Annotated in this window: 48 protein-coding genes and 5 pseudogenes (2 of these 53 only partly in view); 20 read left to right on the plus strand and 33 right to left on the minus strand. The window is 59.9% G+C overall.

Annotation, left to right across the window (positions count from 1 at the left end; genetic code table 11):
• The 3 genes and pseudogenes from HAP47_RS36430 to HAP47_RS36445 all read left to right on the plus strand — a co-directional run.
• Window positions 1-1277: the 3' portion of a hypothetical protein gene (locus HAP47_RS36430; RefSeq protein WP_231168621.1), read on the plus strand. Its footprint begins 310 nt before the window's first position; 1277 of the gene's 1587 nt are visible here — the last part of the coding sequence; the start codon falls outside the window, past its left edge; it ends in the stop codon at window positions 1275-1277.
• A gap of 726 nt (window positions 1278-2003) precedes the next feature.
• Window positions 2004-3250: pseudogene (istA, locus tag HAP47_RS36435) on the plus strand (IS21 family transposase).
• Window positions 3250-3600 (plus strand): annotated as a pseudogene (locus HAP47_RS36445) (ATP-binding protein); the annotation flags it as partial. The pseudogenes istA (HAP47_RS36435) and HAP47_RS36445, both read left to right, overlap by 1 nt.
• Before the next feature lie 34 nt (window positions 3601-3634).
• On the opposite strand, the gene HAP47_RS36450 reads toward HAP47_RS36445, so the two are convergent.
• The 6 genes and pseudogenes from HAP47_RS36450 to tnpA all read right to left on the minus strand — a co-directional run bounded on the left by HAP47_RS36450 (window position 3635) and on the right by tnpA (window position 7464).
• A complete protein-coding gene (locus tag HAP47_RS36450) occupies window positions 3635-3907 on the minus strand; it encodes a helix-turn-helix domain-containing protein (RefSeq protein WP_173643865.1) in 273 nt (90 codons plus the stop codon).
• Window positions 3904-4767 carry an IS21-like element helper ATPase IstB gene (istB, locus tag HAP47_RS36455; RefSeq protein ID WP_173638875.1) on the minus strand — a complete coding sequence of 288 codons (864 nt, stop codon included), beginning with the start codon at window positions 4765-4767 and terminating at the stop codon, window positions 3904-3906. The genes HAP47_RS36450 and istB overlap by 4 nt, the downstream gene beginning before the upstream one ends.
• Window positions 4767-6266, minus strand: a complete 1500-nt coding sequence (istA, locus tag HAP47_RS36460) for an IS21 family transposase (protein ID WP_173638876.1) — start codon at window positions 6264-6266, stop codon at window positions 4767-4769. The genes istB and istA (HAP47_RS36460) overlap by 1 nt, the downstream gene beginning before the upstream one ends.
• A gap of 134 nt (window positions 6267-6400) precedes the next feature.
• Window positions 6401-6607, minus strand: a pseudogene (locus HAP47_RS36465) (IS66 family transposase); the annotation flags it as partial.
• A gap of 52 nt (window positions 6608-6659) precedes the next feature.
• Entirely contained in the window at window positions 6660-7013 is a 354-nt protein-coding gene (tnpB, locus tag HAP47_RS36470) for an IS66 family insertion sequence element accessory protein TnpB (RefSeq protein ID WP_166073804.1), read from the minus strand.
• Window positions 7006-7464, minus strand: a complete 459-nt coding sequence (tnpA, locus tag HAP47_RS36475) for an IS66-like element accessory protein TnpA (protein ID WP_166073826.1) — start codon at window positions 7462-7464, stop codon at window positions 7006-7008. The genes tnpB and tnpA overlap by 8 nt, the downstream gene beginning before the upstream one ends.
• Before the next feature lie 143 nt (window positions 7465-7607).
• Here tnpA and HAP47_RS36480 point away from each other — a divergent pair, with 143 nt between their 5' ends.
• On the plus strand, window positions 7608-8048 hold the full coding sequence (locus tag HAP47_RS36480) for a hypothetical protein (RefSeq protein WP_173643864.1): 441 nt from the start codon (window positions 7608-7610) through the stop codon (window positions 8046-8048).
• A 108-nt stretch (window positions 8049-8156) separates the two neighbouring features.
• Here the strand turns inward: HAP47_RS36480 and HAP47_RS36485 are convergent, their stop codons facing one another.
• Entirely contained in the window at window positions 8157-8765 is a 609-nt protein-coding gene (locus HAP47_RS36485; RefSeq protein WP_173643863.1) for a hypothetical protein, read from the minus strand.
• Between the two features lie 177 nt (window positions 8766-8942).
• Window positions 8943-10565: a hypothetical protein gene (locus HAP47_RS36490; RefSeq protein WP_173643862.1), complete on the minus strand. Its 1623-nt coding sequence runs from the start codon at window positions 10563-10565 to the stop codon at window positions 8943-8945.
• 341 nt (window positions 10566-10906) lie between these two features.
• Between HAP47_RS36490 and HAP47_RS36495 the strand changes: the two genes are divergently transcribed.
• The 3 genes from HAP47_RS36495 to HAP47_RS41430 all read left to right on the plus strand — a co-directional run bounded on the left by HAP47_RS36495 (window position 10907) and on the right by HAP47_RS41430 (window position 12703).
• Entirely contained in the window at window positions 10907-11422 is a 516-nt protein-coding gene (locus tag HAP47_RS36495; protein WP_166104314.1) for a hypothetical protein, read from the plus strand.
• A gap of 204 nt (window positions 11423-11626) precedes the next feature.
• Complete coding sequence (locus HAP47_RS36500) at window positions 11627-12022, plus strand: hypothetical protein (protein WP_173643861.1); 396 nt, start codon at window positions 11627-11629, stop codon at window positions 12020-12022.
• 555 nt (window positions 12023-12577) lie between these two features.
• Window positions 12578-12703, plus strand: coding sequence for a hypothetical protein (locus tag HAP47_RS41430; protein ID WP_256459636.1), 126 nt, complete (start codon window positions 12578-12580; stop codon window positions 12701-12703).
• A gap of 21 nt (window positions 12704-12724) precedes the next feature.
• On the opposite strand, the gene HAP47_RS36505 is transcribed toward HAP47_RS41430, so the two are convergent.
• Window positions 12725-12925, minus strand: coding sequence for a hypothetical protein (locus HAP47_RS36505; RefSeq protein ID WP_057848204.1), 201 nt, complete (start codon window positions 12923-12925; stop codon window positions 12725-12727).
• A gap of 617 nt (window positions 12926-13542) precedes the next feature.
• Here HAP47_RS36505 and HAP47_RS36510 point away from each other — a divergent pair.
• Entirely contained in the window at window positions 13543-13785 is a 243-nt protein-coding gene (locus HAP47_RS36510; RefSeq protein WP_224580947.1) for a helix-turn-helix domain-containing protein, read from the plus strand.
• A 708-nt stretch (window positions 13786-14493) separates the two neighbouring features.
• Window positions 14494-15033: a hypothetical protein gene (locus HAP47_RS36515; protein ID WP_173643860.1), complete on the plus strand. Its 540-nt coding sequence runs from the start codon at window positions 14494-14496 to the stop codon at window positions 15031-15033.
• 68 nt (window positions 15034-15101) lie between these two features.
• Here HAP47_RS36515 and HAP47_RS36520 read toward each other — a convergent pair whose 3' ends face one another.
• The 4 genes from HAP47_RS36520 to HAP47_RS36535 form a co-directional block, all read right to left on the minus strand.
• The gene (locus HAP47_RS36520) at window positions 15102-17492 is read right to left on the minus strand and encodes an arylsulfatase (protein ID WP_231168628.1); all 2391 of its coding nucleotides are present in this window, start codon (window positions 17490-17492) and stop codon (window positions 15102-15104) included.
• A 247-nt stretch (window positions 17493-17739) separates the two neighbouring features.
• Window positions 17740-20109, minus strand: a complete 2370-nt coding sequence (locus tag HAP47_RS36525; protein WP_173643859.1) for an arylsulfatase — start codon at window positions 20107-20109, stop codon at window positions 17740-17742.
• Between the two features lie 45 nt (window positions 20110-20154).
• Entirely contained in the window at window positions 20155-21477 is a 1323-nt protein-coding gene (locus HAP47_RS36530; RefSeq protein WP_173643858.1) for an HlyD family secretion protein, read from the minus strand.
• Between the two features lie 7 nt (window positions 21478-21484).
• Window positions 21485-21787: a DUF3302 domain-containing protein gene (locus HAP47_RS36535; RefSeq protein ID WP_173643857.1), complete on the minus strand. Its 303-nt coding sequence runs from the start codon at window positions 21785-21787 to the stop codon at window positions 21485-21487.
• A gap of 265 nt (window positions 21788-22052) precedes the next feature.
• Here HAP47_RS36535 and HAP47_RS41435 point away from each other — a divergent pair, with 265 nt between their 5' ends.
• Complete coding sequence (locus tag HAP47_RS41435; protein WP_256459640.1) at window positions 22053-22178, plus strand: hypothetical protein; 126 nt, start codon at window positions 22053-22055, stop codon at window positions 22176-22178.
• Between the two features lie 168 nt (window positions 22179-22346).
• A complete protein-coding gene (locus HAP47_RS36540; RefSeq protein ID WP_173643856.1) occupies window positions 22347-23033 on the plus strand; it encodes a Crp/Fnr family transcriptional regulator in 687 nt (228 codons plus the stop codon).
• A 169-nt stretch (window positions 23034-23202) separates the two neighbouring features.
• On the opposite strand, the gene HAP47_RS36545 is transcribed toward HAP47_RS36540, so the two are convergent.
• From HAP47_RS36545 to HAP47_RS36555, 3 genes are all read right to left on the minus strand, one after another.
• Window positions 23203-24525, minus strand: a complete 1323-nt coding sequence (locus HAP47_RS36545; protein WP_371821717.1) for a TAXI family TRAP transporter solute-binding subunit — start codon at window positions 24523-24525, stop codon at window positions 23203-23205.
• 170 nt (window positions 24526-24695) lie between these two features.
• Window positions 24696-25013, minus strand: coding sequence for a DUF1476 domain-containing protein (locus HAP47_RS36550; protein ID WP_173643854.1), 318 nt, complete (start codon window positions 25011-25013; stop codon window positions 24696-24698).
• 30 nt (window positions 25014-25043) lie between these two features.
• Window positions 25044-25454, minus strand: coding sequence for a F0F1 ATP synthase subunit epsilon (locus HAP47_RS36555; RefSeq protein ID WP_173643964.1), 411 nt, complete (start codon window positions 25452-25454; stop codon window positions 25044-25046).
• A 185-nt stretch (window positions 25455-25639) separates the two neighbouring features.
• Here HAP47_RS36555 and murJ point away from each other — a divergent pair, with 185 nt between their 5' ends.
• From murJ to HAP47_RS36570, 3 genes are all read left to right on the plus strand, one after another.
• Window positions 25640-27268 (plus strand): murein biosynthesis integral membrane protein MurJ, encoded by a 1629-nt coding sequence (gene murJ / locus HAP47_RS36560; protein ID WP_231168630.1) that lies wholly within the window; start codon window positions 25640-25642, stop codon window positions 27266-27268.
• Between the two features lie 146 nt (window positions 27269-27414).
• A complete protein-coding gene (locus HAP47_RS36565) occupies window positions 27415-27615 on the plus strand; it encodes a hypothetical protein (RefSeq protein ID WP_173643853.1) in 201 nt (66 codons plus the stop codon).
• A gap of 96 nt (window positions 27616-27711) precedes the next feature.
• A complete protein-coding gene (locus tag HAP47_RS36570; RefSeq protein ID WP_231168632.1) occupies window positions 27712-28488 on the plus strand; it encodes a c-type cytochrome in 777 nt (258 codons plus the stop codon).
• A 35-nt stretch (window positions 28489-28523) separates the two neighbouring features.
• Here the strand turns inward: HAP47_RS36570 and HAP47_RS36575 are convergent.
• The 11 genes and pseudogenes from HAP47_RS36575 to HAP47_RS36625 all read right to left on the minus strand — a co-directional run.
• Window positions 28524-29044: pseudogene (locus HAP47_RS36575) on the minus strand (SphA family protein); the annotation flags it as partial.
• Between the two features lie 951 nt (window positions 29045-29995).
• A pseudogene (locus HAP47_RS36580) lies at window positions 29996-31003 on the minus strand (HAD family hydrolase); the annotation flags it as partial.
• Window positions 31004-31168: 165 nt separating this feature from the next.
• Entirely contained in the window at window positions 31169-32782 is a 1614-nt protein-coding gene (locus HAP47_RS36585; protein WP_173643851.1) for an acetolactate synthase large subunit, read from the minus strand.
• Window positions 32783-33081: 299 nt separating this feature from the next.
• Window positions 33082-34689 (minus strand): acetolactate synthase large subunit, encoded by a 1608-nt coding sequence (locus HAP47_RS36590; RefSeq protein WP_173643850.1) that lies wholly within the window; start codon window positions 34687-34689, stop codon window positions 33082-33084.
• Between the two features lie 83 nt (window positions 34690-34772).
• Entirely contained in the window at window positions 34773-36395 is a 1623-nt protein-coding gene (locus HAP47_RS36595; RefSeq protein ID WP_173643849.1) for an arylsulfatase, read from the minus strand.
• 704 nt (window positions 36396-37099) lie between these two features.
• Window positions 37100-38710 (minus strand): sigma-54-dependent Fis family transcriptional regulator, encoded by a 1611-nt coding sequence (locus tag HAP47_RS36600; RefSeq protein WP_173643848.1) that lies wholly within the window; start codon window positions 38708-38710, stop codon window positions 37100-37102.
• Window positions 38711-39243: 533 nt separating this feature from the next.
• Complete coding sequence (locus HAP47_RS36605) at window positions 39244-40245, minus strand: alpha/beta hydrolase (protein WP_231168634.1); 1002 nt, start codon at window positions 40243-40245, stop codon at window positions 39244-39246.
• Between the two features lie 98 nt (window positions 40246-40343).
• On the minus strand, window positions 40344-40871 hold the full coding sequence (locus HAP47_RS36610; RefSeq protein ID WP_173643847.1) for a cysteine rich repeat-containing protein: 528 nt from the start codon (window positions 40869-40871) through the stop codon (window positions 40344-40346).
• Window positions 40868-41350 (minus strand): DUF992 domain-containing protein, encoded by a 483-nt coding sequence (locus HAP47_RS36615; RefSeq protein ID WP_173643846.1) that lies wholly within the window; start codon window positions 41348-41350, stop codon window positions 40868-40870. Before HAP47_RS36615 ends, HAP47_RS36610 begins: the two co-directional genes overlap by 4 nt.
• A 122-nt stretch (window positions 41351-41472) precedes the next feature.
• Entirely contained in the window at window positions 41473-41805 is a 333-nt protein-coding gene (locus HAP47_RS36620) for an HdeA/HdeB family chaperone (RefSeq protein WP_173643845.1), read from the minus strand.
• 103 nt (window positions 41806-41908) lie between these two features.
• Window positions 41909-42244, minus strand: a complete 336-nt coding sequence (locus HAP47_RS36625) for a putative quinol monooxygenase (protein WP_231169034.1) — start codon at window positions 42242-42244, stop codon at window positions 41909-41911.
• Between the two features lie 436 nt (window positions 42245-42680).
• Between HAP47_RS36625 and HAP47_RS36630 the strand changes: the two genes are divergently transcribed.
• Window positions 42681-44354 carry an adenylate/guanylate cyclase domain-containing protein gene (locus HAP47_RS36630; RefSeq protein ID WP_173643960.1) on the plus strand — a complete coding sequence of 558 codons (1674 nt, stop codon included), beginning with the start codon at window positions 42681-42683 and terminating at the stop codon, window positions 44352-44354.
• 562 nt (window positions 44355-44916) lie between these two features.
• Window positions 44917-47073 (plus strand): tetratricopeptide repeat protein, encoded by a 2157-nt coding sequence (locus HAP47_RS36635; protein ID WP_173643959.1) that lies wholly within the window; start codon window positions 44917-44919, stop codon window positions 47071-47073.
• A gap of 71 nt (window positions 47074-47144) precedes the next feature.
• Here the strand turns inward: HAP47_RS36635 and HAP47_RS36640 are convergent, their stop codons facing one another.
• Entirely contained in the window at window positions 47145-47513 is a 369-nt protein-coding gene (locus HAP47_RS36640) for a hypothetical protein (RefSeq protein WP_173643843.1), read from the minus strand.
• Window positions 47514-47755: 242 nt separating this feature from the next.
• On the opposite strand from HAP47_RS36640, the gene HAP47_RS36645 reads away from it, so the two are divergent.
• The 4 genes from HAP47_RS36645 (at window position 47756) to HAP47_RS36660 (ending at window position 55082) form a co-directional block, all read left to right on the plus strand.
• Window positions 47756-50392, plus strand: a complete 2637-nt coding sequence (locus HAP47_RS36645) for an arylsulfatase (RefSeq protein ID WP_173643958.1) — start codon at window positions 47756-47758, stop codon at window positions 50390-50392.
• A 533-nt stretch (window positions 50393-50925) separates the two neighbouring features.
• Window positions 50926-52125 carry an OpgC domain-containing protein gene (locus tag HAP47_RS36650; RefSeq protein ID WP_173643842.1) on the plus strand — a complete coding sequence of 400 codons (1200 nt, stop codon included), beginning with the start codon at window positions 50926-50928 and terminating at the stop codon, window positions 52123-52125.
• Window positions 52126-52167: 42 nt separating this feature from the next.
• Entirely contained in the window at window positions 52168-53868 is a 1701-nt protein-coding gene (locus HAP47_RS36655) for a hypothetical protein (RefSeq protein WP_173643841.1), read from the plus strand.
• The gene (locus HAP47_RS36660; protein ID WP_173643840.1) at window positions 53865-55082 is read left to right on the plus strand and encodes an OpgC family protein; all 1218 of its coding nucleotides are present in this window, start codon (window positions 53865-53867) and stop codon (window positions 55080-55082) included. The genes HAP47_RS36655 and HAP47_RS36660 overlap by 4 nt, the downstream gene beginning before the upstream one ends.
• A gap of 315 nt (window positions 55083-55397) precedes the next feature.
• Here HAP47_RS36660 and HAP47_RS36665 read toward each other — a convergent pair whose 3' ends face one another.
• From HAP47_RS36665 to HAP47_RS36685, 5 genes are all read right to left on the minus strand, one after another.
• Window positions 55398-55562, minus strand: coding sequence for a hypothetical protein (locus tag HAP47_RS36665; RefSeq protein WP_173643839.1), 165 nt, complete (start codon window positions 55560-55562; stop codon window positions 55398-55400).
• 255 nt (window positions 55563-55817) lie between these two features.
• Window positions 55818-56369, minus strand: coding sequence for a DUF2478 domain-containing protein (locus HAP47_RS36670; RefSeq protein ID WP_173643838.1), 552 nt, complete (start codon window positions 56367-56369; stop codon window positions 55818-55820).
• Window positions 56338-56910, minus strand: a complete 573-nt coding sequence (gene mog, locus HAP47_RS36675) for a molybdopterin adenylyltransferase (protein WP_173643837.1) — start codon at window positions 56908-56910, stop codon at window positions 56338-56340. The genes HAP47_RS36670 and mog overlap by 32 nt, the downstream gene beginning before the upstream one ends.
• Entirely contained in the window at window positions 56900-57244 is a 345-nt protein-coding gene (locus tag HAP47_RS36680) for a hypothetical protein (protein WP_173643836.1), read from the minus strand. The genes mog and HAP47_RS36680 overlap by 11 nt, the downstream gene beginning before the upstream one ends.
• 10 nt (window positions 57245-57254) lie before the next feature.
• On the minus strand, window positions 57255-57671 hold the 3' portion of the coding sequence (locus HAP47_RS36685) for a peptidylprolyl isomerase (protein ID WP_173643835.1). The gene runs 408 nt beyond the window's last position; 417 of the gene's 825 nt are visible here — the last part of the coding sequence; its start codon lies beyond the right edge, outside the window; the stop codon is at window positions 57255-57257.

Below are 57671 nucleotides of genomic sequence, written 5' to 3' on the forward strand. Positions count from 1 at the left end.
TGCGTGTACGAGCAGGCTATATAGCCAGCCTCCCAATTTACTTCCACGTGGAGGAGCGCACTCGTACGGTTACGCTCTCCTGGGATTTCATAGATCTCTTGGATAAATCGGGAACGATCGATACAGAAATCGTAGCCCATCATCTATCTATGAGAACGTTCTACTCTGCGCGACAGGCCCTCGTTGGCGTTAATCTGCTGACTGCTGGCGCCACCTTGTACGTCGACAGATCGCAAACGTCGTTTGAGTACGGCGCGACAACTTCATCAGCCCCTGAGCTCTCTGGACGAGAGGGGAGCAATTATGTCCTTGAGTTTTCTGATACTCTTCAGGCGGTTGTTCGTTCGCGGCCGACGGCCTTCTGCGCAAACGCTGTGGAGCTGAGCGGAGGAATGGACTCCGCTTCCGTCGCAGTTGCTGTTAGCGAGAGTGTAGCATCGCTAGCATGTGGCGGGATACTATTGGGCGACGGGAGTAGCCCCAAGCAGATTGACCGCCGAGCTAACATTTTGAGCGCACTGGATTGTCGCGATCACAAAGTTGACATGCACGCCCACATGCCGGCGATTGATCTAGATCTTGACCTGAAAGGACGCCTGCCACTCATTTCAGAGTATTACCTTGAGGCGTTCGGGTCACTCTGGGATCGGTTCCGAGGTGATGGCTGCGAAATAATCTGGACCGGCATAGGAGGAGACGAGCTTTGCGCTCGCTTCAGCAGCGACGAGGAGGAACCCAGATCTCCGTCTTCACCCGACCTGGATATCGCACTTGGGCTTGCAGAAGACCTATTGACGAAACGCGGGCTTGACGCCGCTCGTTCATCCTTCCTTTTTAGCGCCCCCATCAGCGCCACTCTATCCACAACTCTGCTCGCAAGTCTTTGTCATGCTCGCCCACTCGCGACGCGAGGACTTTGGCCCGTCCGCCCATTCGGCGATCCGAGATTGATCAATTTTGGAGCGAAGCTTCCGTTTGCACTTCGCTCGGGCAAGGAGCTCCTCCGTTCTTACTTGCGTGAGCGCTTGGGCTCTGACGTATTTCCACGCGGTTACGCAAAGGAGACTTTCGCGCTTGTACTGCCAAAGGCGATTGCGGCTCGTGCGGACATAATTTCATCACAGCTTGCTTCTTGCGCCTTGGCCGACTTCGGCTTGGTTTCGCAAGAGGCTGTCATGGCACTCTTGAACAGGGTGATAACAACACACGAATTTTCCGCAACGAGCACCTTGGCACGTTTTTTATGGGCAGAACGTTTCGTTCGGCAACTCTGTTGATTGCGCCATTATCAGCGAGGGGACATTCCCGGGCAAGGCACGGGTCATTGCAGCTACCGCTTCAGACCATTTTTCAAGGATAGCTATGTTGATCTCGGGGTCCAGACCGGCGGCGTCTTGCGCAAAATCTACGAGGTGAAGTCGAGTTGCGAGCGGCAGGCGCTCTACACGGCGATCGGGCAAGTCGTGGTTCACGACGATACCCGGAATGGCGATTGCAAGCGCCTAGGCCGCCTCTAATCGGCTCGCCAGATCGCTCGCGCCGATATCAGAGACATGAACGGAGGCAGCCTTCGCCGCCGCGCGTGAAGCCGGAATTCGACCACCCAACCTTGCCACGGCAGATCGGCTAAAGCGTCGCACGTAATGGCTGTGGACGCGACTCGTCTGGCAGACGCAACAGGGACACAGCAAGACCGCTGACTTCAGCGAGCCACGAGCGCCACCCTGTCGGTCCGGGGAAGGATCTGGACAATCGAAAGCTCGGGGGAAACCAGTGAGCGGAAGGCTTGGAGCAAGGCGAATCACGGGCGCCGACTGCGATTCCGACCTTATGCCCTTATTCGCACTGTCCGTGAATCCTGCACCCTGCTGTCGCGCGCCATGGAAAACTGCCCCCTCAGCGTCACGAGGAATTGCCCCCTCCTCGGATAGCTGAGGAGAGAGTGAATCAAGCGGGAACGAATCACTGAAGGCTCGCCGTGGAATGATCCCCGGGGGCAGGTGATGAAGACGCCGGATGACGTGGCGGAAATGATGCGCCTGAGAGCGTGCGGGTGGGGCGTGAAGCGGATTGCGCGGCAGCTTGGCTGCAGCCATCACACGGTGAAGGACTACGTGGCGGCGGGCGGGTTGAAGCCGTTCAAGTCGCCTGAGCGGCCGAAGCGTCTCGACGGCCTTGAGGGCTGGCTGCGCGAGAGGCTCATTCGGCATCGCGGCAATGCCGACGTGTTGCGCGAGGACCTGTTGGCCGAGAGAGGCGTGGCCGTCAGCCGGCGGACACTGCAACGCGCCGTGCAGCCCTATCGCCAGGCGCTGAAGGCGGAGGCGCTGGCGACGACGCGGTTTGAGACGCCGCCGGGCCGGCAGCTGCAGATCGACTTCGGGGAGCGTCTGGTCGAGATCGGAGGGGCGAAAGTCAAGGCATTCGTGTTCGTGGCAACGCTTGGACACTCGCGACGGCTCCATGCGCGTGCGTTCCGGGCCGAGAGGCAGGAGCATTGGTTCGCCGGGCTCGAGAGCACGTTCACGACCTTCAGCGGTGTGCCGGAGGAAGTGCTGATGGACAATCCACGCGCGCTTGTCGTGCGCCACGACGCGGTGAGCCGGTCGGTTCAGTTCAACGACAAGCTGATAGCCTTCGCAAAACATTGGGGCTTCCGTCCTCGCGCCTGCGCGCCATATCGGGCGCGCACGAAGGGCAAGACGGAGAACGGCGTCGGCTATGTGAAGAAGAACGCGATCGCCGGTCATTCCTTAGTTGGGAAGCATTCGAGGCGCATCTCGACAGGTGGGAGCGTGAGGTTGCGAACGTTCGTATCCACGGCACGACGGGCGAGGCGCCGATCATCCGCTTCGCGCGTGACGAAATACATCGGTTGAAGCCGCTCGGCGGGCAGCCGTCGTTCGGATCCTTGCGTGAACTGACCCGCGTCGTCGGCAATGATTGCGCCGTCGAGATTGATACGAACAGCTACTCGGTGCCGTGGCGCCTTATTGGCGAGCGCGTAGCGGTAACGATCGCAGCCGGCGAGGTGCGGATCCGCCATGGCGTGCACCAGGTCGCGGTTCACGAGAAATCGAAGGGGCGCCGGCTGCGGATCGTCGATCCGGTTCATCTCGACGGTGTTGCCGGGCGCAATGGCGCGGTCCGCCGGCCGGAGACTGCAGCGGCGGTGCCGGGATCGTCTCCACCGCATTCGTTGTTGCGTCCGCTTACCGAATATGAAGCCGTGATCGGGGGAAGCTTCTGATGACGCGCGCAAAGAAGGCAACCGAAGCACCGACCGATCCGCTCGATGCCATGCTGGCGCGATTGCAGCTCTCCGGCATCCGCGATCAGCTCGACAGCCTGCTCGACGAGGCGGCGCGCGCGAACCTGTCGGCGCGTGAGACGCTAATCTTGCTGTGCGAACGTGAGATCGCGCGCAAGGATCATCGCCGCATCGATATGGCGCTGAAGCTTGCACACTTCCCGGCCGTGAAGGAGCTCGCAAGCTTCGACTTCGAGGCGCAGCCCTCGATTGATCCCAAGCAGATCCGCGACCTGGCCGCATCACGTTGGATCGCTAACGGAGAGAACGTGCTGTTGCTCGGGCCGCCCGAGTCCGATTCATACTGCTCACCTCGCTATGCCGTTATAGTTCAAGCTCTCTTTGGCGCAGATCGTCGGACGGCGGCCGCCGGAAGCGTCGCGCCTGCGCGGCCTTCTTGACCTCGGGTTGCTCCAGATCATGCGCTTTGATCACCCAAGGTGCGCCTTTGCACAGCTGGTGCGCAGGTAAGCTCTGCTCCGCGATCAGACGGTGAACCGTCGATGGGCTGACCTGCAAGGCTGCGGCGGCTTCATCCAGAGTGATTTCTCCTCTCTCCTTGCGTTCGCCCTCTCGGTAGGGCGCGATAGCTGTCAATCGGCTTGCAAATTTGACCCCTCATCGGCGTCCAATTTTGACCCCTTTGCGCGACGAGCTTTGCTGGTAGCGCTCGTCTCGTCGGAGCTGGCCGGGATAGCGGAGGCGAGACGAGCGCGAGTGGCGTGATCGTCGTCTCTGCTCTTGAATCGCCAGCTATCGTTGCCGGTCTCGACAATGTCGCAGTGATGGGTCAATCGGTCGAGCAGCGCCGTGGTCATTTTGGCGTCGCCGAACACGCTTGGCCATTCGCCGAAGGCGAGATTGGTGGTCACGATGACGGAGGCGCGCTCATAGAGCCGGCTGACGAGGTGGAAGAGAAGCTGGCCACCGGACTGGGCGAAGGGCAAATAGCCGAGTTCATCCAGCACGATGAAGTCCATCCGGGTCAGATGCTCGGCGAGCCGTCCTTGCCGTCCGTTGCGGGTCTCGGTCTCGAGGCGATTGACGAGGTCGACTACGTTGAAGAAGCGGCCGCGGGCACCGGATCGGATGCAGCTTCTGGCGATGGCAATGGCCAGGTGGGTTTTGCCTGTGCCGGTACCGCCAACCAGCACGACGTTGCGTTGTTGGGCGATGAAGCCGCCGCCTGCGAGATCATTGACGAGAGTCTGATTGATCGGCGTGCCGTCGAACTGGAAGTCGGCGATGTCCTTGGCAAGCGGCAGCTTGGCAATGGTGAGCTGGTATTTGATCGACCTGGCTTGCTTCTCGTTGATCTCGGCGTTGAGCAGGTCGCCGACAATGCGCTGAGGTTCGTGCTGGCGCTTGACGGCAGTTGCCATGATCTCGTCGAAGGCAGCCTTCATGCCGTAGAGCTTGAGTTCACCCATGAGGTCGAAGATTAGGGCTCGTTCCATCAGATGGTCCTCCGGAGGTTGTCGTAGCGGGCACAATCGGCGATCGGTGCATGACGGAGCGTCAGTGCGGCCGGCGTCATGATGTTGGCCGGTGGGGCGGGTTCACGTTGACGGGCCAAGATATTGAGCACGACATCGGCGGAATGGACGCTGTGACTGAGCGCTTCGGCACAGGCCACTTCCACCGCGGGCAGACCGTCAGTCAGCACCGCGTTGAGGATGTCGACCATCTGCCGATTGCCATCGTCGGTGCTGGCAAGCTTGCGCCGGATCCGCTCGATCGCGGCCGGCAGCACCCAGTCTTTGAAGGGAGCACCGTTGCGCAAGGCGCCGGGTTTGCGGGCGAGCACCGGCACATAATGCCAGGGGTCGTAGACGGTATCGCCGCGGCCAAAGGATCGCGGGTGCTCGGCAACGATGCGTCCATCCTGACGGATCACGATGCGATCGGCATAGGCTTGAACCTCGACCGGTCGTCCGACTGCGCTGGCTGCGACCGAGTACTTGTTGTTGTCGAAGCGCACCAGGCAGGTCTTCGAGACCGATGCCGTCACCGCATGGAAGCCGTCGAAGCGGCCGGCATAGGGAACGAGTTTGGGGCGTTCGGCTTCGAACACTGCCCAGATTGTCTGATCGACCAGCTCCGGATGGCGATGAGCCTTGGCGTAGGCGATGCATTTGTCGAGCAGCCAGGCGTTTAACTCGTCGAGGTTTTTGAACCGCAGCCGCGGCGTGAAGAAGCGTTCCCGGACCAGCCCGACCTGGTTCTCGACCTGCCCCTTCTCCCAGCCCGACGCTGGCGTACAGGCGACCGGATCGACGAGATAGTGGCTGCACATCTGCAGGAAGCGGCGATTGTAGAGACGCCCTTTACCGACGAAGATCGTCTCTACGGCGGTCTTCATGTTGTCGTAGATGCCGCGGGTGCAGGTACCTTTGAACAGGGCGAACGCCCGGTCGTGGGCGTCGAACACCATCTCCTGCGTCTCCCGCGGATAGGCCCGCACGAACAGCATGCGGCTGTGACAGAGCCGGACATGGGCAGCCTTCACCATCACCGTGGTGCCGCTCAGCAAGACCACCTCGTGGCTCCAGTCGAACTGATAGGCTTCGCCTGGGGCAAAGCTCAGCGGGACATAAGCGGCCGCGGTCGATTGCCCGCGTTCTTTGCTCCACCGCCTGGCGTAACGCCGCACCGAATCGTAACCGCCGTCATAGCCGCGGCCGCGCAGCTCTTCGAAGATCCGGATCAACGTCAGTTGTTCACGAGCCGATTTAGCCGCGTTCGCCGCCAGCAATCCGTCAAGCTCTACTGCCCATCGTCCCAGCTTTGGCCGCGGCTGCACCTGCCGTTCGTACTCGAAGGAGGTCTCTCCCGACCTCAGCACCTTCCGAACCGTGTTCCGCGACACCTTCAGGTCACGGGCGATCTCCTTGATCGTCTTGCCCTTGATGAAGTGCTCGCGGCGGATCCGGGCAATCGTCTCCACGATCAGCATCCCCCACCACCTGCTTCGTTCCAAAGCAGGCAGCGCAACAGACCAATCTGTAGGGGGTCAATTTTGGACGCCGATCCCCCGGCTTAGGGGGTCAATATTGCAGGCCGAATGACAATATTGTTCGTTTCACTGCCGGCGTCCTCCTCATCGGAGGCCTGCTCGGCTTCATTGAAGAGACGATCAACATGCTTTTCGCTGCGCGGCGCAAAACGATGCAGGCGTGCCAGCGCCAGTTCTTCCTCGAGCTTGGCGACGCGGTCGGCGAGTTGATGGTTCTCCGCCTGCAGCGCAGCAATGCGTGCCAACAGCACTTCAACACTCGGATCGCCGGTTCGATTCATCGAATTCTTGAATCTGAACCGTACCGACGCGTCAACCGCTCAACTCGAGAGCTCAGCCGGCAACCTGATATTGCCGCACCGGATGGCGGACCATCGCATCGATATCGATGCCGTCAAGGATCCAGTGCAATTGCTCCGTCGTCAGCGTGACGATCGCCTCCTGGCGGCGCGGCCATCGGAACCTGTCTTCGGTCAGCCGCTTCAGGACCAGTACAAAGCCGGACCGATCGAAGAACAGAAGCTTCATCCGGTCGCAACGGCGATTGCAGAACGCAAAAACCGCCGGAGTGAATGGATCGAGCGCCATCGTCTCCTGGACCAGGACCGCAAGGCTGTTGATGCCAGCCCGGAAGTCGATCGGCTCACGGTGCAGATAGACCTGCAGGTCATCGCCCAGTCTAAACATCGCCCAGCGCTCCGATGATCGCCGTCAATGCATCCACATCGCCGCATTCCAGCGCGAGCTTCACGCCATTCGGCAGCGACACGCTCACTTTGGCCGGAGAACAAAAAGCTGGAGTCCCTTTGGGTTCCGAACCACGCACTTCATCGTAAGCCGGCAAATCAACCGTCGCCACGCTGTCTTTTCGCGACAGGTCCCGCTCGGACTTCCCCTCAAGCTGAACCGGGATGAACGCCGGGCGTGAGGACGGCGGCAGCGACCTGGTCGCGCTGTGCTTCTTGATCCACTTCCGAAGGAGGTTCGCGTTGACCCCATGTTCGAGTGCAAGCCTCGATACCGAAACCCCAGGCTCAAGGCAGGCCGCGACAAGACGCTCTTTCGATGCCGCCTCGTAGCGCCGGCGACCGTTCCGGCCGACAAGCCTGACCCGCAGTTTCTGATCATCGTCGCTCATCACAAGGTGTCCACCTATTTTGGTGGACACCTCATGCATCAGGACTCTCAAAAGCAAAAGGTGCGGAGAAATTCGCGCTTACGTTAGAGTCGCCGGAGTGGAAGCAGTTCAAAAACGTGCGAAAGGAGATGGAACAGCGGCAGATGTCCGTTTCGGTGATCCAAGCCATCAACCGCATTTGCTGCCGTCATGTGATCGACGCTGAAGGTCACTGCCCTCCGGCCGACATTTTCATCGTTTTGCCACCCGACGCGCTTGGTGAAGCGGTGCTTGATAACATCAAAGCGGACATGCCGGGCATCGACGTGAAGCCGTGGGACTTCGCTCTTGATCCAGCAAAGGAGAAGAAGCCGCGCGCGGGCAGTTCTCACTCACGACTGATCGAATACATGTCGAGGCTTGGCCCCGGCACGGTGTCCTTATCCACCATCCAGCATGACCTGCAGCTCCACAGCGTGAAGAAGCTGCGGGAGACATTGAATGACGGCACGCATCCGACAACACAGGTACTTACGGGCTTGGGCGTGAAGTACATCCCCGGCGTCGGACGCGGGTCAAAAAGCTACCTCGCGAAAGCCGCGTAACAAGACAAAGGCCGCACCAATGGTTTCCGTCGGGATTCCTCTGGCGCGGCCTGTTTTTTCCCTTAGCCCTGCATTTACAGGGCGACAATTTACCGGATGGTTACGCGTTCACGCAGATGCATGACTAGTCCTCCGTTGCTCAAGTTCGTCGGGGGTGTCGTAAAACCAGTTGTAGAGTGACGCAGCGGCGAAAGTTGCAACCGCACCACCGTCCATTCCGATGCCGCTGAGGTCATACAAAAGAGCGCCTTCAGGAGCATTGAGCGCAAGAGTTGCCATTCCCCATGAAAATCCGCCCACGCCTCCTAGCACGGCGAGCATTGGCGCTCGATGCCACGCAAACCTCGCGAAAACGACGCCCCAAAAAACACCCGCTAAGAGACAAGTGGCGATGTCGACATACTTGAAGAAAGGGAGCGTCCATTCATTCCGGACGTAAACCGTTATGATGAACGAAACCGCAAACGTCGCCCACCGGAGCGAGCCCTTCAATCCTGCGAGGAGCAACGCACTCACAGCTAATGTCAAAGTATCAAGCTGAGAAGCGGCAAAAAATTGAGCCGATGCGCTATCCCGACCGGACATTTGGTCGGCGAACTGAATGCCCGCCGTCCCGAATAGCCATAGCATCCACATTGGTTGTCTCGGCAAGAGGCCGACAATCGTGGACGCAAAACAAACGAAAGATACGACCTTGCTTGCGAGCGGCCAATCCATGAAATTATACCTCGGACGTACCGAACCTTGCACGTCTGCCAGTACCTGGACGAAGTATGGCGAAAAAGAGCCGGCTCACGAGGACGTTACGTTGCTGCGACAAAGTGTCCGAAAGTCTTCATTCGGCTTCATCGAATTAGTCAACGTTAGCATTCGCAGACGCTTCAATAATGGGCGTTACTGCCCGTATCTGGGAAACTTCTTGAGAGCCTCGGCCATGTCTTCGACCGTAGGGGCTCCATATTTTCGGCCTTCCGTCGCGTGCTCATGGCCTGTTATTTCGTCGTGCACTTTCTCCGGGATACCGACGCGGTCGGCGGTCTGTTTGAACGTGTGTCGCCACGCGTGATTTGGCTTCACTTCTGGATCGGTCACGCCCAGTTCGCGAACCCAGGTGCTCAGATGAGCACGCGTGGTAGCAGCTCTCGAACGACGGGGATTGACTGGATCAGTCTCCTCCGGCTCCTTGTCGCGCGGATTGTAGAAGAGCGGTCCCTTACCCATCTGGCGCACGAATTTGAGGAAACCTTGCTCATCGAGGTGTTCATGGATCGGCACAATGCGGGGCTTCCGTGTCTTGATCGTGCCAGCGTCGGGCGTGAGCGTCATGGCGTAGAAGTTGCCTCGTTTCTGAACGTCCATCCCCCGTAGCTGCGTCACCTCACCCGGACGCGCACCAGAGTATGCGCACAGCCACGGTACCCATCGACGAGCGCGCTCCGTCGCTGTCTTCGGGTCTCTGTAAGTCAGCGCTGCCTGCAAGATCAGTCGGGCCTCGTCTGGCCGGAAAGCCTTCGTTTCGCGCGTGCGTATTTTCCGGGGCACGTCTACGCGAATTTCGGCGAAGGGGTTCCGGCTAATTTGCTTATGTTGCGTCGCCCAGCCAAACACGCGACGCGAAGCGGATAGCCAGACCTCGCGCACGGTGTAGGCAGTGCGTTCTTCCGTAACGAGCCCAGTGATCCACGCGCGTGCCGCATCCTCAGTGATTCCGTTGGCCGCGCTGTGTACAAAATCCTCCTGCATCCGAAGGAAGACGGCACGCCATCGCGAGACGGTCGTATCCGCAGGCTGGGTCGCCTTTACGAAGGCCTCGAAAAGCTGCCAGCAGCTCAACCCGGTGACGCGCTGTGTGGCCCCTTGAACAAAGGGAGGGAACGTTTCGGGCGTTGCGTCAGGTGAGTAATCGCCCCGCGCACGGCGCTGCAAAAGCGAAATGGCGGGGTAGAGGTTGTCGCTGACGGCATCCACAAAGAGCGCATGCGCCGCGGGCGTCAGTGCCATGCCCTCATTGGCCAAGAAGGACGCCGTGCGTGCCATTTCAGCGATTTGGGGACGGACGGCCTCTCTGACCTCAGGCTCCTTGGCCCACTCCCAGCTCGGATCAGCCTTCGGGTTCTTCTCGTACGCCTCAGGGGCCTCGGGACGAAGCACATTCCAGATGAAGTGCTCGCCCATCTCCGACCAGCGCTTGAGCGGTCCCGGGTCTTCCTCATGCTGGCCAACGAACCATGTGTACCATCGGCCTGCCAATGCGACGGCGTTGAGCTTGGTGAGTGGTTGGCCTTCACCTTTCTTGTGGGCGCGCAGCGTGGCTATCCGCGTCTCAACGTCTGCGGTCCACTCTGCAAGCTGCTTCTTTGCTTCGTGCTTCGGAATGTCGCCGGGCAGTCTTAACTGCGCTTCCCAGCGCACGCCGTACAGCCGCTCGTACTCATCGCGCACATCTGCCGGGACGCCTTTACGGGCAAACCACTCGCCATTCTTCGCTCGAACAAACCCGACCATACGCAATGCCATTTGTAGCGCCTTTTGTATTTTAGGCGGCGCAAATACGTTAGGTCTATCAGTAAGATGCCGAGAGTGCGGGCAATTCAACTGTTGTGGTACAGTTGGGTGGGCTCGAACCACCGACCTGTTCCACAGGAGCCGAGCTTATGGCCGCCATCGAACAGGGGCCCTACACGCGACCTGACCCTGTGGATGCTGGGACTACCGGGGGTAGATACGCGCAGCATATTGAGCTTCACGCCTTGCGACCGTACTAATTGTAGGCATGCGAATCGGGAGTTCCTGGAACCCGGCAGGCTCAGCACAAAGAACAAAAGGAATCTTTTGGGTTCGTTCTCATAGGGGCGTTCGTGACCAAAGACGGTCGTAAGTCGCGTGGTACGAAAGGTTCTGAAGTCAAAGTGTTACCCTGGCGGACCTTCAAGGACCGTCGGTCAGGTATCTGGATCGAGGAGACGGTGGCGCAGATCACGGAGACTGGCCAACCGGAGCTGATCGAGTCCCTGTATCGAAACAGCATCCCGAAGGATGCCAAGTTCAGGAAGCTCTGGCAGCTCATCACGGTCAATGGGACCAGGCGGCCGGACGGCGACCTCTGCCCCTGCCCGATGTGTGCACCAAACCGCTTTCTGACCGGCACTCTCGTCTGGTTTCCCGACCTCCAGTGCTGCGCCTTCATCGGCAACTGCTGCGCCGACGCCGACGTCTTGGCCGAGGCCGACAAGGGTATGGAAGTTCGAGGAGAAGAGGAAGTTCGAGGAGGACTACCTTCTCGCGAACCTGCCGCTGGTGGCTCCGAAGTTGGCCATCTTGGAGAAGCTGAAGCCGGTCGCCCTGGAGGCGACGCGGGCCTATCGGAAGTTTAGGACCAGCCTCCCCCAAGTCCATGAGCTGCTTCGCAGGATGAAGCATCCGCACGGCGGTCAGCGCACCCTGACCGAAATCATCCGCAACGAGTCGACCGAGGACGAGTCGGACTACTACGGACCCGCCGGCTCAAAGGGCGAGGCAAGGACGCGATCGAGACCCGGGACCATACCTTCGGTTCATTTACCGGCCACACCGCTGTCGTGAAGGACTATAACGCCATCAGGGATCTGGAGACGATCCACCGCAAGCTGGCGTCGGTTGCGCCAGATGGCTACGGCGACGAGGCTCTGTACTTCATCGCCGACATGTCAGTACAAGAGCGCAATGTCGCGGTCATCATTCTCCAGGACGTCGAGGAACTCCTCGCCGTATTCAGACACAAACTGAAGGATCTTGCCTCCTGCTACACCCGCGCAAACGCCGAGAACCTGAACCAGTTTTTCACGCACGAACTGAACAGCATCTACTACAAGGTGGAGCTGACCAGCGTCCGCAGTCGCCCGACCATGTGGTTCAAGAAGGGCGGCGGCTTCTCCGACCTCATCCTGGAGTCATGGGCCAAAAAGCTCGACTTCGAGTGGCCCAAGGCAGACTGACGACCACAAAGCAAAAGGCCCCGGGTGACCGGGGCCTAAAACTGGTGGGGTATCAGCTTGGTAACAGGTACTTCACGTAGCAAGAAGCTGGCGTGACAGCGCTCAACCCTTTCGGGTCCCCAGTGCCGTAAGTGCTGCTAAACCTTTTCGAACCGTCGAACGCATCGTGCTACGGATGTGATTGCGCGGTTTGCTGACGGGTGCTTTCATCTTCGGTTTCTCCACTTGGGCTTGGTTTTGGTGAACTTCGGCTTGAGCGGAGACCCTGAGCTGAGCGTCCCACGTCGCTTTCGGCGTCAGCGTGAATTACGAGTACCATCGCTGATCTCGAAATCCGCGTTTGTTTTACCGCATCGGCTTCAGGCGGCGCAACCCAGGAAGAGCCGCCGTGCCGACATAGTAAGCTGCAGCCACGGTGCAGGTTCTTCGGGCACCATTCCGCGGTCTGGGCCGGGGTTTAGCCTCTGCCCGCCTGCACTTAAGGACCTCCGCGAGTACCTCAATCGCTATGTCTACCTGCCGCGGCTAGAGAACCAGGAGGTTCTGGTCAAGGCCGTGCAGGCTGCCGTGGGCGGTACGCTTCCCGGTCCGTTTGCCTACGCTGAGCGATGGGACGAGAAGTCGGACACCTATCTAAGCCTTGCGATCGAGGGAGCCGTCAATGCGGCAACACTCTATTGAAGAGCATCATGATGCCGCCTTCTAGCGCTGGTGACCAAGCCGGATTCCAAGCTTGAGCGCCTTTTGGCGGAGTGAGCCTTCGGAGCGCTTTGTGAGCTTCGCAATTTTTGCAACCGGAGTCTTGGCTTTCGAATGAGCGCGCAGCTCCTTTACGTCAGCCTTTGTGTATTCGCGACGCACAGGTTTCTTCTTCGTAGCCGTCTTCTTTGCCTTCTTCGCCACTTTTAGCTCCTCGATTCGAGAGCGGGCGTACTAGCACAGCCGCATTGAGGCGCAACTCTCCATCGGTTGACCCTATAGGCTGGTCCGATGCGTGAACTCGCTCATGATGTCAGGTTTGCTGGCGATTTGATGCCGGAGAGATTCGGCCCCTGCCCGAGGTTCAATCACGCATTGACGCGCTGCTAGCGGCGGGTATGACCACCAGTGCTGCAGAATTCATCCGCGACGAGCGCGGCGTCCAGACGTTTCAAAAGGCCCCGGGCCGGGCGCTCGCGCGCCTTCACGCCGACTTTCGTCTTTTCTTTGCACACGGGGCCAAGTGAGCACGGGGACGGCGTGTTACGAACTTGCCAACAGCGCATCCGGTCTGTCCGATTTGTACGCTATAGCGCGCAGGAGTTAGTCGCGGCATCAGAGAGCCTTTTGTTTGGCACCGTAGGCGACATAGATCGACGCATCCGGGCAATTGGGCTGCGCGCAGCTGGCGTCGAATCAAGTCAGCATGAACCTCATCAGCTACCACAAAAGCAATGCCTTCCTGGTAAGCCCGCGCCGACACCAAGGTCGCGCCATGGAAATTCCTATGCCGATCTCGCTCAGCGGGACTTGATCCGATTGTGGCGGAAATCATCGAAGCACACACAGAAACCATGATTGACAATGATAACAACAAGCGGCGCCGGCTCGTCGAGTTCAAGGATGGTTGCCGCTATGGCAAATTCGGAAAGACTAAGGCTTATGAGCTGATCGCCCACGAGAGGATCAGAGCGTACAAGATGGGAGGTAAGACCATGATCGATCTCGACAGCGTGGATGAATATCACGCTTCGCTGCCGAGGGTCGAAGCGAGAGCAAGCTAGACCGCCGATCTGCGCAGCGGAACGGCAGGCGCACCGTCGCGCAGGCTGTCGAGGCGATCAGTGCAACGCTGCATCAAACGCACGCGTCCGGCCCAATAGGCAGCACAGTTATAGATGCCGAGGATCTTGTCGGCCTCTGCCAAGGCGGCGCCGCACCACCTCATCGCGCCACCAGCGCTACTTTCTCAGTGTAGTGGGCGAGTTGGGCTTCCACTACATCGCCGTCGAACGCGCCCTCCTCGTTGAGCAGTGGGCGACGCGGTCGAGTGGAAGCCGTGCGCCCAATGGTCGCCGCCGAGGCAGTATCGCAGTTCGTGCCCGCAGCCCCGCGTTCTGTGTGTTGTTGGACATTGGCAGGCCATCGTCATTGGAGTCCAGCATCGCGGATCAGCGCCGCACGATCAGCGCATTTGGTGTCGGTCTCGCGCCCAGACAATAGAGTCGCCCCGAAGTCGTCCCAGCCACCGGCATTTCGATTCATCGCCAGGTTCGATTCCGGTCGCGACATTGAAGACCGGAACGGCATGGTGCCAGCCCTGCTGCCGGGGGAGCCTGCTCTTTTTTTGCCAGCTGATACGGCCGTCTGCTTGTTGGTATTTCTGTTGGTATTGGCAACATTCGACTATCAAAATTTATGCGAATTCAGACAGTTATAGTATTAGGCGGTTGTCGGCCAGGGGCACCAAGCCGAAAACATCAATAACAAAAATGACTTGTGCCGAAAGCCGGCTTTCCGATCATCAGGAATATTTTCGCGGCACGCTGAAAACACACGTAAAAGTTCAACGTAGCCGTCCAGTTTGTTGGCATTTTTGTTGGTATCGGGCGAACGAGCGTTCACGGCGAATTTCGTTATTCCGAACGAGGGAATTGAGCAGATGGCCCGCAAGATGGGGCTACGCGCAGACGCCATCGAAACAAGTCAACAGGAAGCTCGTCAGCTACCACAAAAGCAGCACCTTCCTGGTAAGCGCTGGAAGGTGCATCATCGGATGGTTCGAAACTTCGTTTCTCGGCGGCCTCCCGCAATACCAGCTGGTGAAGGGCATGGGCGAAGGCCTCGCCCAGGTCGAAGATTCCAGTGTGCCTTACCTTCCCGCCGAGCGCATCAGACCGTTGAACATCCCGATGATGCAAGCCGGGTCGATCGTGAAGCATATCGGGATCGGGTCCGGTGACACGCTTCGCGGCAAGGAGCTGACGCCGCCGACTGAATCCTACAAGTATCCGCCACTGGTTCTCAGATAGTGGGAGATTGAACGCTCACCTTCCGCGTTTCATGCGCTTGCTCCCTTTTGGCGGACATGCCAGCTGCCTCAATCGAGTTTGACGCCGACCCTCTCGATCTTGCCATCGAACTTGAAGGGACGACGATCGAGATAGTCCAACGAGACCGTCGAACCGAGGTCCACGCCCACATCAAAGGTTTCGCTCGCCGAGAACGCGGCGGGCACCGTTCGTTGGGCCGTGGTGCGCGCAACCTCCTGTCCATCAACTTTTAGTACGACGTCGGCGGGAGACAGTGGCTTCGGGCTCGCAAACCTCGTCGTGACCTCGATTTGGTGTTTCCCAGGTGCGATCTTTGCTGCGGAGCGAGCGACGTAACGCTCGATGATCATCATGTTGTATTCATAGACCAAAAATCCCCGGTCCATATACAGCGTAATGCCGCCACCCGCCCCGCCCAACGCGTATAGGACGCCGGACGTGTTTTCTCCGACCTCGGCATCGATCGTTACGGTATTGCTTTCGCGGCCGATGCCCGGTGCCGAAAACTCAGGCATGCGCGTCGTTGTCGTATCGAACTGCCAACTCCTGTACGGCGACTTGAGACGATCTTCGGGATGCAGCCGAAGCCAGATGCCGGCGCCGAGCGGGTAGACCTTGTTGGCTCTTGCCTGCTCGTCGAACACCTTCTGCAACTCCGCCAGACGCTCCGGCTCCTTGCCGGCTAGATCATCGGCTTCGGAGAAATCATTGGTGATGTGGTAAAGTTCCCACTTATCCTTGGCCGAATCCCATTCCGCAAGGCCCGGTGCGCCGGGTAACCAGGGCACCAGCGGACCAAACGCCGTCGCGATCCAGCCCTCCCGGTAGATTGCACGGCTGCCATTGTTATCAAAATATTGGACCTGCTTGTGTGAAGGAGCCTTTGGATCATTGAAGGTGTACACGAAGCTGACGCCATCGATTGGATCCTGCGCAAAGCCGTCGACTACTTTCGGCGGCTGAATGCCGATGATCTCGTAGAGGGTCGGTGCGACGTCGTTCACGTGAGTGAACTGAGGCCGCGGCGTGTGGTCAGGTTTGATGCCCTTCGGCCATGAGATCACCATCGGGTTGCGTGTTCCGCCGAAGTGCGAGGCGATCAACTTGGTATATTGGAAAGGTGTGTTGCCGGCCCACGCCCAGCCAGCATGATACATGCTGTCGGTCTTGGGGCCGCCCAACGCGTCGAGACCACCGATCTTCTCTAGCGCTGCAATCTGCTGTTCAACGGTATTGGGAATTCCGTTCTGCGCCAGCAATTCGCTGATGGTTCCGTTCTGGCCTTCCGCGCTGGCCCCGTTGTCGCCGAAAATATAGATCACGATGGTATTGTCGCGAATGCCGAGACGATCCAGTTCGTCCACCACCCGGCCGGCCTGCACGTCAGCATGCTCGACAAAGCCGGCAAAGACTTCCATCAGTCTGCGCTGGAACGGGCGCTGTGCCTCCGGAATGCTGTCCCAGCCAGGCATAGACGCCGCGCGCGGCGTCAGTTTGGTGTCGACTGGAATCCAGCCAAGCTGCTTCTGCCGCGCGAACACACGCTCGCGATAAGCATCCCAACCATCATCGAACTTGCCCTTGTACTTGTCAGCCCATTCTTTGAATATCTGATGTGGCCCGTGTCCAGCGCCCGGCGCCCAATACAGCAGGAACGGCTTGTCCGGCGCAAACGCTTGATGGTGGCGCAGCCAGTCAATACCGTGCTGTGCGAGATCCTCGGTTAGATGGTACTTCTCGTCGTGGGGTTGCTCAATCTGGTTGGTATTCTCGACCAGCCGCGGCTCCCATTGAGATGTCTCGCCGGCGAGGAAGCCGTAGAAATAGTCGAAGCCGTGCCCGGTCGGCCAACGATCGAACGGCCCCATCGAGGTGGTCTGATCGGCAGGAGTGTTGTGCCACTTGCCTATAGCTGCCGTCTTGTATCCGTAATCGCGCAGGACTTCCGCCATCGTCGCCGACGTTTTCGGAATGATGCCGGTATAGCCGTCCCAGTCCACTGCGCGTTCCGCGATCGTGCCATTGCCAACACGCTGATGATTACGTCCGGTTAACAACGCCGCGCGCGTCGGAGAGCAGATCGAGGTCGTATGGAAGCTGTTGAAGCTGATTCCCTGGTCGGCAAGCTTGCTAAGCGTTGGGGTGTTGATCTCTCCGCCGAAGGTCGAGGCCTGTCCGAAGCCGACGTCATCCATCAGGATAATGAGCACGTTGGGCGCATCCTTGCGCAAATGATCCTGCTCTGGCCGTCGCTGGTGCTTGGAGTCCTGCAACCTCGGTTCGGCTATGCTTGCCGAGGGCACTGGCGGAAACGGAAGGACTGAGCCGTCGGCTGGAGTGGCATTCGGCGCGCCTTGGGCAAACGCTGTCGCCATGAGGATGAGCAATGCTGCGCCGGCAATCAGAATGTACCTCGATACGTTACGGAACCAGCTCATAGTCGCCTTTCCTTTTCGATCAGAGATTACTCGGCGTTTTGACGATCGATTGCGCACGGGGTGACGGCTCCTCGATAGGTCCACATCTTCATGGCTGACACAAAGGCTACGCAGAGATTGATCATGGGCAAACCTTTGCTGCCTCCATCAGGCGCCGTCACCGCCAGCATCCGACGATGTTGTTCTTCGGCACACGAGTCTTCCACATCGATGAACCTGACATGGACGGGCTGAACGTCGGCACCTTCTATTCCTTCAAGTACTTGATCTTCGTCGTGCCGATGGTGCCGTTGAACGCAAACGGCGCCTTGTCGAAGTAGTCGAGCGATACTGGTGAATCGAGGTCGCTGCCGATGTCGAACGTTGCGTTGGATGTGAAGTGCAGCGACATGGCTGCCGGCACCTGCCCCTGTGCCACGATCTGGCCGTTCACCTTCAAGGTGACATTCATCGGTCCACCGATCGGACCGACCAGCCTCGATTCGACCTCAATCCTGGTCTTGCCGGCCGGCAGCTTGTCCTTGGCCGCGATCTTGGTGCGGGTGATCTCGAAGAGATTGAACTCGTAACTGAGGACGCCATCCTTCACGTAGCAGGTAACGCCTCCCGAAAAGCCTGCAAGTGCGTAGAGCACGCCGTTGGCGTTGGCTGGTACGTCGACGTCCATGCTCACCAGGCTATCGATCTTGCCGAGCTTGGGAGCCGCGGATTCCGGCATTCGGGCCATTGGACCGTCGAAAGTCCATTCGGTGACGGACGTGGCGGGCGCGTCCTCCGGATGGTAGATCGCAGTGGACCACAGGCCACCGCCGATCGGAAGGTTCTTGTTCTTCGCGGACTCGACGAGAAAGAGAAGCTTCATCTCCTCGAGCTTCTGCGGGTTGGACGCGGCAAGATCGTTCGCCTCGCTCCAGTCCTTGTCGAGGTTGTAGAGCTCCCACTTGTCAGTCAGGGGGGACCACTGCTTGATTCCTGGCGGCATTCCGCCCACCCACGGTTCACGCAGGCCGCGCGCACTCGCAAACCAGCCGTCGTGGTAGATGCCCCGGCTCGCCATGATGTCGAAGAACTGCGTCTTGCGTCGTCCCTCCGCCCTGGCGTCATCAAACGTGTACCGCATGCTCACGCCTTCGATGGGGTCCTGCTCGAAGCCGTTGACCACACGTGGCGGCGTGATCTTGGTAACTTCGTAGATCGTCGGCGCGATGTCGATGACATGATGGAACTGCGCACGCGGCGTCGCATCGGGCTTGATGCCCCTGGGCCATGCAACGGCCATCGGCTGGCGGGTGCCGCCGAAATACGCGCCGCTGAGCTTGGTGCCTTGATAAGGTGTGCTGCCCGCCCACGCCCAGCCAGCATGATACATGTTGTCGGTCTTTGGACCACCGAGCGCGTCCAGGCCGCCAAGTTCCTTCAACGCTTCGATATGCTGCGAAATCTTGGTTGGAATTCCGTTCTGAGCCAGTTGCTCGCTGATGGTTCCGTTGAGGCCCTCTGACGACGAACCATTGTCGCCCCAGATGTAGAAGATCAGCGTGTTGTCCAGCTTGCCTTCCTTCTGGATTTCATCGATGACCCGCCCGGCGTTGTAGTCGGCATGCTCCGCGAACCCCGCGAAGATTTCCATGAGGCGCCGCTGGAAGGGCTTTTCATCTTCGGGGATTGAAGCCCATGAAGCCAGCGTTTGAGGTCGCGGCGTCAATTGCGCATCCTGCGGAATCCATCCCTTCTCCTTGGCGCGCTTGAAAGCGCGTTCGCGGTAGGCATCCCAGCCGTCGTCGAACCTGCCTTTATACTTGTCTGCCCATTGCTTCATGATCTGATGCGGGCCATGTGCGGCTCCAGGCGCCCAATACATGAAGAACGGCTTGACCGGCTCGTAAGCCCTTTGTTCACGGAGCCATTTGATCGCATCCTCCGCAATGTCTTCGGTCAGGTGATAGCCCTTGCGCTTCTCCTCGGTGACGAAGGTGGTATTGCGCACCAGTGTAGGTTCATATTGCGAGGCCTCGCCGGCGAGGAAGCCGTAGAAATATTCGAAGCCATAACCGGTCGGCCAATAGTCGAACGGTCCCTTGGAACTGATCTGGTCCTCGGGAGTGTTGTGCCACTTGCCCCAAGCCCCGGTATTGTAGCCGTAGTCCTTCAGCACCTCCGCAACCATCGCCGAGGATTTCGGGACGACGCCGGTGAAGCCGTCGAAATCGTTGGCCAGTGCGGCGATTTGGCCGTTACCGACGAACGTTGCGTTGCGCCCCGTGAGCAGCGCGGCGCGCGTCGGCGAGCACATTGCGGTCGAATGGAACCGGTTGTAGGAGATGCCCATCTTCGCAATGCGATCGAGCGTCGGTGTATTGATCTCGCCTCCATAGGTCGACGGTGTTGCCGGACCAAGATCATCCATCAAGATGATCAGGATGTTCGGCGCGCCGTCGGTAAGGTGCTTCGGCTCGACGCGCTTTTTGTACGTGGAGTCTTGTATCGTCAGTCCCGGCGTGGAGGTCGATGGAACGGGCGGGAATGGCAGGATCTGCTGGGCCCCCGCAATCGGCGAAAGCAGTATGGTCAGCGACAGGCCGAGTGCAATCGTCAGTGACCTTCGTTGCGAATTCATTCTCTTGGCTCCCTTATCCGTTCGGCGCTACGGGGCGCGCGCGGTCTAAGACGTAAAATAGAGGTAGTTGGTCCAGCTTGTGATGCGCATCAGCGCCATCCGGATCACGCCGGCGATCTGGACGTGGCCGCTGTAGATTGCGGCGTCGCCCTGCGTGCCGGCAGGCAATCGCAAGTTTTCCGCGTCGTCGAGCTTGATGCGCACAGCAAACCTGGAATTGCCGGGGTTGCCGATTCCGGGAAAAAGGCCGGTTGCCGTCAGTTGTCCTTCGCTCGCCACGTCTACGGTCGTGACCACCTTGCCGGGAAACACCCGGCCGGGATACATCGGGAACACAACCTCGGCGTACTCGCCCGGCTTGATCTGAAGGTAAGGCCCCTGCATGAAGCTCGCCACCACCATGCCGAGGTTCCCTTCGTCGCGGTCACAAACGAACGGCAACACGGACGCGGCGGCGCTGACGACGGCGCCCGGCACAAGCTGCAGATTGACCGCATAGCCATCGCACGGCGCGCGCACGATCGACTCGTCAAGATTGTACTTTGCCGCCGCGAGTTGCTGACGGACCTGCGCCACAGCCGTATTGTCGCTTCCGATGTTGGACTGATATGCGAGCCGCGCGCGATCTTCCGCCGCCCTGGCTTCGACAACGCTTTGTTCCGCCGTATCAGCATCGCGCACCGAGCGATCGAGCATCGCCTGTGCGATCACCTGCTTCGCGAACAGTCCCTTTTGCCGCTCAAGCTCGGCCTCTGCCAGAGCGAGCTGCGCCGTTGCCTTGTCGACGCCCGCGGTCGCCTGATCGAGCGAGGATTTCAACTGCGGAACGTTTTGCTGCGCGGCGGCTAGCGCTGCCTGCAGCCGGTCGACCTCAAACTGAAAAGGTTGCGGGTCAATTCTGAAGATGACATCGCCCTTCTTGATCGGCGCGTTTGGCTGCGCAATGATTTCCGCGACTCGACCGGGTGTCGTGAGATGCGGGACGATCTGGACGATGTGCTGGAACACCCGTGCGTCGGATGACGAGGGGTGGTAGTTGTTCATCGACAGCAGGATGAAGAAGGCGAACCCGGGACCGATCGCGGCCAGAACGATTGCGATCGGAAGACTGAGCCGGATCAGCCTGAGCTTGGCGAAGATCAGCCAGATCAGGAGCATATAGGTGCCGAAGATGGCCGCCATCATGGCGCCGTCCTCCGCGTGTTTCCGGCGATCCTGTTCTCGATGGCATCGATCCGGCCATTGAGCCTGGCCAGTTCGGCGTCGACAGCTTTGTCGGGTGTTGTCGATCTGGCCGTCGCATCGTGCACCGGCGCGTTGAGTGAACGATAAAGGAAGATCACGAACACCGAGCTGACGATCGCCCACAACATCGCTATGCTCCGTGAACCGTCGTGTTCGACAAGTTTGTCTCAATCGCAGCGAGTCGCTGCGACGCCTGCTGCAGCCTGCCGACCACGGAGCCCTGCCCGGCCTCGGAAAGGCCGCCATTGTCTGACGGTCCAACCGACGGGTTCATGTGAGCCCACACCATCGCAACCGGCCACATGATCAGCGTAAGGACACCCATCCAGCCGCAGATCCTGATGGCACCGGCCTGCGGATGGTTGCGAGCTCGCGCGATATCGCCGGGCAGACTGCCGAGCTTGTAGACCGCCAGCCCAATCACAACGGGCATGACGCAAAGGATTCCGAGCGCGAGCCAGTGCAGAAATGGCCCGGCTCCTTGCAGCGTGAAACCCATTGTTGTCGCTCCGGTGAGGATTCGGCGGCCACGCCGCCTTCAACGCGGCTTGACTTCGCGAGCTTGCGGTCGAACAGCGACGAAACACCAAATCTGCCTGCCGAGGGTGGACAGATTTGTCATCCCTGCCTATCGGACCGGATGTGACCCGCGGGGGCGGTGGGCGCCACCACCTCCGCGATTGATCGAAGACAGGTCCGTGACGTCCGAGACGGCTGACGCTGCCGGCGCGGCGCTCGACGCCACCGAGCATCCAGACAATACGAACGCTGCAGCCACCGCGCTGGGTTGCAACCTGATCCCCGTCATTGCTTTGCCCTTCTGATATTTTCAGTATCGCAATCGGAGCGCGAGCAAAGCGATCCTCAAATGGGGTCGACTCGATCCCCATTTCACCGCTTGAAGATTGATCTCGATCAATTCGCGACGCGCGTCTCTTCACTAACACTCAACCTTGGCTGACATTGATCATGTGCGGTCAATTGGACGAGCAATGCTGGAAAAGGATGCAGCGCACCAAATCGCTCTTGACGCCGGCTGGCTTCGCCGGACGCCGCCGCCTTTCCAGCGTGCGGTGCTCGAGCGCTGCAGACTGGAGCAATTTGCCGCGGGTACACCTGTCTATTCGGTGGGAGACGAGCCTGGCGGCATGTTCGGCATCGTGTCGGGTTGCCTCGGCGTTTCAGTCGCGCCCAGGGAAAGCGGTCCCTATCTGGCCCATCTTGCGTTGCCGGGGACCTGGTTTGGCGAGGCGGCCGCCTTTACGCGTCAGCCCCGGAGGGTCGGCCTGATCGCCAGCCGCGACAGCGAGTTGTTGCATCTGTCGTTACGCGCGATAGACGACATTGTCCGTCGCGACCCCGTGGCGTGGCGGTATTTCGGCCTTATCACGATCGATCATCTCGCGGTTGCGGTGGCGGGGTCGGACGCCTTGATGATCCGGGACCATTTCAAGCGCTTCATTGCCGTTCTGCTTCGCCTCGGAAACACTCGCCCTCAAAATGGCGAACCGATCCAAGTCGACGTCAGCCATGAGGACCTCGCCCACATGGCCAATGTCGCCCGTACTACGGCCGGTGCCATCCTGCGCAAGCTTGAGGTGGAAGGCCACGTTGTCCTAGCCTACCGCCGGATCAAGATACTTGCACCGGACGCCCTGCGACGAAAGCTGCGCGATTGAATTACGGCCTGATTTTCAAAGAAGTCAGCCGGTGAACAATTTTGCGAGCGCCCTCGTGTGATTTATCACCCAAAGCGCGATGAGATCAGGTTGAATCGTCATCGCGCTTTAGCTTCTGTTTGAGCATGATCTTTTCGGAAAACCGCTTCGCACTTTTCCGGATCATGCTTTAGGCTGCGGTAAAGACTCCCGGTCTCTTCGCCAGTGCCGCGCGCCGGTCGTGGATCAGCCCCTCCAGCCGATGGGCTACGACGTTCAGGGTCGCGGCATCGACCGCCTCATCGTCGCCGTCCGCCGCTTTGGCACGTTCGGCCGTCAGAATGTCGTCGATGTCTCCCTCGATGGCGGCCAGTTCGGCATCCGAGACGGCCTTCCGGATGCGGCGCCCCAGTGCATAGAGGGAATCCAGCGGGCCTTCTGTCTTTCCGCTGCCTAAGCCGAGAAACTTCCACGCCGCGGCGAGCAACGTAGCCGCGCCGCCCAGCGCCATCGGCGTCAGATAGATCCAGTTGCCGTATTCATCCATGAAGCTCTGCTGGGTGCCGTTGTAGAACGCCGCCGCTCCGGGATGCAGCGGGAGAAAGGCGTCCTGGTCCATGCTGGGCCCGGTGATCTGCGCGAAGACAGGCAGCTCGCCGATCAGATCCCTGCGCGCGCTCAGGATGGCCTGCGTGAATCTCGTCATCAGGTCGGTGCCGAGCTTCTTGTTTGCAACCAGATACAACGTGGCTTGCAGGGTCGTCACGTCGTCATCCGGCACCGGTGGGGACACCCGCAGCGTGCCCTTCGGCAGGTCGAAGCTTTCGAAGGCGCGTTCGGTTGCCGCAATCGCACCGGCGGCTTCGATCGGAATCAGCACCGGCGCCGCCTTTGGCCCCGACGGAAACCACGTGCGCACCTGCGACAGATACTTCTGAGTCAGAGGTATCACGACAATCAGGGCGCTGACCGACTTGGATTGAATCGCCTGGTGCGCATCCGCCGGAACGATGTTCTTGAACGAAACCTTGTTAACCAGGCTGTATTCCTTCGTCAGCACATCGACGACTTTGGAGTTGGCTTCTCCGCCGATCACGCCAACCGTATGCCCCTTCAGCTTCTCGACGCTGTCGATGGAGGATCCCGACGGCGCGACGATCATCACGATGGCATGGGTGACAACGATAACGGCTTGGGCCTGCGACAGGTCGCCGACGTCGCTCCGAACCACCGCGAGATCCACCTGGCCCTTCGAAAATGCATCCGCTGCCCCAAGGGCGGAGCCGCTGTCGATGACCTTGAGCCGCACGGGAGCATTCGTCGTGACGAGTCGGCTTGCAAGAGCCAACATGGCCTTGTTCGCCTCGCCGTCGATCGAGCCGACCGCCACGGTGAGCGTTACGGGACGATTGTAGTACTTATACCCGAGGAGACCTGCGCCAGTCGCGACCGCGGCGAGGCCGAGGAGCAGGAAAAAGCGGACCCAGAGCGGCAGTTTCGTCGATACCATCATCCTTCCCCTTTTGGTTTGCCGATCGCTCGGGCACTTTCGCGCCCCTGCCATCATTCCGAACCAGGCATCGCCGTCCAGTGGAAGCCTCGTACCACGAACTCAAAGCGGCCCAGCCAATTGGCGACCGGGACGACGCTCTACTTTGCCAGAAACTGACAACGGCATTCCGATTAGTGGCCGGATTCGATCTGGGCCAGCGCAACGTGAAAAAACTCGTCCATCTTCAGGGCGACCTGCTGCTTCGAAATGCTTTTGGATGCAAGGTCGTTCGCTACCTTGCGCAAGGTATCGTCGCTGGTCTGGTTCGCGAGGTTGGCCGTGACGAGCTCGTTCGCATAGTCGGCAGCAGCATCTCCAGTCAGGCCGAGCTGCCCCGCGGCCCAGTTGCCAAGCATCTTGTTGCACCTCGCCACAACCTTGAATCTCAGCTCTTCATCATGGATGAATTTGGCTTCGAAGCCTTGTTCGCGTTTGTCGAAGGTTGTCATTTTTGATCCCACCCGGATTTGTGCACGCTGTTAGAAGGCGGTCGCAGCCGCCAGGCTCGTACGGATAGACTTGTAGTGGTCGAGCAACGCAATGGCTCGATCGAGTTCAGTGCCGACCGGCTGCTTCTCCAGACTTTGCTGCAACTCCTCAATCATCGAGTGAAATTCGGCCAGGTTAAACCCTTCAACGGGGGACGCCGACTCCGCAAGGATCGTGAGCTCCTCTCCGGAAAATTCGGCCAGCCCTCCCAAAGCCACAAATTTCCTGGTGGTATTGCCAGCCATCACGGTCACAATCCCCGGTCTGAGCATTGCGACGATCGCCGCATGGCCGGAAAGCACACCAAAATCACCCTCGACGCCGGGCAGGTCAGCCTGGTCGACTCGATCAGAAAACAACAGGCTTTCAGGCGAGACGAGGGTCAGCCGGAAAGTCGGCATAATCACTTCTTCCTGTCGTCCGGGCAGCTGGATTTCAAAAACACGGTAATTCCGGGACACCAGGCCTCATTGATCTGCATCAAGCAGAGAACAGACCGGCTCTCCCAAGGTGGGCTTTCAACGCATGACCGCTCGCTCAGCGCGACAATCGTGGATTTTGTCGGTTTCTTGCAGGAGATTGGCGCTTGGCCGAACAACAGGACCGCGCGGGTCAGGCGCGCGTCATCGGCATCGCCTCCATCATCTGGGCCAGCTCGATCTTCCTGAGCCGCGTGATGGGGCTGGTCCGCGAACAGATCATCGGCCGCACCCTGGGTGCGAGCCGCATGGCCGATCTCTATTTTGCAAGCTTCACGTTGCCCGATTTCCTCAACTACCTGCTGGCGGCCGGCGCGCTGTCGATCGTGTTCATCCCGATCTTTCTCGCGCATCTGGAGCGCGGCGACCACGAACGCGGCTGGGAATCCTTCAGCGTGATCGCGAACTTCATCGTCGTGGTCGGGACCGTTGGCATCGGTCTGCTGATGATATTCGCCCGTCCGCTGGCAACTCTGGTTGCCCCGGGGTTCAGCAGTGACGGCGATGTCGATACCCTCGTTCGGCTGACGCGGATTATCTTGCCGGCTCAGTTTTTCCACGTGATCGGAGGCTTGCTGTCGGCCGCGTTGCAGGCGCAGAACCTCCACGCCCTGCCGGCGATGGCTCCGCTGGTCTATTCGGCCGGGATCATCATCGGCGGTCTGATCGGAGCCCACTATCCGCAACTCGGGGCGGAAGGGTTCGCCTGGGGCGTGCTGGCCGGCTCCATAGCCGGCCCGTTTGCGTTGCCATTATACGGCTGCATGAAAACCAGGATGCGCTGGACTGCCCTCTTCACCTTCCGCAATCCGGACCTCAGACGCTACCTCTGGCTGTCGGTGCCGATCATGATCGGATTCTCGATCGTCGTGGTCGACGAATGGATCGTGAAGAACCAGGCGTCATATCTGGGAGCCGGGAGCCTGTCGTATCTGCAATACGGCCGGACACTGATGAAGGTCCCGATGGGCATGTTCGGAATGGCGGCCGGGGTGGCGGCCTATCCGACCATCAGCGGCCTGGTCGCCGCCGGGCGCATCGTCGAAGCCTACGGCCTGCTGTGCCGCGCGGTTCGCCTGATGCTGCTCCTCACCTTCGCGGCGCAGGTGTGCCTGACGATCGCGGGTTTCGAGGCGGTGTATCTGATCTGGGGCCTGTTCGCGGACCGCTTCACCGTTGCTGACGCGCAGCAAACGGCAACCGTGCTCGCCTATCTCTGCCTCGGGCTCAGTGCCTGGGCGGCGCAAACGGTGATCAGTCGGGGCTTCTATGCTCTCGAGAGCACATGGTTGCCGACCATCATCGGCACTGCCGTCGCCATCGTTATGGTGCCCCTCTACGTGGTGCTGCGGCAACAATACGGCACGGTCGGCCTTGCCATCGCCAGCTCTACGTCAATCATGGTCTACGTGATCCTGCTCGGCTGGCTGCAGCGCCGCCGCTTCGAGAAAGAGGCGGCAGCCAGAGGCACCCGGCTCCTTCGGGGGAGCCAGGAGATGCTCGGCCCCGTGCTCCGCCTGGCCGCGGCCGCCGCTATTGCGACAGGGCTGGGCCTCATCGCCAGGACACAATTGTTGTCCTGGCTTCCTGACATGCACCTCGCGACAATCCTGCTCCGCGCCACGCTGCTCTGCATGTTCGGCATTGGGGCCTATCTAGGCTTGGCCCGCTTCTTCCTGGTGACGGACGTGATCGAGTTCGAGGTCAAACTGTTCCGTAAATTGCGGCTCGGCTAACCGACCGCGGTCTTTTCAGCTGTTGGACACGGATGGCTGATCTCCGGAGAACTCCTTAAGGAAGTCGCCTTAAGAGAACGCGCGAAGTTTTGGACGAGGCAGATTTCGTCTAGGAAAGGCCGACGGACAGGTCTTCGGAGGCGTAGATGAATCATTCGATTTGCAGTGCTGATCGCGCCACTCACCTCAAGATCGTGGTCGTGGCGCTGGCGGCCGCCATCTCGCTGGCTGCGCTCGCCATATCTTCGCACATCACAGCCGACGTTGCATCCGACAGGATCACCGCGGTCATCAAAGCGGGGAAGCCGGTAGCGATGACCCTTACAGATATGACGGTCATGCGCTGATCCGAGGATGGTCGCGCAGATCCGCGGCAGACCATGTGTTTCGCCAAACCGTGCGCCGCAACCCAGTTTTGACCGACGCCTTGATTGAGATCAACGTTGACAGGCGATTGGACCCCCATTCTCACCATCATGACCGAGAAACCGGGCAAGATCCTGCGAACGCTGCTATTGGCCACGATCCTTGCAACGTTTTCGTTGCCGAGCGAGGCGGCGCCGCCTGATGTTGCGCCAGCCGGAAGCCAGCCTTCCGCGTTATCAGACCTTATGATCAGACTTCAATTCCAGCACATCAAGCTGTGGTTTGCAGGCCGCCTCAACAACTGGAGCCTTGCGACCTACGAGGCTCAACAGATCGACGCCAGCCTCAAAAACACGAGCAAGCCATCGCCCGGCGGCGCGGACGCCAATCGTGCCATCGAAAAACTGCAGGTGGTCCGCGAAGCGATACAATCGATGGACGTGTCCGCATTCACCAAGGCCTATTCGGCCCTCACGAACGAATGCAACGGCTGCCACCGCGCCAATGGTTACGCTTCGATCACCATCCAGGTCCCCGTCAACTCGCCATTTCCCGACCAACTGTTCACGGATCAGTTGGCCGACGGACGCGCGCTCGCCAATGCCTCCTGCGGCGGTTGTCACGTTATCTCGGATGGGGCGAAAGACACACCGGCGTCTGGCTTCCCTGCCCCGCGCTTCGTGGAAATCAGCAAGCGGGCATCGTTTTCCGCCGATGGTCTTCGACAATATCTCATGTCAGGACATCGCAGGCTGGGACCGGATCAGGCCATGCCAAATCCGAGACTTGCGGACTACCAGATCGAGGCGATCGTTGCGTACTTTGAGGCTTTACGTGCCGGCGGATCGCGCTAAGGCAAGTGCTCCCTTTTACGGGCAATCATGAACGGCTATTTCCGCACCATATGATTTGTCGGCGTTACCGTGCTGGCCGGCGGAGCTTCAGAGATAGCAAACGTCAGCCAGGTGTTCCAGCCGGACGGCCGGTTGGCGGCATCGAACTCGCCATACCCCTTCAGGCCCAGGAAGGCCTGATTGTTTCCGATCGGGAAGATATATCCAATCTGGGGACCGACGCCCAACACGCGCGAGCGAAATCCGCCGAGAGCGGGGATCTGCCCGGAGTCGTCGGTGATCTGCTGATAGGCGTAGCCGACGAAGACCTGCTTCGACAAGAACTGCGACACGCCCAATCGAAGTGAAAATCGACGCCGCTCTGATATTGGGTCGTAGGGTTCTTGCAGTTGTAAGTGAAGCCGCCGACGCCCGAGAATTCGACGCCTGACGCGGGGTTCAGATAGGTATATCCGCCGCCGAAATCGATCGCACCATGACCAATCCCGACATTGGCCAACCGGCCCGCATCGTAGTCGCCGACTGGAATGTCGCCAGCGGCATAGACCATGTAGTTGAAACATCAGGGGAGAGCGCGAGAACGGCGCTCGCAGCAGCGAAGCCAAACGCGCAAAGTATCTGTACGTTTCGTGTCATCGCAAGCCCCCCAAACCATTTGTGATAACTCGCCGGCGTTCGACATCCGCCTTTCCAAGGCAACCTCCTGCCGGCACAACTCTCGCACTCATCCCACCTTGATTGCCGTAAGTACGCCGGTCATCGACCGGGATGATCGGCAACTCGCCGGCTTCGTGACAGCAGGTTCCGAAGGTCATTCATGATCGCCTGTCCCTCCTGGGTCTCCCGACCTGAATCAGCCTTAAGGCCCCGGGCTCCATTCCTTGAGCTGCTTCGCCGCCGTGCCGTACGGGCCCAGTTGATAGACAGCTACTCCAGCAGGCGAGAACGTGAACGGCGTAAAGGGCTCGGCAAGCAACTTGTCCAGATCGGCGAGCGGGGCGGTGCCTGTGGAGACGTGCGGATTGAATTTCTCGCCTGCAGCGTCTTTCGCGAAGGTCGACACGTAGTCGATCATCATCGTGTCCATCGCGGGATTCTCGTGTCCGGCGGTGAACGCGCCGATCGGGCCGGTTGCCGCAGTGAATGGCGCCACGGCGGCAATGATGTCGGCCTGCAGCTTGAGCAATTCGGCAGTAGGCCTGGCGACAATGCCGGCCACGCCGAGTTCGCCGGCCGGGAGATAATAGCGCTTGGTAGCTTCCAGCTTCATGGCTTTCACGTTGGTGCCCGCGACCACTTTGCCAACCGCGGCATAGGCCTTGTCGAGGTCCGCGGTGTGCACAAAGCACTGCAGCATCGTGATGTGCGGGCTGTGGCTCGCATCGAGAGCAAAGCCTTTCGGGTAGACCTTCAGCAGGCTCGCGTTGTCAGCTGCGGAATGCCGGAGCATCGTCGCGTCCGGCTCGAGTAAGATGTCGATCGCGGTGACCGAGTTCTGCATGCCCGGGAACACCTGTTTCCAGTCGTCCTTCATGCTGACAACGGTCCAACCGTTCTTCTTTGAAAGCTCGTCTAGCGCGGGTGTGAAGAACCCGTATTTGACGTCAGGCAATCCGCGTGCCGGACCGTAGGCAAATTCGCGCGATGCGTCGTCGTGCAGCACGAGCAGCCCGAACGAAGCTCCCCTGCTGCCCTGCGTGTATTCGAGCATCTGCTGGTCGCCGACCGAGTTGCCGAATGCGGCAATCGGTCGGCGACCGACATGCTGATTGATCCCGACGGGCTTGTCGGCCTTGTCGTCGTTGAAGTTCAGTTCGGGCAGACGCACCAGAACCGCCTTGCCGTCGCGCAATTCAAACTTTGTCTTCATGCTGCTGCCGATAATCTGCTCCGGCGGAATTCCGTAGGCCTCTTCGGCCCACGGACGCATGAACTCGATGCCGCCACCCGAGACGATAAAATTCTTGAAGCCGTTTGCGCGCAAATATGCGAGCACCTCGAGCATCGGCTGGTAGGTCATGTCGAGGAAGCGTCTGCCGGTCTGCGGATGCCTTGCAGTGGCGATCCAGTCCGTCACCATCCGCGCAAACTCATCCGTGGTCATGCCGGTATGCGTGGCCACGAAAAGCTCCATGAGGCCGTGGTCGCCGCCTTCCAGCGCGGTCTTCAGATCGTCCCTCAACAGCGATGCAAACGGCTCCTTGTCCTTCCACTCCGGATGTTGCGGCGCAAGCGCCTTTACTCGATCCGCCACAAAGTAAAATTGAACCGGAACCGGTTGCTCACTCCAGAGCGTGCCATCGTTGTCGAAGGTGGCGATGCGTTCCGGCACCGGAACGAAATCCGGCGAGTTGGGGTTGGTGACCTTCTCGACAAAGGAAATGATCGATTGCTTCGCCGGGCCGTCATTCCACGATGGCAAGGGGTCGGCGGCCTGGCAAGGGACCGTACCGAACACCAATGTGCCGACGAGCGCGACGGCAACCAGGATCCGCGGAAGCGTGAGCTTGATCATGTGACGATTCCTTCAAGCCTGGCAAAAATTTGCGGATGCTTGCTTGGCCGCTGCATTCCCCGTTCCAGGTGTCTTTGATATCAGGGCTTGAACTCGGCGCGTTTCATCGCAGTGGCGCTGTGCAAGCCGGCCGCTCGCGCTGCCGGCTCGTCGCTTTGTCATGGCTTACGGCACCCGCGCCTTATGGACAGCATCGATCATCGGCTTGAGGTTCTCGACAATTTGCGCTTCGATCAGGTGCGGCCCCTTTGTCTGCATCGCCACTTCGAATTGCCGGTGGAACTCCTCCGCCGTCGTGGCCTGCGTTGCCGTTACGCCGTGGCCTTCAGCAATCTTGACCCAGTTGAGCGTCGGGTCGTCGAGGTGCATCAGCGCCTCCATCTTCGCGTTGGCGTCACCCTCGCGAACTCGAGCCAGTTCTATTTCGAGGATCGCGTAGTCGTCGTTCTTGAGCATGACGACCGTCACATCCGCCTTCTCCCTTGCCATGGACCAGAGCGCCTGCTCCGTATACATCCCGCACCCGTCGCCCTGCATCACGACAGTCTTCCGGTCGGGGCACGCAACTGATGCACCCAACGCCAAGGGGAGTCCGTTGCCAATGGCGCCGCCGTTCGTGGCAATCAGCAGGTCGTGAGCTCGAGCACCTTCCGTCTGGTCGCAGATTGGGCCCCCGTTCGTCGCGCCTTCGTCCACGAGGATCGCGTCCTTGGGCATCAGTGCGGTTAGTGTCTGCGCAATCGTCTTCGCGCTCAAAACGCCGGTCGGCGGCGCGGCTTCGGAACGTACCCGGCGCGCGACAGGGCGTGATGGGGTCCCGACCGCCTTGGCGAGTTCGCCGAGCGCAGCCAGCAGGTCGTGATCGACGGTTGCCAGCGTGGTCACCGCGCAGCTTTCGGGCACCTTGAAGACCGACTTGCCCTTGTAGGCAAAGGTCGTCACCGGGAAAAGCGCGCCTACGAGAATGAGTTGAGCATACGACTGCAGCTGCGGCACTGACTGCTCGGGGAGATAGCCGAGCAGATCGACCGCGACACGACCCTCACCGCGTGCGAATCGCGGTGCGAAGGTCTCGGCAAACAAGGTGGCGCCTGTCGCCGCTGCGATGCGGCCCGCCAGTTCCAATCCTTCGCCGTAGAGTGTGTGGCTGCCCAGCAGGATGCCTGTCTTCTTGCCGTTGGTCAGCAGCGCAACGACATCCTGAATGCATTGCGGCGACACCTTCGGTGTCTCGATCGGCGCGCACGGCATCGGCGGCGCGACCGCCGGATCCCAGCTGCAGTTGGTGGGGGCCACCACGGTGCAAATCTTGCCCGCGCCGAGGCGGGAATAGCGAGCAGCCTCAGCCCCGAGCACCGCGAGATCGCTGGCATTCTTGGCCTGGTGCGCCCAGTGTGAAACGACGCGGGCCAGATCGACGATATTGCCGTTGATGAACTCGTGCTCGGCGAAATTCGGTTGGTGATAGGTCGCGTTGGCACCCACAATGTTGACCATCGTCGTGTTCGCCCGACCCGCGTTGTGCAAATTCGCGAGCCCGTTGGCGAAGCCGCTGCCCACGTGGAGCAGGGTAAAGGCAGGCTTGCCCGCCATACGCGCGTAACCGTCGGCAGCGCCGGTCACCGTGTTCTCCTGGAGGCAGAGGACTGGTCGCACGTAGCCGGTGCGCCCCATCTCGTAGACGAGTTGCATCTCGGAGGTTCCGGGATTGGCGAAACAGGTATTCAGGCCCGCGTCGGTCAGCGCCTTGAATAGCGCCTGCGCTCCGTTCATAGCCATGGGCAACTCCTGACTGGTTACGGCCGCATTCGGTTCCTACAGGCACGACCGCCGTGTCTTGATTCAAGTCAATAAGCATTGGATGGATTGTCCGTTTAGGGTCAATCGCGTCGCTCCCCTTCAAGACCGCGCGGCCGTCGATGTCCCCTTCACCCCAGAAGCGATTGAATTGTTGCGAAGCAGCGAAATGACGCGACGGGCCAAACCCGGACATGACTGGTGTTTCGGCATCGCGCGCTGCGAGTTGCGGGGCCGCAACCGATTCCATGGACGCGGCCCCGCGTTGAACGATCTTCCGCCTAAGGCACCCTTGCTTTGTGAACGGCGTCGATTGCCGGTTGCAGGTTTTGGACAATTTTGGCTTCGATCAGCTTGGGACCCTTGGTGCTCATTGCGGCCGCGAATTGCCGATGGAATTCCTCGGCAGTCGTCGCCCGCGTGGCGGGCACCCCTTGGGCCTCGGCGAGCTTCACCCAGTCTAGTGAGGGATTGCTGAGGTGAAGCATCGACAGCATTTTTTCGTTGGGGTCGCCATCGCGAACCCTAGCCAATTCGATATTCAGAATCCCGTAGTTGTCGTTCTTCAGCACAACGACAGTGACATCGACGTTCTCACGCGCCATGGTCCAGAGCGACTGGGGTGTGTACATACCACTACCGTCGCCCTCTAGAACAATGGTCTTCCGATCCGGGCACGCCACTGCCGCGCCCAACGCAACAGGTAATCCAGCGCCTATGGCTCCGCCACAATCTGCGAAGAGATAGTCGTGCGCTAGGGCTCCTTCGGTTCCGAGATAGAGCGCTGCTTCCGTCGTCGCGCTATCGCTCACTAAGATCGCGTTCTGCGGTAGCAGCAGCCCCATGGTTTGTCCAATAGTCGCGTCCGTCAACGCACCTGAGGGAGGGGCGCGCTCTGATCGTACACGGCGTGTGGCGGGTTGCGACGGAGTGCCGACTGCCTTGGCAAGATCGGCCAGTGCAGAGAGGATGTCATGGTCGACAGTCGCGAACGCAGTCACCTCGCAGCTCGCGGGGACCTTAATGACCGGCTTGCCCTTGTAGGCGAAAGTGGTCACCGGAAAAAGCGCGCCTACTAGAATGAGTTGCTCATATTTTTGGAAGAATGGGATCGCGTCCTCGGGTAGATAGGGAATTTTCTCGACTGCAACCCGGCCTTCTCCCCTTGCCAAGCGTGACGGGGTGGTTTCTACCAACAAATCGGCTCCGCTTTTCGCGGCAATGCGTCCCGCCAATTCCAACCCATCGCCATACATCGCGTGACTGCCCAGCGCGATTGCGGTTTTCTTGCCGTTGGTGAGCAGCGCAACAACTTCCTGAATGGTCTGCGGCGAAACCTTGGGTGTCTCCAGCGGCGCGGCTGGTACTGGTGGGGCAACTGCCGGGTCCCAGTGGCAGTTTGTCGGGGCAACCACGGTGCAGATTTTGCCCGCCCCCATCCGGGAATAGCGTGCCGCCATCGCACCGAGCACCCCTAGATCGCTGGCTGACTTTGCTTCGTGCGCCCAATGCGAGACAACACGTGCTAAGTCAACGATCTTACCGCCGATGAACTCATGTTCGGCGAAGTTGGGCTGGTGGTACGTCGCATTGGCACCCACCACGTTGACCATCGTTGTGTTGGCGCGCCCCGCATTGTGAATATTTGCGATCCCATTAGCGAAGCCGCTGCCCACGTGCAGCAGAGTAAACGCGGGCCTACCCGCCATGCGCCCGTATCCGTCGGCCGCGCCTGTCACGACGTTCTCTTCGAGACAGAGAATGGGGCGGACGCCTTTGGTCTGCCCGATTTCATAGACGAGCTGCATCTCGGAGGTGCCGGGATTGGCGAAGCAGGTGTCGAGCCCCGCGTCGGTCAGTGCCTTGAATAGTGCCTGGGCTCCGTTCATAGCCTTGGTCCGCCTTCTGACTGCTTTACAGGTTTAGAGACAGTGGCAGGCCCTTTTGACAAAGGGCCTGCCGCAGGAGAGACTCAGTCCTTCCCTCCCGATTCTTTCAACTTTTGCATCACTTCATCCATATTGAAGCTGGCCGCCTTCTGCCGCTGCGGGTAGTCCTTGAAGGTCGCCAGGAACTGGCCGACATAGGCCTGTGCCGGAACCAGCTGGAAGGCGTGATCAATGAGCCAGTCGTAGTAGGTGTTCGAGGTGATATCCGCGCGCTCGTACGGATCGGTGCGAAGGTTGAAGATTTTCGGCAGCCGAAGATTGGTAAACGGCTCCGCCCAAATGCGCATCGTCCCCTGAACACGCTGTTCCATGAAAACGAGCTTCCAATTGTCGTAGCGCAGCCCGGTCAACTGCTGATCGTCGTTGATGTACAGGAAGGATTCCCGCGGGCTCTTTGGGGCCTGCCCCGTCACATATGGCACGAGGTTGTCGCCGTCGAGATGGACCTTATAGGTCATGTCGCCGACCTTGTAGCCCTTGGCGAGCTTGTCCTTGACTTCCGTGTCGCCGGCGACCGCCAGGAGGGTCGGCAACATATCAAGATGGGCTACGATGTCGTTGGACACCGTCCCCGGCTTGATCTTGCCCGGCCAGCGGAACATTGCGGGGACACGGTAAGCGCCTTCCCAGTTCGAGTTCTTCTCGTTGCGGAACGGCGTCATCGCGCCATCCGGCCAGGAGTTCATGTGCGGACCGTTGTCGGTCGAATACATGACGAAGGTGTTGTCCGCGATCTTCAGGTCATCCAGCGCCTTCAGGACCGTGCCGACATTCTTGTCGTGGTCGATCATGGCATCGTGGTACGGGCTCTGCCAACGCCCGGCCTGGCCGACGCTCTCCGGCTTGGTGTGGGTGCGGAAGTGCATGTGGGTGAAGTTTACCCAAACAAACACCGGCTTGCCGGCCGCGTTCTGCCGCTTGATGAAATCCACCGCCCGGTCGGCAGTGACATCGTCGATGGTCTCCATCCGCTTCTTGGTCAGCGGACCGGTGTCCTTGCAGACCTGCTTGCCGACCTTGCCGAAGCGCGGATCGATCGTGGGATCATCCTTGTCCGATGCCTTGCAGTCCATCACGCCGCGCGGGCCGAAATTGTTGCGGAAGTTCGGGAAGTCCTTCTCTTTCGGGTAGTCTGGCAGTTCGGGCTCTTCCTCGGCGTTCAGGTGATAGAGATTGCCGAAGAATTCGTCGAAGCCGTGCACGGTAGGCAAGAATTCGTTGCGGTCGCCGAGATGATTCTTGCCGAACTGTCCGGTCGCGTAGCCGAGGGGCTTGAGAAGTTCCGCGATCGTGGGATCCTCCTTCTGCAAGCCGAGCGTAGCGCCGGGCAGACCCACCTTGGTCATGCCGGTGCGCAGGCCCGACTGGCCGGTGATGAACGAGGCCCGGCCAGCGGTGCAACTCTGCTCCGCGTAAAAATCCGTGAACATCACGCCTTCGCTAGCGACCCGATCAATATTGGGTGTCTGATAGCCCATCATTCCGCGCGAATAAGCGCTCACATTCGATTGACCGATGTCGTCACCCCAAATGATGACGATGTTAGGTTTCGTCGGCGCCTGCGCCTGGGCCTGGGCCGGCGTTGCTTGCACCGAACCGGCCACAAGGCCAAGTGCCGCAAGCCATATCCATTTGAGCTTTGTCATGCTTCCTGCCTTCCGTGAGCTGCTCACACGAGCAAGCGACGACGCGTCTCGACGCCTGCTGCGTGCGCCAAGTCAATTGCCTACGCCGTCAGCGACATCATCTCGCAAGAAGCGGGCCAGTGTGCGCGGCCCAGCCCACGAAACAAAGCTGCCGCGAGATCAGCGGTTTATCGGACCGCTCAGGCCACCGCTGCGGTTACCACCGTCAAGATCCATCCGATATATCGGACGTCCTCCGAAATTTCGGAGGACATCACGTCCTCATTGCCCCCTGGAGCGCTTACGCTTTTTGCCAGTCTCACGATGATCTTGCTGCAAGAAGGCCGGCATCCGGCCGTAGGTTGCGATGTCACTCCTCGTCGTTCGTAAGCAGCAGAGTCTGTCACATCCGGACTGGCAATCGATGAGAGACGAGGAGCCGACAAGCGGGCGATCAAATGCAATAGCCTGCGCGAATGACGCGAAGTGGGCCCTGCAATTCATACGCTGGCTCAACCGTGTGCTGTTTCAGGAGTCATTGCAAGGCGGGCGCGCACGAGGTCGATATGGCTCCGCCAGCGTGTATAACTTGCTCGCATCGACCGGCATTGGCGGATGGCTCGCACCCTCCGGCGCGAACAGCAGCCGCTCCCGCCAATCGCGCCCTGATCGCCACCGGCAAAGACACGGCGGGACCTATCGAAGGCCCTCCGAAATATCGTAAGCTACCGTGCCTGCACGATCCCGAGCTTCTTCATGCGGGATTCAAGCGTCGTCGGCTTGATGCCAAGTTGTTCGGCCGCGCCATTGGCGCCGCGGATGCGCCAGCCGCTCCGCTCCAGCGCACGAACGATGTGCGCGCGTTCGGCCTGGTCGAGCGTGCCGTCCATCGCCTTGCCGGGGTCCAGTTGAACTGGCTTGTGGCCAAGCTTGACGTGCAGCACTGGTCCCTGCGCGAGAATCATCGCGCGCTCGATGACGTTGCGAAGCTCGCGGATGTTGCCGGGCCAGGAATACGCGATCAGCGTGCTCATTGACTCCGCCGATATCTTCTCGATCTGCTTGCCCATCGCGTTGCTGAACTCCCTGACGAAGGTCCACGACAACAGCGGTATGTCCTCGGCGCGTTCGCGCAGCGGCGGCAGTTCGATCGGGAATACGTCCAGCCGATAGAACAGATCCTCGCGAAACCGGCCCTCTCGAACCGCCTGCGCGAGATCCCGGTTGGTTGCTGCGATGATGCGCACGTCGACCCTGATGGTCCGCGCGCTGCCCAATCTTTCGAATTCTCCCTGCTGCAGCACGCGCAGAAGCTTCGGTTGCAGCTCGAGCGGCAGCTCACCGATTTCGTCGAGGAAGATGGTCGAGCCGTCGGCGATTTCGAAACGACCGGCCTGCCGCGCGAGCGCCCCGGTAAAAGCCCCCTTTTCCCGGCCGAACAGCTCCGATTCGATCAAGGCAGCAGGAAGCGCCGCGCAGTTGACCTTGACCATGGACCGGTCCTTCCGGCCGCTTGCGTCATGTATGGCCTGCGCCAGGACTTCCTTGCCGCTGCCGGTTTCACCAAGCAAAAGCACCGTCGTGTTCGTTCCTGCGACTTGCCCGACTTCCTCGATCACGGCCTGAAAGCGCGGCGAGCGGCTGGTCAGTCCATGCGGCAGCTTTTCCTGCACGACGTGCCGGAGATAGGCGTTCTCCTGCTCGAGGCGGTCCTTGAGGGATTTTACTTCGGCGAGGGCCGCCCTGAGATTTTCGTCCGCGTGCTTTCGCTCATACGCCTGAGCAATAATTTCTCCGATCAGTCTGATCCGGGCGATCAGATCGACAGGCCAGCGGCGCGTCTCGCGGAAGGCCGCAAACGCAATCATTCCGAACAGTCGTCCATTGACCCGAAGCGGAATGCTTGCGTGCGATTGGAGATTGATGCTCCGGACATACGCGGCTTCGGCGATCGCCTCGGCTGGCAGATCATTGGGCAAGGATTGAATGACGACCATCTCGCCAGCGAGCATCTTGCGGTGATACCATGACAGTTCCAGCGGTAGTTTTCCTAGCGGCTGCGGATCTACGCCCGCAATTGCGCTCGAGGACAGAACGTTGATTGATCCGTCTTCCAGGAAGATGCCAAAGGTCCCTCGATCGAAGCCGAGAAACTCCCGAATTCGGGAGAGCGCCCTTTCAATCTCACGCTCGATTTGCTCGCCTGCAAGATTGGCAAACTGCGAGGAGAGATCGACAAGCAGGCGTTCGAATGCAAGACGTTCATCCGCCGATGCATCTATCCCTGCCCTCTCCTTGTGGGGCTCGATAACAGGCACCGCGTGCGTCGTTGACACTCTTTCCCACCCCGATCAGGGACGAACTGAAACATCGGCAATCTGCAATTCGAAGGCTTGACGCTTGCGCGCTACTGCCGACGGTTGTGAGCCAAGCTCAACCCGCTGGCTGGCTCCGCCCAGATCACAATAGCAGTTCGCGCTTCGACCTGTTGATCCACGTCAACAAATCGTCCGCGCCGGCCTCCCCTTCGCGCTCGGGACAAAACCAGATTGTTCAATTGGATGAAGGCCCCGGTGGCTCAGGAAACCTACGGCGTACCGTGTTATTGCGGAATAGCCGGCCGTCTCAGCCGCCGCCACCTCGACGCGCGTCAATGCGTACGATGGACCAAAGCCGCTTGCGGCCAATACAAAAACGTCCCCGCCAGTAGGGGGATACTGGGCGGGGCACTTGCACCGAGCTGATGGGTCCGGCGGCGCCCAATGAAATCGAAACTTGGAATTGAGTATCTACATATTCAGCCCGCGCTGCTTGATCCAGATCAACTCTGCTGAGAATCCCTTTTTCGGAGGCCGTTCGTTCGTGTTGATCAGTCAACGCCCCGATCCATACTCATCGACTTGGTATCCGTCATCGGCTGACCATCCTGCAGACGTTGCTTGATCATTCCGACAACGGACGTCACATCCGAAAATGCCCGGTCGTGCGCGTCGTCTCCGGCTCTCTTGAGAGTCGTCAGGTCAAAGACCTCGATCTGATCCTGCGCCAACTCGGTCCGATAAGGGTCTTGCTCAGGATTGACCTCGCCGAGTCGCGTCACTCCACCCCAAATTGTCTTCGACAAGGCAAGTGCGCCGTCATCCTGAGACACAAACAGCGCAAATCGCGGCCGCTTTGTCCCCATCCTGCGGATCTGGGTACGAAATACGTCAACGTCGACGTCGGGCGCGACCAGCATGACATTTTTGAGCTTATCGACGAAGCGACCGGGACGGATGTAACGCGACCGCAGCGCTTCCAGCGCGACCCAGTTTCCCATCGAGTGCGCAAGTATATTGATTTCGCTCACGTTCGGATTGCGGTCCAGACTGTCGATGAGTTCCTCAAGAGCATCGCGAGAATAATTCGCACTCTCGCGGTCATAGGTGTATGCGCGCAGCTTAAGCTCGCCTCGCGATGGCCACGTGAACAGCACGGGAATGCCCGGCGCCCTGGAGTCGTGGACGATCTGGGCAAATCGGTAAACCGCATCGTCGAACTTGTTGTTGAATCCGTGGACGAAAATGAGCGCTTTGCCGGGCCGGCGTTGCTTCGCTTCGGCAGTAATCGCGTTCATAAACGCCGGCTTGTCAATATAGTCGGCCGACAAAGTCACGAAGTCGCGGTGTGGATCGCCTGGAATTGAGGACGGCCATTGTATCTGGCCGATCTCGCGGACGGAGTCGGGCGGTATCGATACGGTGATCGCCGCGTACGAGACCGCGTCACCGCGATTTCCGCTGAACATCTCTCCCTTGTCGACCGCGGAGCGTTGGCGGGTCGTTGCTACAAGCACGGGAACGCGGGACGTTCCGGCGACCGTGTCAGCCACCGGCACAAGCACGCCCTGCGTTGGGCGGCTGCTGCAGCCACATAATGCCAGCGAAAAGAACGCCGCCGTGTACGCAATGACTAGCCTGGATCGGGTCACTATCGCGCTGCCAATGCCTCGACCTTTTGAATCGCCTCTGCACAATCCTTCGAGGCTGTTGATTTGTTCGCGATCAGGCACGCGGCGACTCGCCCCTGGCCCGGCACGATCTTTCCGCAGACGCCGGTGATCTCGGCCCTGCAGGCGTTGACCCCGTCTCTCAGGACGTCCGACGCCGCTTGCGCTCTCTCGGCCGTCTCACCGAGTTCGTACGCGCATTTCGCGCTGATCTTGTCCTCGTGGGCCTGCATGCAATAAATCATGCGCCCCTCGCCCGGCGTAACGTCGCGGCAATATTTCCTGATGTCGGCGGCGCAGGCGTTCTCGAGCTTTGCCACCGTCGCGGTCAACTGATCGACAATCGCCTTTCCGATGGTGGTCTGCGCTGATGCGGAGCCCGGCGATAGAGCGATCAGCAGTGCAATGGCTCCGAGCCCGGCGAGTGAACGCGCTATGATATTCATGATCGTCCTTTGATGACCTGCTCTGTCCTTGAACGTCGATAATGCGTCGCGTCGCGGGCTCATTGCGCCAGCGCAAGTGTTAGTCCCGAGATTCCGAGAGACAGGTTGACCCCAACCGATCCCTCGACCGAGAGCGGCTGCAGCGCGATCGTACGGTTGGACCCGCCGAACAGCGCGTTGGCGCCGACGCCGACGCCGACACCGACGGCCCCGCTCGCGCCGACATACTTGCCGGCGAGCTTGCCGCGCATCGGGCCTGCATTGGGTGCGACGACACCCCACGCCATGACGCCGCCTGCGGTGACACCGAGGTCGAGACCAATCGAGTTCATGACACCGACATAGGCTTCAGGCGGATAAGGTCCGTTGGGAGTAAAACGGCAGGCCATTCTCTGCCTCGATCCTATGATCAGACCGATTGAAGGCGCCAACTTGCAATTCAATACGCCAGCAGTCGTGCCTTGCGGAGCCTCGGCCGCGGCCGGCGCAATCCACGCCATGACGAGAGCGCCGAGCAGCGGCGCGATCCGATATCTGAACATGTCTACCTACCTCGAGTCGTTTCCGTGTGCACCGTCACCTAGTGTTGACGGCAAGTGCGCTCGCTGGCCTCACTATGGGACAGCGCAGCGTAACCAGCACAATTGTTGCGATCGATTAGAGTTCATTGGTTCTTTTCTTCCTTCAGTATGACATCGATCGCTTGAATCACCTTTTTGCCCGGATTCGCCTTGCAGTAGACGATCACATTGTGAATTCCTGCCTTCGTACGCGGCACGTTGATCGCGTGCTTTTTTGCCAGGCCGTTGTACCAGCCGCTATACCAGACACCCAGAAAGTCAGCGTCTTCCTGATATGTGCCCGCCAGCTGCGCGCATGTGAGCTGCTGGACATCAATGTAGCCGTTTGGATCTGCATAATTCTTCAACTCGACTTGAGCTTCGGCCGCTGGGAAGGCGCCAAAGAGCGCAACTGCTGCAATGAGTGAACGCCGCATGAAAGTTCCTTTCCTTGGTCTTATGGGCGCGAGTCCCCGCTTGAGGCAGGACCGTCCAGGTCTCTCTCCAGTTCGCTCAAGACTTGAGTCTTCGAGGCTGCGATCATCGAACTCGACTGTCCGCGGCAGAACGGTGAAGTCCCAATACATCGACGCCCTCCTCCCGCTCGACCGTATCAATGCGAACGACCGGTGGCTCGCCGGACAGTTCGATCGCTCCGACAATCGCATTCAGCTTCGATGCATCGAGATTTCGCTCGAATTGCTCGCGCAACTCCCATTCCTCGACAAGAACGAGGGCTTTGCGCCTATCAAGATCGGCAAAGAGACGCACGGAGCGACAGCCGGGCGCCACCCGCGTCGGTTCGAGGACCGATCCGAGCGTGCGCAGCAATGCGGTCCGCACCCGGTCCGGCGCCATGATCTCCAGCGAAAACACAATCAAGGGCTGCTTCTTTCAGTCGCATCCGGGCATCGGTGATCCTCACGTCGTGGGTTCGCAAGAAGCGGGCCAACACGTCCGAATTACGTGCTTGGTCGAAAACACGCTTTGAATCAGAGTAATGCAGGACAGCGCTTCTCGCTTTGCAGGCTACTTCGATGCCCATGCTCCGAAATGTCGGAGTCTCTCCGAAATCTCGGAGTCAATTGGCACGGGCGGAGATGATCTGCCGGCGCACCGTTTGACGCACGTCAACCGGAAGGAAACCGTCTCGGTCGATGATTTGCCCTGCGCACGGACAGCAGACGCATGGGGAGGGCGCGCTATTTCCAATACACTCACACTTCAGCAGATCAAGACGTTTCCAGGATCGATCATCAAGCAGTCGATCAGGCGGCGCATCGTTGCCATTGCCGTCGGACTGATAGTCCTTATGGTCGCGACATCCGTTCTCTCGATGGTGATGGTCGGGCGCGTCGGCCATCTGCTGGACGAACTGACCGAGAGATACATCCCTGCCAACACTCATCTGACACGGATCAACATCCTGTCGTTCGAGCGGGCGCTCGCGCTGCGTCGCATGGTGATCGCGAAGATGCAGGATCCGCCTGACGAACTGGGATACAAGGCACGCAAACAGTTTTACGAGGCAAGGGACGCGGATATCGACAAAGAAGCTGACGCCGCACGCAAGCTCATCAGCGCCGTGATCGACGACAGCAGTACCCCCTCTGACAATACCGCTCTGGCGCGCATCGACAGCCGTATTGAAAGCCTCGTGGGCGAGTTCCGTCGTCTTTTGAGGCAGGAGTCGGGAGACCTGCTCGCTGCGCTCGATGCAAGGGATTTTTCAGCGGCCCGGCGCAGCATTGGCAGGACCGACACAATGCGCGACGAATACAACGAGAAGGTAGAGGCCATTCGCGCCGATATGCTCAAGGTGAGCTATGGCGCAATCGCGACGATCCGGTCGGAGCAGACCCGGGCCGTGCAGACCTCGGCGATCGTGACCGCGCTTACCGCAATCATCGGACTGATCTTTGCCAACCTGGTCAGCGGCGGCATCATTCGCTCGGTCAGAAAACTGCTCGACGGTACGCGGGCAGTCGAGGCAGGCCACCTCGAGCAATCCATCGATGTGCGGACGACCGACGAAATCGGGCAACTGGCGGCGGCGTTCAATCGGATGGTCGGGCAACTGCGTACCAACCAGCGTGTCAGGGAGACCTTTGGAAAGTACGTCGATCCCCGCGTCGTGGAGGGACTGATCGAGCGGCCCAACCTGACAGCGGCAGAGGGCCAGCGCAGGGTCATGACGGTGCTGTTCTGCGATCTGAGGGGGTTCACGAGCCTCAGCGAGGGAATGACCCCGCAAGGTCTGGTCAAGGTCATGAACCGCTACCTCTCGATCATGTCCGAACCGATCCGGACCAACCGGGGGATCATCGACAAGTATATCGGCGACGGCATCATGGCTTATTGGGGCCCTCCGTTCGTTGACGAAGCGGACCACGCGCGCTTCGCGTGTCTTGCCGCCATTGAAATGATCGATTGTATCGCGACCCTGCGCCGTGAAATCCCCGAACTGCTGGGCGTCCGCGGCACCCCGATGGAAACGTGCGATCTGAGGATCGGTGTCGCGACCGGCGACGCGCTGGTCGGCAGCATCGGTTCCGAAGTCATGATGAGCTATACCGTCATGGGAGATGTCGTGAATCTTGCCTCGCGGCTCGAGGGCGCCAACAAGGCGTACGGCACCCGCAATCTCGTCTCTGAGAGAACAATTGCCGCGGCGGCCGCCGACGTCGAGGTCCGGGAGATCGATCGGGTCGTGGTTGCGGGTCACACCCGTTTCGAGGTCGTTTTTGAACTCCTTGGATCGAAGGGTACGCTCAAGCCACAACAACTCGCGTTGCGCAACAGCTATCTGGACGGGCTCGCGGCCTACCGCGAACAGCGATGGGATGATGCTGTCGCACAATTCAGTGCCGCGCTCGAGGCAATGCCTGGCGACGGACCGTCGATCACCATGATCAAACGCATCAAAGACCTCAAGGCAAGCCCGCCGGCCCAGGACTGGGATGGCTCGTGGCACATCGAGAAATAACCACGCCTTTCAAGCCAGTTTCCCCTGTTGTCTCAGTCTGCGGACATGTCTAGCGCGAACAGGCTGGTTGATCCCTTGCTGCTCTTCATCGTCGGCTGGTCATCCAAGCTTGCCAACTGGCACATCCCCGGCTCGTCGGGCTGCTTCTTCTCGTTATCGGCAGACTTGCGCTTCGCAGAGCATCGGCCAATGATACTTGATCGTGACGCCGCGATCTTAACCGCTGAGGGTATGATTGGCACGCAAGCGACCCAGGCCCGACACCAACAAGGGAACGCGAAAGGCCCCCGCCGGAGAAGGGTCGCAGGCCACGGCGTTGCCAGGCTCTGCTGACGCACCATCGAAGGCAGCCCGTTCCTCGAAGCGCAGAGTCTCGATAACGATCGCGGTCGCGTTGACGATCCTCCTCGTGTCCGGTCTGGCGTTTCATCTGCTGAAAGCCGGCGGACAAGTCTCGACTGCGCAGGTCTATTCCGCCGCAACCTTCGTCGGCAGCGAAACCTGCGCAGGCTGCCATCAGACCGAAGCCAGGCTCTGGAACGTCTCGCAGCACAAAATTGCGATGCAGCATGCCACCGACAAGACGGTGCTCGGCAACTTCAACGATGCCAGCTTCGACCATTACGGCGTGCACTCCCGCTTCTTCCGTAAGGACGGAAAATTTCTGGTCGAGACCGATGGGCCTGATGGCGAACCAGCCGTCTTCGAGGTGAAATATACCTTCGGCGTCGATCCGTTGCAGCAATATCTGGTGGAGTTCCCCGATGGCCGCATCCAGGCGCTCTCGATCGCCTGGGACAGCCGCCCACAAGAGAAAGGCGGCCAGCGCTGGTTTCACATTTATCCCAATGAGGAGATCAAACACGACGATGTCCTGCACTGGACCAAGCTGAACCAGAACTGGAATTTCATGTGCGCGGAGTGCCACTCCACGGGCGTGCGCAAGAATTACGACGCCAAGGCCGATCACTTCGCCACAAGCTGGGCGGAGATCAGCGTCGGCTGTGAGGCCTGCCACGGCCAGGGATCGCGTCACGCCGCCTGGGCGCGCGAACAACAAAGCTGGTGGCCGTTCGGCAAGCGCGAGGATCCGAGCAAGGGTTTACTCGCACTGCTCGATGAGCGTCGCGGTGTTACCTGGCCGATCGATCCGCAAACCGGGATCGGCAAGCGGAGCGTCGCGCCGGCCACCATACGCAAGGAGGTCGAGACCTGCGGACTGTGTCATGCACGGCGCGCCTCCTTCCACGAGGACTGGATGCCCGGCCAGTGGCTTTCGCAGACCCATGTGGTCGAGCCGCTCACGCGCAATACGTATCATCCGGATGGCCAGATCCGCGACGTCGAGGAACCGTATAACTATGCGCCGTTCAAACAGGGCAAGATGTTTGCCGCAGGCGTGACCTGCAGCGATTGTCACGAGCCGCACAGCGCAAAGCTTCGTGCACCCGGCGAAGGCGTCTGCCTGCAATGTCACACGCCGGAGAAATACGCTGACGTTAAGCATCGCCACCATAGTGGCATCGAACCTCAGCCCACCTGCATCTCCTGCCACATGCAGACCCGCACCTACATGGTCGTCGATCCGCGCCATGACCATACCTTCCGCGTCCCGCGTCCCGATATCTCGCTCACGCTTGGTACGCCCAACGCATGCAATGATTGTCATCGCGACAAGCCGGCCCAGTGGGCCGCCTCGGCCGTCGAGCGGTGGTTCGGCCCCAAACGAGAGGGCTTCCAGACATTTGGGCCTGCCTTCCACGCCGCGCGCACCGACCAGGCCGATGCAGCAGCCCTTCTCGGCATCATTGCCGCGGACAAAAATGCACCAGTGGTCGCGCGCGCCAGCGCGCTGAGCGAACTGGCCCCATGGGTCTCGCCTGCAAATGTCAATCTCGCCCGGAGCGGGCTCTCCGATCCCGACCCCATGGTGCGGATCGGAGCCCTCGACATGCTGGCAAACGTACCAGCGTCCCAGATCTGGCCATTGGTGTCTCCCCTTCTGGCTGATCCCGTGCGCGGCGTCCGGATCAGGGCAGTCGCGCTGCTTGCCAACGTTCCTGTCGCGAGACAGCCGCAAGGCGATCGTGCGCACTTCGATCTGGCGGCAGCCGACTTTGTCGCCGCGCAACGCGCCAACGCCGAGAGGCCCGAGGCGCGGACCACGCTCGCGAACTTCCTGGCGCAGCGCGGACAGCCGGCCGAGGCTGAGGCCGAATACAAGGCTGCGTTACGGCTTAGCCCGCTGTACACGACCGCCGCTGTCAACCTTGTCGACCTCTATCGGCAACTCGGCAGGGACAAGGACGGTGAAACCGTGCTGCGCACAGCGATCGCTGTGGCTCCGCGTGACGCCGCAGTTCACCACGCGCTCGGGTTGACCCTGACACGGCTGAAGCGCACCGACGAAGCCCTCGCCGCATTTCAGATGGCTACCGAGCTGGAGCCGGCCAGCCCGCAATATGCCTATGTCTATGCCGTCGCACTTCATTCGGGCGGTCGCGCCGGGGAAGCCATGACGGTTCTGACCGAGGCCCTGAAAAGCCATCCCAACGATCGCAGCATCCTTTCCGCGCTCGTTGCATTCAACCGTACGGACGGCAATGCCGCGGCCGCGCTGACCTATGCGCAACGCCTTGCCGTCATCACACCGGGCGATCCGAGGTTGACGAAGCTTATTGACGAGCTTCGGGAAGCGGCCAAGCGCCCGGCCCGATGACCATCTCGGTTGATTACGAATCCCAGATCATGCATGAGGGCTGGGCTGGGACGTCGCAGCCGGGACTGGAGTTAATTGTTGCGGCTCTTGCTGGCACCTTTGAGCTTGGGCCCGGAAGAAGGCGATTTCACCCAATCTGCCATCTGCATGCAGATGAGCAAGTCGACGTAACTGTCGTTTCCGCCCGCCGTAGCCTCGCCTTCGCATCTGTTTCTCAGCTCGGTGGAATTCGCAAGCCAGAAAGTGGTGAGTTGCTGCTGCGCGGCGCTCTCGTCGCGCATGCAATCGTCAAAGCTCTGGGCCAGGTCCAGCCCCATCGCCTTGTCGGTTGCTACCGTGGCCTTGCACGTCGCTTCGACGTTGAGTTGCGGCACGCGATCACCGACGGGGGTCACGAATTGACTTCCAATCATTGCCATCGATAGCAGCGCGATCTTCATTGGGAAGCTCCTTGTGAACGGCCCGTTGCGAATTTGCACTTCGACGAGAAGCGGCCTGTGGCGAGATGATCAACGTTTGGGATTTGAAAGCCGCGATCACCGACAAACATTGATATGGATCAATCGCGAGCCGCCGCGACAGGTGATCATTTTACTTTATGGCGCGGAATGAGTTTGCGCGCCTCGTGTTGCCCGACATCAAGCAGCTTCAGTTTGGACCTTTTGGGATCAGGGAGTTCGCCATGAAAGCGTACTGGTCAGCGTTGATTGTCTCAAGCGCGGCTTTGCTGGCTTCGGCTTCGGCTCAGCAGGTCAACGGTACCTTGGGCTCGCCAGGTGCGACGACGACCATCACCGGCCAGCAGCTCCCGCCACCCGATCCGAAATTCGGAGGCGTAATCAAGGACGGCGCGCTGCAATCCAAGCCTTGGTGGCCGCCACGCGTCGCGCCACCCCGAGGCGCGCCGAACGTGTTGTTGATCATCACCGACGATGCGGGCTTTGGCGTACCGTCCACCTTTGGCGGCGTCATTCCCACGCCGACAATGGATCGCATCGCCAACAGCGGCTTGCGCTACAACCGCGTTTTCTCCACCGCGCTATGCTCGCCGACGCGAGCAGCGCTGATCACCGGGCGCAACCACCATTCGGCCGGCTTTGGCGTCGTCTCGGAACAGGCGACCGGCTTTCCCGGGTACAACAGCATCATAGCCAAGGACAAGGCCACGATCGGGCGTATCCTGCTCGACAATGGCTACTCGACCTCGTGGTTCGGCAAGGACCACAACACGCCGGCCTTCGCGGCGAGCCAGGTCGGACCGTTCGATCAGTGGCCGATCGGGATGGGCTTCGAGTATTTCTATGGGTTCGTCGGCGGTGACGCCAATCAGTGGGAGCCGAACCTCTTCCGCAACACAACGCAGATCTACCCGTTCCTGGGCAAGGAGCCGGGGACCTGGAATCTCGTCACGGCGATGGCCGACGATGCTATCGACTGGATGACGCGGGTGCACCAGACCGACCCGAGCAAGCCAGTCCTCATCAAATACGCGCCAGGCGCCACGCATGCACCGCATCATCCGACGAAGGAGTGGGTGGACAAGATCAGCAAGCTGCACTTGTTCGACGAAGGCTGGAACAAGGTGCGCGATCGGATCTTCGAGAACCAGAAGCGCCTCGGCGTGATCCCGATGGACACCAAGCTGTCGCCTTGGCCAAAGGATATCCTGAAGGAGTGGGATCAACTGACAGCAGACGAAAAGAAGCTCTATATCCGCCAGGCCGAGGTCTTTGCCGCCTTCGCCGCCTATAGCGACCATGAGATCGGGCGCGTAATCCAGGCCTTCGAGGACTTGGGCAAGCTTGACAACACGCTGATCATCTACATCAACGGCGACAACGGCACGAGTGCCGAAGGCGGCCCGCTTGGCACGCCGAACGAGGTGGCTTTCTTCAACGGCGTGTCGGTGCCCGTCGATGTCCAATTGGCCAAGTATTACGACGTGTGGGGAACCGAGCAGACCTACAATCACATGTCGGCCGGCTGGTCGTGGGCTTTCGATGCGCCGTTCTCCTGGTTCAAGCAGAATGCGTCGCAGCTTGGCGGCACCAACCAGAACATGGTCGTGTCATGGCCGGCACGCATCAAGGACAAGGGCGGCCTGCGCGAGCAGTTCATTCACGTGATCGACGTGGTGCCCACGATCCTCGAAGCCGCAGGCATCCGCGCACCGGAGATGGTGGACGGTATCAAGCAGGCACCGATCGAGGGCACAAGTTTCGCCTACACCTTCGACAAGGCAAACGCCAAAGTGCCGACGCGGCACAAGACGCAATACTTCGAGATGATGGGCCAGTGGGCGCTGTATAATGAGGGCTGGTTCCTCAGTACCAAGGTCAATCGCGCGCCTTGGGAGGCTTTCGGACCGGCCAACCCCGATCCGCTGAACAACCAGGTGCTTCAGCTCTATAATCTGACCCAGGATTTCAGCCAAACCGAGGATCTTGCGGCGAAGAATCCGCAGAAGGTTAAAGAGCTGAAGGAGATGTTCGTCGCCGAGGCCAGGAAGTACCACGTCTTCCCGATGGACGCGTCGGTTGCTGCACGGGTGATCGCGCCGCGCCCGAACATCACCGCTGGCCGCTCAGAGTTCGTCTATACGCGACCAATGACCGGCCTCCCGCAGGGCGACTCTCCCCTGCTGCTGGATGCCTCATACACAATCACCGCCGACATCGAGGTACCGGCGGACGGCGCGGAGGGCATGATCCTGACGTCAGGAGGACGCTTTGCCGGCTACGGATTCTATCTGCTGAAAAACAAACCCGTGTTCCTGTGGAATCTGCTCGACCTCCAGCGGATCAAGTGGGAAGGGACCGAAGCGCTTTCGCCTGGCCGGCATACGGTCGAGTTCGACTTCAAGTACGAAGGCACCGGTGTCGGGACGCTTGCTTACAACAGCTTCAGCGGTCTCGCCCAGCCCGGCACGGGTACGTTGTCGGTCGACGGCAAGCAGGTTGATACGAAGCGGATGCCGAAAACACTGCCGATGATTCTGCAATGGGACGAGAGCTTCGATATCGGCTCGGATACGCTGACCGGCGTCAATGACGCCGACTACAAGCCGCCATTCCCGCTGACCGCCAAGCTTATCAAGCTGACGGTCAAAGTTGATCGTCCGCAGTTGTCGCCCGACGATATCAAGAAACTGCAAGCAGCGATGCAGGCAGCGAGCGACGGACCGGTTGGAGAGGATCTCGATTTGGTCCAAAAGATCGAGATGCGGATCGACCAGAGAGAAGATTGCCGCAAGCAGGCAGACGTGAAAGGGCTTGGTCCCATCGAACGCATCGGATTCGTGCGCAACTGTATGAAGTAATGACCATGCGGTGAGGTATGAACGGAGGGGCTCCTCTCAAGGGGGCCCCGCCAAATGGCCCACGCTACATATTTCTGCACCGGCAAGATTTCGACAATAGCGATTAAACTGCAGGACGACACGGAGAAGGCCATTGCAAGGACGCAAGGCGGCGCTGTGTTGAAGAAGGGACCGGGGGACTATCGGACTGAGCAGAGCGTCCCAACGTCGGCCCCCGACTAGAGGGCTGCTTCGCCAGCGCCGCCGGCCCCCGCCCGCCGCTGCGTCGCAGCGATCTCATGGTAGTTCTGGTGAACCGATTTCGCGATGTACGCACTCTATTATTGGACACCGACGTTGAGGCATGCGAGCCTCCCGTCGGCCTCCGACATTTCGGAGAAGCTACGACAATTCGTAGTCGCTTGCTGCTGCCAGCGATCCGCATCTGTCTTTAACATGATGATATTGCGACTATTTTCTCGATGTCGCGGAGCCGCCTCAGCGTTGGCCTGCTTCTTGCGAACAATACCCAACACGACGAATTGGAGCCGCTAATGCCCAACCAGGACACAGCCTCTCTCTCGCACCGTGTGGAGCGCGATCTGCGGCTCGATCTGTTCCGCGGGATCGGGCTGTGGATGATCTTCCTCGATCACATTCCGGATGACGTCGTCGCTTGGTTGACGCTCAAGAATTACGGCTTCAGCGATGCTGCCGAGTTCTTCGTGTTCATTTCCGGCTATCTCGCCGGCTTCATCTACGGTCCGATTATACGCGCCGGAAATTTTATCGCTGCCACCAAGCGACTGCTGACACGCGTTTGGCAGATGTACATCGCCCACATCATGTTGTTTTTGCTCTTCACAGCGCAGATTTCCCGCACGGTCCGAAGATTCGACAACCCGATGTACACGGATGAATTCAATGTTCACGCTTTTCTCGAGCATCCCGATATCCTGATCGGGCAGGCACTCACACTGCGCTACAAGCCGGTCGATCTTGACGTGCTGCCGCTTTACATATCGCTGATCGCCATTTGTCCGCTGGTTCTGTGGTGCTTGGTGCGCCGCCCGAACTGGACACTGCTCGGCTCGATCCTCGTGTACATCGGAGCACGAGTGTTCGATTGGAATCTCGCATCCTATCCGCCCGGGACGCACTGGTACTTCAATCCGTTCGCCTGGCAATTGCTGTTCTTCTTTGCGGCATGGTGTGGCGTTGGAGGCGTCGCCAAGCTGCAGGGACTGATCCGCTCCCGCGTGGCGCAGGCAGCTGCGGTCGCGTGGATGGCGTTTGCTCTGCTGATCGTGATGAGCTGGCACAGCTCATTCCTAGAATCGCTGATTCCGAAGTGGTTGGTCAAGGTGCTCTATCCGATCGACAAGACCGATCTCGATATGCTGCGTCTCACGCATTTCCTTGCCTTGGCCCTGTTGGTCGTCCGATATTTTCCACGCAAATCGGAGATACTCGCATCGAAATGGCTGCGCCCGATAATCCTGTGCGGTCAGCATTCGCTCCCGATTTTCTGCTTCGGCGTATTCCTGTCCTTTGCCGCGCATTGGATTCTGGTTCAGCACGCCCAGGGTGGCGCGCGCGCGCTATGGATGCAACTGCTCGTCAGCGTCGGCGGCATACTGATCATGATCGGGATCGCATGGCTTCTGGATCGGGCGCAGAAGGTCCCCGACCTGTTCGTCGAAGTCACCGAATTAGATGAAAGCAGACCGGCGATCGAAGCCGGTAAAGCGTGATTTCGTGCCGATATCCAGCGGCTATCCCACTGTCACGATATAATGGACAAGGTAATCGAAACGCAACTCACCGCGGCACGTCTTCTCGATCGCGAGGACAAAATATTGTCTTGGAGAACGGCAACGCGGTGGATCAGTCGTTTCGACATCCACGATATCGCGACCGTTGCGCTCATTACCGGACTCGTCATTCTTGCGCTCGGCACCTTCCGGGACTACGCGATCTCCAACGACGAGGGTGTTCAGCACCACTACGGCGAATTGATTGTTGCCTATTACACCAGCGGCTTCAGAAACCAGAGCCTCTTCAACTTCGAAAACCTGTATCTCTATGGCGGCCTCTTCGACGTCGCTTCCATCGCCCTGAGCCATCTGATTCCGATCGATCCCTACGATCTGCGTCACATCCTGTGTGCGCTAATCGGTATCGGCGGGATCGGCGCAGCCGCAGCAACAGCGCGGCTGATCGGCGGCCCTCGGGCGGCGATCATCACCGCAATCACGCTGAGCACCTGCGGCACGTGGTACGGAGCGATGTTCAACCACACCAAGGACATTCCCTTCGCTGCCGCAATGATGGGAGCTTCGTTCTTCCTGATCCGCATCGCGCGGTCCCTGCCCTCGCCGCGCACCCTCGACATAACGGCGTTTGGCCTGCTGACCGGAGCCGCGCTTGGCATACGTGTTCTCGGTTTGCTGCTGATCATCTACGCCGGCATGGCAATTATCCTTTACCTGCCTCGCACGCAGCTCGACCGTAGCCGGCCTCGATGGTGGTTCGTCGCCTGCTCATCGTTTCGATTGCTGCCGGGACTGCTGCTTGCCTATGTCGTGATGGTCCTGGCGTGGCCCTGGGCGGCGCTGGCTCCCCTCAATCCGATACGCGGCCTCGCTGAGTTCTCCGAGTTTCATTACCCCATCCGTACGGTGCTCGCCGGTCAAGTCCACGATATGGCGAATGTGCCGCGACTTTATGTACCGATCTACGTACTCGTCCGCACGCCGCTGCTCACGCTCTTCGGCGCCGCCTTTGCGATCCTGTTCGCCATGCTGCCTGTGACTATTCCCGGCGCGAGGCGACAGCACCGCAGGGATATCGCCTTGATACTCCTGATGGTGACCTTTCCGCTGGTGTGTCAGGCGGCCCTGCACGGGCCGGCGTTTACCGGATTGCGTCATTTCCTGTTCATCATTCCACCACTGGCGATCCTTGCAGGTATCGGCCTCGATTCAGCGCTGATCGCGTTGGCGACATGTCGTCGTCTGGTTGCCAACAGCGGGTTCGCGGTCGTGAGCGCATGTCTCATCTGGAACGCCGTGACACTGGTTCGGCTGCACCCGTATGAATACCTGTTCTACAATTCGATAGTTGGAGGTCTCGAGGGTGCGTCACGGCGCTATGACATGGACTATTGGTTTGGCAGCATGCCCGAGGCGCTTGGCCAGCTCGAAACCTTTCTCCGCGCCGCCCCCGCCGACGCCAGCCAGCCCGGGCAGATCTATTCCGTTGCGGTTTGCGGTGGCCGTCATTCTTTCGAAAAGACGGTGACGCTTCCACAACTCCACTGGGACTTCAGGTCCTCGTGGGAGGAATCGGACTTCTTCCTTGCCCCGACCCACATGAATTGCGACGAGGACCTCGACGGCAAGGTCATCGCCACCGTCGAGCGTCTTGGCGTGATCATCGCCTACGTCAAGGACCGTCGGGCGCTGATCCGTCCGTCGGAAGCGGCTACCCGGTGAGTGCCACCACCTACGAGCCTCACGAGACGGCCGTCCTGAAGCCAGCCGTTTTGTTGCCCTTGAGCGGTGCACGCGAATTGCGCCTCGATCTGTTTCGCGGCTTGGCACTCTGGTTGATCTTCATCGATCATGTATCGCCCGATCTCCTGGCCTGGTTCACGATCCGAAGTTATGGATTTAGCGATGCTGCCGAGATTTTCATTTTCATATCCGGCTATACAGCGGCCTTCGTTTACGGCCGAGCGATGCTGGAATCAGGGTTTGTGATTGCAACCGCGCGCATTCTGCGAAGGGTCTGGCAGATCTACGCCGCGCACGTGCTGCTGTTCGTCTTCATGGTGGCGGAGGTCTCCTACATTGCCGTCAGCCTCAACAAGCCGTTCTATGCCGAGGAAATGGCGATCACGGATTTCCTGAGACAGCCTGGTATTGCCGTGGTCCAGGCACTGCTGCTGAGATACCGGCCGCTGAATATGGACGTATTGCCGCTCTATATCGTGCTCATGGCCGGTCTGCCGTTGGTCCTGCTGATGATCAGGTCGGCGGCCAACATGACGTTAGCGCTGTCGGTCGCTCTTTACGTGGCTACCTTGCGGTACGATCTGCACTTGACGACCTATCCGAACGGCTTCTGGTCCTTCAACCCCTTCGCCTGGCAAATGTTGTTCGTCCTCGGAGCCTGGTGTGCGCTGGGCGGCGCCAGAAGGATATCACGATTTCTGTCCTCGCCAGTCACGTTGTCGGTTTCGTTCCTCTACCTTTTCACGGCGTTTTTCGTCACGCTGACCTGGTACTTCCCCCAACTGAAGCACCTGATGCCGCGAGAGATTGAACTGTGGATGTATCCCATCGACAAGACCGATCTGGATGTGCTCAGATTCGGCCACTTTCTGGCGCTGGCGATCATCGCGATACGCTTTGTCCCCGCAGGATGGCCTGGCCTGCAATCGCGCTGGCTGTGGCCAATGATTCTGTGCGGGCAGAACTCACTGGAGATTTTCTGCCTCGGGGTGGCACTATCGTTCACCGGCTACTTCATTCTGACGGAGATTTCCGCCAGCCTTCTTCTTCACGTCTTGGTCGGCCTGTGCGGAATCTTGATGATGTCCGCCGCAGCTTGGGTGCTGTCGTGGTACAAGGCCTACGTCGACAAGCGAAGTGTGAGGAGCAAAAGCGCTGATGGAAGCGCCGGCGCCGTCCGGAAAGAAACGTAAGGGCACACACCTCCAACGAGATCGCACCGTTGATCCTGATCAACAGCGGCGCGAGTTCCGCGTGTAGTCATGAGGTATGGAGTGGCAAGCTATCAAAGACGCCCCCTTCGACCTCGATCTGGAACTCGCCGTTCTTGAGGGGACAGACGCATATGCGCTTGTGTTCCCCTGTCGCCGCAGTTCCTTCGGCTGGATAAAATCCGGGTTGACTGCCGAAGCGGTCGCCGTGCACCCAACGCATTGGCGCCGGTGGAAGAGCGAAACCCCTCGCTAAGTATGGCTTGCCGTTCGTTCGCACCCGGCCAAGAGGCAGCCTTACTCCGCCGCCCCTGATCTTGGATTTCTCCTGTGCCAGTCGGCCAGCTTGGCTTCTTCCTCGGCTAGCAGCTTGTGGAGCATGGCGACCTTCCTGGAGCCGATCTCGGTCGCCGGTAACGTCTTGTAGTACGCGATGTTCGCCTCGAAAATGAAATCTGGCATGGCTCGGTCCCTCGTGCAAATCGTAAGCCTGTTCACAAACGGCCGCATTGGGGCCAACAACGGTCATTCGTATACTGAAAAATTATGGGATATCGCGAGACAGCCGATAAGCTTTGTATTTTGATCACGTGACGGATAGGAGCGTTGTTCGTATTCGTCCACCTTGGCTACGACACTCATTTGAGGACCACCAAGCAATACGCCAAGCCTTGACAGCTGGTTGGCCGGCTAGATCCTCAAGCAGGCACAATTCTGCTACACTAGGCTTTGTAGCCACCGATCGACCTCGTGGGCGTCATCTTCCAGCTCTACCGCCAATTCACCAGCGAAACTTCGCCAGGCGTCAATATTTCGCTTTGGTACGCCGATTACGACCGGAATTCCGCGGTCGATGGCGCTCGCGATCAGATCGCGCAGTCCGCCGCCTTCGCACTCGACCTTGCCGAACTTGTTGAGGATGAGGAGGTGCGGCGCATGCTCCAGACTTCCCTCGATCCTGGCGCTGGCTTCGGCAAGCACCGCCTCGTCCAGCCGGCATCCGCACGCGCCGGTGCCCCGGTTCTCGAACAAGGCCGTGCGATAGCCCGTAGCCAGATCCTGGAGAACCACGTCGCACCGGCGATCGCCATCCCGTGAGGCACGATGCTGCAACACGCCAGCGAGCATCACCCCGTGAGCGCGACATTGCTGAACGAGGTGATTGAACACAGCGTCGGGATAGACCTCGTCGGCGTAGACGATCGCGGCGACCGGCAGGGCGTGCCCGGGCGAAAGCTCATGCGTCAGGGCGAAAGGCGTGGCAGACATCGGGGTTCACCTCAATTGGACGGGCGCCTATCAGGTCGAGACAATATGGAATCGCCGGGAATACGGCATTCAGACAGACGTCGATCGCCGATGGATGCCCGGGCAGATTGACGATCAGGCAATGCCCACGGGTGCCCGCGGTCTGGCGCGAGAGAATGGCGGTCGGCACCTGCTCCAGGCTAACGCGGCGCATCAACTCGCCAAACCCCTCGAGCTCCCGCGTGATCACCGTCCGCGTTCCCTCCGGCGTCAAATCGCGTGGCGACGGCCCGGTGCCACCGGTAGTCAGGACAAGGTCGCAGTCTTCCTGATCAGACATTTCGACCAATGCCTCTGCGACACTGTCGATACCGTCCGGCACGATCTTCATCACGGCGATCCAGTTGGATTGCACGGCCTTGTTGAGAAAGCTGTTAATCGCCTTGCCGCTCTCGTCGGCATATTCGTCGCAGCTGGCACGGTCAGAGATCACGAGGATGCCGACTCGAGCCAAGCCTCGAGATTCCGCGGCAACGCCCTCCGAGTTGAGGTCATTGCTCATGAGCACCCCCATTTCCACCGCAGGTGCAACCCTGATGCGCTGATGCCGGCGGCGCCTCGTCCTGCTTCAGCGACCATTTTACGATGTATGTCAGGCAGTCGATGCCGGGATCACTCGCGAGCTCGATCACATTCATCAGCCCGAGCCAATCCTCGCTCACCGCTAGATTGGCAAAGCGACGCACCGCGCCCGCCGCATATTCGCCCACAGTCTCTTCGTAACGGTCAGCAGCTTGCCCGACCTGTGCGAACAGCACGATGTCGTTGCAGGCTATCAGGGCCTCGTTGGCCCGCGATTCCTCGCTGAAACCGCGGATGATCTCGCCAAGCTGCATGACGTTTCTCCTATTGCACGAGCGGCGATGCCGACGCCGCGAGCGCAATGCCGGTGATTTCAGCACGGCCGGCCAGGATCGACACATACTGCGCCAGCGCACGATGCTGGACGCTGGTCGCGAGATAATCGGCGATACGGCCGCGCGCGAGTTCGAACGGAAGCATTTGCCCGGGTGCATGCTGGTCGAGCCGGACCACATGAAAGCCATAGCGGGTTTCGGCGATGGCGAACTCTCCGGGCTGCATGCGCTGCAGCGCGGTCTCGAATTCGGCAACTGTTTGGCCCCGCGTCAGCTGACCGAGATGGCCGCTGTTTTCGGCCGAGGTCTTGCAGTCCGAATGGCTCCGCGCAAAATCCGCGAACGAAGCGGGCTTGGCCGTGACCGCAGACAAGATGGTATCGGCGGTGGCGCGCGCGTCGGTTCG

The organism is Bradyrhizobium sp. 41S5, from assembly GCF_011516665.3.
GTDB classification, from domain to species: domain Bacteria; phylum Pseudomonadota; class Alphaproteobacteria; order Rhizobiales; family Xanthobacteraceae; genus Bradyrhizobium; species Bradyrhizobium quebecense.

Coding starts and splice junctions, on each gene's coding strand:
- HAP47_RS36630 (WP_173643960.1), top strand. CDS start 42,681: ATGGTCGCGACATCCGTTCTCTCGATGGTGATGGTCGGGCGCGTCGGC.
- HAP47_RS36520 (WP_231168628.1), bottom strand. CDS start 17,492: ATGAGCTGGTTCCGTAACGTATCGAGGTACATTCTGATTGCCGGCGCA.
- HAP47_RS36485 (WP_173643863.1), bottom strand. CDS start 8,765: ATGGATTGGCCGCTCGCAAGCAAGGTCGTATCTTTCGTTTGTTTTGCG.
- HAP47_RS36650 (WP_173643842.1), top strand. CDS start 50,926: ATGCCCAACCAGGACACAGCCTCTCTCTCGCACCGTGTGGAGCGCGAT.
- HAP47_RS36640 (WP_173643843.1), bottom strand. CDS start 47,513: ATGAAGATCGCGCTGCTATCGATGGCAATGATTGGAAGTCAATTCGTG.
- HAP47_RS36610 (WP_173643847.1), bottom strand. CDS start 40,871: ATGAGCCCGCGACGCGACGCATTATCGACGTTCAAGGACAGAGCAGGT.
- HAP47_RS36595 (WP_173643849.1), bottom strand. CDS start 36,395: ATGACAAAGCTCAAATGGATATGGCTTGCGGCACTTGGCCTTGTGGCC.
- HAP47_RS36615 (WP_173643846.1), bottom strand. CDS start 41,350: ATGTTCAGATATCGGATCGCGCCGCTGCTCGGCGCTCTCGTCATGGCG.
- HAP47_RS36480 (WP_173643864.1), top strand. CDS start 7,608: ATGTCCGTTTCGGTGATCCAAGCCATCAACCGCATTTGCTGCCGTCAT.
- HAP47_RS36545 (WP_371821717.1), bottom strand. CDS start 24,525: ATGATGGTATCGACGAAACTGCCGCTCTGGGTCCGCTTTTTCCTGCTC.
- HAP47_RS36550 (WP_173643854.1), bottom strand. CDS start 25,013: ATGACAACCTTCGACAAACGCGAACAAGGCTTCGAAGCCAAATTCATC.
- HAP47_RS36655 (WP_173643841.1), top strand. CDS start 52,168: ATGGACAAGGTAATCGAAACGCAACTCACCGCGGCACGTCTTCTCGAT.
- HAP47_RS36525 (WP_173643859.1), bottom strand. CDS start 20,109: ATGAATTCGCAACGAAGGTCACTGACGATTGCACTCGGCCTGTCGCTG.
- HAP47_RS36540 (WP_173643856.1), top strand. CDS start 22,347: ATGCTGGAAAAGGATGCAGCGCACCAAATCGCTCTTGACGCCGGCTGG.
- HAP47_RS36665 (WP_173643839.1), bottom strand. CDS start 55,562: ATGCCAGATTTCATTTTCGAGGCGAACATCGCGTACTACAAGACGTTA.
- mog (WP_173643837.1), bottom strand. CDS start 56,910: ATGAGCAATGACCTCAACTCGGAGGGCGTTGCCGCGGAATCTCGAGGC.
- HAP47_RS36645 (WP_173643958.1), top strand. CDS start 47,756: ATGAAAGCGTACTGGTCAGCGTTGATTGTCTCAAGCGCGGCTTTGCTG.
- tnpB (WP_166073804.1), bottom strand. CDS start 7,013: ATGTTTAGACTGGGCGATGACCTGCAGGTCTATCTGCACCGTGAGCCG.
- HAP47_RS36670 (WP_173643838.1), bottom strand. CDS start 56,369: ATGTCTGCCACGCCTTTCGCCCTGACGCATGAGCTTTCGCCCGGGCAC.
- HAP47_RS36590 (WP_173643850.1), bottom strand. CDS start 34,689: ATGAACGGAGCCCAGGCACTATTCAAGGCACTGACCGACGCGGGGCTC.
- istA (WP_173638876.1), bottom strand. CDS start 6,266: ATGCTGATCGTGGAGACGATTGCCCGGATCCGCCGCGAGCACTTCATC.
- HAP47_RS36490 (WP_173643862.1), bottom strand. CDS start 10,565: ATGGCATTGCGTATGGTCGGGTTTGTTCGAGCGAAGAATGGCGAGTGG.
- istB (WP_173638875.1), bottom strand. CDS start 4,767: ATGGAACGAGCCCTAATCTTCGACCTCATGGGTGAACTCAAGCTCTAC.
- tnpA (WP_166073826.1), bottom strand. CDS start 7,464: ATGAGCGACGATGATCAGAAACTGCGGGTCAGGCTTGTCGGCCGGAAC.
- HAP47_RS36635 (WP_173643959.1), top strand. CDS start 44,917: ATGCAGCATGCCACCGACAAGACGGTGCTCGGCAACTTCAACGATGCC.
- HAP47_RS36680 (WP_173643836.1), bottom strand. CDS start 57,244: ATGCAGCTTGGCGAGATCATCCGCGGTTTCAGCGAGGAATCGCGGGCC.
- HAP47_RS36535 (WP_173643857.1), bottom strand. CDS start 21,787: ATGCCCGTTGTGATTGGGCTGGCGGTCTACAAGCTCGGCAGTCTGCCC.
- HAP47_RS36555 (WP_173643964.1), bottom strand. CDS start 25,454: ATGCCGACTTTCCGGCTGACCCTCGTCTCGCCTGAAAGCCTGTTGTTT.
- HAP47_RS36565 (WP_173643853.1), top strand. CDS start 27,415: ATGAATCATTCGATTTGCAGTGCTGATCGCGCCACTCACCTCAAGATC.
- HAP47_RS36585 (WP_173643851.1), bottom strand. CDS start 32,782: ATGGCTATGAACGGAGCGCAGGCGCTATTCAAGGCGCTGACCGACGCG.
- HAP47_RS36620 (WP_173643845.1), bottom strand. CDS start 41,805: ATGCGGCGTTCACTCATTGCAGCAGTTGCGCTCTTTGGCGCCTTCCCA.
- HAP47_RS36515 (WP_173643860.1), top strand. CDS start 14,494: ATGACTTGTGCCGAAAGCCGGCTTTCCGATCATCAGGAATATTTTCGC.